57 protein-coding genes and 1 pseudogene (2 of these 58 cut by a window edge) are annotated in these 55,728 nt (G+C 55.7%); 24 read left to right on the forward strand and 34 right to left on the reverse strand.

The genetic code is table 11. The features are described 5' to 3' along the window. Positions 1 to 695 carry the 3' portion of an ABC transporter permease gene (locus ACT2B1_RS20740; RefSeq protein ID WP_171123311.1) on the forward strand. It extends 565 nt beyond the left edge of the window, so only the last 695 of its 1,260 coding nucleotides appear in the window; its start codon lies off the left edge, out of view; the stop codon is at positions 693 to 695. A 38-nt stretch (positions 696 to 733) separates the two neighbouring features. Here ACT2B1_RS20740 and ACT2B1_RS20745 read toward each other — a convergent pair whose 3' ends face one another. The 10 genes from ACT2B1_RS20745 to ACT2B1_RS20790 form a co-directional block, all read right to left on the reverse strand. Beyond that, positions 734 to 2,653: a beta-galactosidase gene (locus ACT2B1_RS20745; RefSeq protein ID WP_481669093.1), complete on the reverse strand. Its 1,920-nt coding sequence runs from the start codon at positions 2,651 to 2,653 to the stop codon at positions 734 to 736. Next, complete coding sequence (locus ACT2B1_RS20750; protein WP_481669094.1) at positions 2,650 to 3,510, reverse strand: SMP-30/gluconolactonase/LRE family protein; 861 nt, start codon at positions 3,508 to 3,510, stop codon at positions 2,650 to 2,652. Before ACT2B1_RS20750 ends, ACT2B1_RS20745 begins: the two co-directional genes overlap by 4 nt. Beyond that, entirely contained in the window at positions 3,507 to 4,112 is a 606-nt protein-coding gene (locus ACT2B1_RS20755) for a 2-dehydro-3-deoxy-6-phosphogalactonate aldolase (protein WP_171125103.1), read from the reverse strand. Before ACT2B1_RS20755 ends, ACT2B1_RS20750 begins: the two co-directional genes overlap by 4 nt. After that, complete coding sequence (locus ACT2B1_RS20760; protein ID WP_171239291.1) at positions 4,109 to 5,002, reverse strand: 2-dehydro-3-deoxygalactonokinase; 894 nt, start codon at positions 5,000 to 5,002, stop codon at positions 4,109 to 4,111. The genes ACT2B1_RS20755 and ACT2B1_RS20760 overlap by 4 nt, the downstream gene beginning before the upstream one ends. 4 nt (positions 5,003 to 5,006) lie before the next feature. Continuing rightward, positions 5,007 to 5,774, reverse strand: coding sequence for an SDR family NAD(P)-dependent oxidoreductase (locus ACT2B1_RS20765; RefSeq protein ID WP_171239292.1), 768 nt, complete (start codon positions 5,772 to 5,774; stop codon positions 5,007 to 5,009). Continuing rightward, entirely contained in the window at positions 5,774 to 7,483 is a 1,710-nt protein-coding gene (locus tag ACT2B1_RS20770) for an IlvD/Edd family dehydratase (protein ID WP_481669095.1), read from the reverse strand. Before ACT2B1_RS20770 ends, ACT2B1_RS20765 begins: the two co-directional genes overlap by 1 nt. 13 nt (positions 7,484 to 7,496) lie before the next feature. Beyond that, positions 7,497 to 8,837, reverse strand: a complete 1,341-nt coding sequence (gene melA, locus ACT2B1_RS20775) for an alpha-galactosidase (RefSeq protein ID WP_481669096.1) — start codon at positions 8,835 to 8,837, stop codon at positions 7,497 to 7,499. A 22-nt stretch (positions 8,838 to 8,859) separates the two neighbouring features. Beyond that, on the reverse strand, positions 8,860 to 9,708 hold the full coding sequence (locus ACT2B1_RS20780; RefSeq protein ID WP_171123295.1) for a carbohydrate ABC transporter permease: 849 nt from the start codon (positions 9,706 to 9,708) through the stop codon (positions 8,860 to 8,862). 1 nt (position 9,709) lies between these two features. Beyond that, on the reverse strand, positions 9,710 to 10,633 hold the full coding sequence (locus ACT2B1_RS20785; RefSeq protein WP_171125093.1) for a carbohydrate ABC transporter permease: 924 nt from the start codon (positions 10,631 to 10,633) through the stop codon (positions 9,710 to 9,712). A gap of 94 nt (positions 10,634 to 10,727) precedes the next feature. After that, positions 10,728 to 11,987 (reverse strand): ABC transporter substrate-binding protein, encoded by a 1,260-nt coding sequence (locus ACT2B1_RS20790; RefSeq protein WP_171212365.1) that lies wholly within the window; start codon positions 11,985 to 11,987, stop codon positions 10,728 to 10,730. Between the two features lie 139 nt (positions 11,988 to 12,126). Here ACT2B1_RS20790 and ACT2B1_RS20795 point away from each other — a divergent pair, with 139 nt between their 5' ends. Further along, on the forward strand, positions 12,127 to 12,933 hold the full coding sequence (locus ACT2B1_RS20795; RefSeq protein ID WP_171125208.1) for an IclR family transcriptional regulator: 807 nt from the start codon (positions 12,127 to 12,129) through the stop codon (positions 12,931 to 12,933). Then, positions 12,930 to 14,006, forward strand: a complete 1,077-nt coding sequence (locus tag ACT2B1_RS20800; protein WP_481669097.1) for an ABC transporter ATP-binding protein — start codon at positions 12,930 to 12,932, stop codon at positions 14,004 to 14,006. Before ACT2B1_RS20795 ends, ACT2B1_RS20800 begins: the two co-directional genes overlap by 4 nt. A 27-nt stretch (positions 14,007 to 14,033) precedes the next feature. Here ACT2B1_RS20800 and ACT2B1_RS20805 read toward each other — a convergent pair whose 3' ends face one another. After that, positions 14,034 to 14,714, reverse strand: a complete 681-nt coding sequence (locus tag ACT2B1_RS20805; RefSeq protein WP_353392075.1) for an IS6 family transposase — start codon at positions 14,712 to 14,714, stop codon at positions 14,034 to 14,036. Positions 14,715 to 14,944: 230 nt separating this feature from the next. Here ACT2B1_RS20805 and ACT2B1_RS20810 point away from each other — a divergent pair, with 230 nt between their 5' ends. Next, positions 14,945 to 15,562: a helix-turn-helix domain-containing protein gene (locus ACT2B1_RS20810; RefSeq protein WP_481669098.1), complete on the forward strand. Its 618-nt coding sequence runs from the start codon at positions 14,945 to 14,947 to the stop codon at positions 15,560 to 15,562. Between the two features lie 533 nt (positions 15,563 to 16,095). Here the strand turns inward: ACT2B1_RS20810 and ACT2B1_RS20815 are convergent. Beyond that, positions 16,096 to 16,329: a hypothetical protein gene (locus ACT2B1_RS20815; protein ID WP_260027321.1), complete on the reverse strand. Its 234-nt coding sequence runs from the start codon at positions 16,327 to 16,329 to the stop codon at positions 16,096 to 16,098. 135 nt (positions 16,330 to 16,464) lie between these two features. Between ACT2B1_RS20815 and ACT2B1_RS20820 the strand changes: the two genes are divergently transcribed. The 7 genes from ACT2B1_RS20820 (at position 16,465) to ACT2B1_RS20850 (ending at position 22,535) form a co-directional block, all read left to right on the forward strand. Further along, positions 16,465 to 17,217, forward strand: a complete 753-nt coding sequence (locus ACT2B1_RS20820; RefSeq protein ID WP_481669099.1) for a Crp/Fnr family transcriptional regulator — start codon at positions 16,465 to 16,467, stop codon at positions 17,215 to 17,217. A 447-nt stretch (positions 17,218 to 17,664) separates the two neighbouring features. Further along, the gene (locus ACT2B1_RS20825; protein WP_170329073.1) at positions 17,665 to 17,973 is read left to right on the forward strand and encodes a hypothetical protein; all 309 of its coding nucleotides are present in this window, start codon (positions 17,665 to 17,667) and stop codon (positions 17,971 to 17,973) included. A gap of 3 nt (positions 17,974 to 17,976) precedes the next feature. Next, entirely contained in the window at positions 17,977 to 18,330 is a 354-nt protein-coding gene (locus ACT2B1_RS20830; protein WP_170329075.1) for a hypothetical protein, read from the forward strand. A gap of 79 nt (positions 18,331 to 18,409) precedes the next feature. Further along, a complete protein-coding gene (locus ACT2B1_RS20835; protein WP_260027323.1) occupies positions 18,410 to 19,174 on the forward strand; it encodes a hypothetical protein in 765 nt (254 codons plus the stop codon). A 92-nt stretch (positions 19,175 to 19,266) separates the two neighbouring features. Next, the gene (locus ACT2B1_RS20840) at positions 19,267 to 20,466 is read left to right on the forward strand and encodes an N-acetyltransferase DgcN family protein (protein WP_481669100.1); all 1,200 of its coding nucleotides are present in this window, start codon (positions 19,267 to 19,269) and stop codon (positions 20,464 to 20,466) included. Next, positions 20,463 to 21,584, forward strand: a complete 1,122-nt coding sequence (locus ACT2B1_RS20845) for an alanine/ornithine racemase family PLP-dependent enzyme (RefSeq protein WP_481669101.1) — start codon at positions 20,463 to 20,465, stop codon at positions 21,582 to 21,584. The genes ACT2B1_RS20840 and ACT2B1_RS20845 overlap by 4 nt, the downstream gene beginning before the upstream one ends. Before the next feature lie 378 nt (positions 21,585 to 21,962). Further along, on the forward strand, positions 21,963 to 22,535 hold the full coding sequence (locus tag ACT2B1_RS20850) for a hypothetical protein (protein WP_481669102.1): 573 nt from the start codon (positions 21,963 to 21,965) through the stop codon (positions 22,533 to 22,535). A 327-nt stretch (positions 22,536 to 22,862) separates the two neighbouring features. Here ACT2B1_RS20850 and ACT2B1_RS20855 read toward each other — a convergent pair. Next, positions 22,863 to 23,009, reverse strand: a pseudogene (locus ACT2B1_RS20855) (IS481 family transposase); the annotation flags it as partial. Between the two features lie 370 nt (positions 23,010 to 23,379). Here ACT2B1_RS20855 and ACT2B1_RS20860 point away from each other — a divergent pair. After that, complete coding sequence (locus ACT2B1_RS20860) at positions 23,380 to 26,118, forward strand: cation-translocating P-type ATPase (RefSeq protein WP_481669103.1); 2,739 nt, start codon at positions 23,380 to 23,382, stop codon at positions 26,116 to 26,118. 246 nt (positions 26,119 to 26,364) lie between these two features. On the opposite strand, the gene arcC is transcribed toward ACT2B1_RS20860, so the two are convergent. From arcC to ACT2B1_RS20895, 7 genes are all read right to left on the reverse strand, one after another. Continuing rightward, a complete protein-coding gene (arcC, locus tag ACT2B1_RS20865) occupies positions 26,365 to 27,303 on the reverse strand; it encodes a carbamate kinase (protein WP_170654229.1) in 939 nt (312 codons plus the stop codon). Between the two features lie 3 nt (positions 27,304 to 27,306). Beyond that, positions 27,307 to 28,305 (reverse strand): ornithine carbamoyltransferase, encoded by a 999-nt coding sequence (argF, locus tag ACT2B1_RS20870; RefSeq protein WP_170654231.1) that lies wholly within the window; start codon positions 28,303 to 28,305, stop codon positions 27,307 to 27,309. A gap of 56 nt (positions 28,306 to 28,361) precedes the next feature. After that, positions 28,362 to 29,588, reverse strand: coding sequence for an arginine deiminase (locus ACT2B1_RS20875; RefSeq protein ID WP_170654233.1), 1,227 nt, complete (start codon positions 29,586 to 29,588; stop codon positions 28,362 to 28,364). Next, a complete protein-coding gene (locus tag ACT2B1_RS20880; protein WP_171125955.1) occupies positions 29,585 to 30,964 on the reverse strand; it encodes an amino acid permease in 1,380 nt (459 codons plus the stop codon). The genes ACT2B1_RS20875 and ACT2B1_RS20880 overlap by 4 nt, the downstream gene beginning before the upstream one ends. 9 nt (positions 30,965 to 30,973) lie before the next feature. Further along, positions 30,974 to 32,461 carry a YfcC family protein gene (locus ACT2B1_RS20885; protein ID WP_170654237.1) on the reverse strand — a complete coding sequence of 496 codons (1,488 nt, stop codon included), beginning with the start codon at positions 32,459 to 32,461 and terminating at the stop codon, positions 30,974 to 30,976. Between the two features lie 546 nt (positions 32,462 to 33,007). After that, the gene (locus ACT2B1_RS20890) at positions 33,008 to 33,706 is read right to left on the reverse strand and encodes a hypothetical protein (protein ID WP_481669104.1); all 699 of its coding nucleotides are present in this window, start codon (positions 33,704 to 33,706) and stop codon (positions 33,008 to 33,010) included. A 435-nt stretch (positions 33,707 to 34,141) separates the two neighbouring features. Further along, positions 34,142 to 34,987, reverse strand: a complete 846-nt coding sequence (locus ACT2B1_RS20895; RefSeq protein WP_481669105.1) for a LysR family transcriptional regulator — start codon at positions 34,985 to 34,987, stop codon at positions 34,142 to 34,144. Between the two features lie 86 nt (positions 34,988 to 35,073). Between ACT2B1_RS20895 and ACT2B1_RS20900 the strand changes: the two genes are divergently transcribed. From ACT2B1_RS20900 to ACT2B1_RS20915, 4 genes are all read left to right on the forward strand, one after another. After that, positions 35,074 to 35,541 carry a c-type cytochrome gene (locus ACT2B1_RS20900; RefSeq protein ID WP_481669106.1) on the forward strand — a complete coding sequence of 156 codons (468 nt, stop codon included), beginning with the start codon at positions 35,074 to 35,076 and terminating at the stop codon, positions 35,539 to 35,541. A 13-nt stretch (positions 35,542 to 35,554) separates the two neighbouring features. Next, entirely contained in the window at positions 35,555 to 36,463 is a 909-nt protein-coding gene (locus ACT2B1_RS20905; RefSeq protein ID WP_481669107.1) for a c-type cytochrome, read from the forward strand. Between the two features lie 165 nt (positions 36,464 to 36,628). Then, on the forward strand, positions 36,629 to 37,510 hold the full coding sequence (locus ACT2B1_RS20910) for a cation diffusion facilitator family transporter (RefSeq protein ID WP_481669108.1): 882 nt from the start codon (positions 36,629 to 36,631) through the stop codon (positions 37,508 to 37,510). A 159-nt stretch (positions 37,511 to 37,669) separates the two neighbouring features. After that, positions 37,670 to 38,506, forward strand: coding sequence for a hypothetical protein (locus ACT2B1_RS20915; protein WP_481669109.1), 837 nt, complete (start codon positions 37,670 to 37,672; stop codon positions 38,504 to 38,506). A 75-nt stretch (positions 38,507 to 38,581) separates the two neighbouring features. Here ACT2B1_RS20915 and ACT2B1_RS20920 read toward each other — a convergent pair whose 3' ends face one another. The 3 genes from ACT2B1_RS20920 to ACT2B1_RS20930 form a co-directional block, all read right to left on the reverse strand. Continuing rightward, positions 38,582 to 39,229, reverse strand: a complete 648-nt coding sequence (locus ACT2B1_RS20920; RefSeq protein ID WP_481669110.1) for a response regulator — start codon at positions 39,227 to 39,229, stop codon at positions 38,582 to 38,584. Next, complete coding sequence (locus tag ACT2B1_RS20925; RefSeq protein ID WP_481669111.1) at positions 39,226 to 40,629, reverse strand: sensor histidine kinase; 1,404 nt, start codon at positions 40,627 to 40,629, stop codon at positions 39,226 to 39,228. The genes ACT2B1_RS20920 and ACT2B1_RS20925 overlap by 4 nt, the downstream gene beginning before the upstream one ends. Before the next feature lie 103 nt (positions 40,630 to 40,732). Continuing rightward, positions 40,733 to 41,056 carry a MerR family DNA-binding protein gene (locus tag ACT2B1_RS20930; protein ID WP_481669260.1) on the reverse strand — a complete coding sequence of 108 codons (324 nt, stop codon included), beginning with the start codon at positions 41,054 to 41,056 and terminating at the stop codon, positions 40,733 to 40,735. A 174-nt stretch (positions 41,057 to 41,230) separates the two neighbouring features. On the opposite strand from ACT2B1_RS20930, the gene ACT2B1_RS20935 reads away from it, so the two are divergent. Then, complete coding sequence (locus ACT2B1_RS20935; RefSeq protein ID WP_481669112.1) at positions 41,231 to 41,554, forward strand: hypothetical protein; 324 nt, start codon at positions 41,231 to 41,233, stop codon at positions 41,552 to 41,554. Positions 41,555 to 41,558: 4 nt separating this feature from the next. Then, positions 41,559 to 41,777, forward strand: coding sequence for a GDCCVxC domain-containing (seleno)protein (locus tag ACT2B1_RS20940; RefSeq protein ID WP_481669113.1), 219 nt, complete (start codon positions 41,559 to 41,561; stop codon positions 41,775 to 41,777). 278 nt (positions 41,778 to 42,055) lie between these two features. Here the strand turns inward: ACT2B1_RS20940 and ACT2B1_RS20945 are convergent, their stop codons facing one another. The 7 genes from ACT2B1_RS20945 to ACT2B1_RS20975 form a co-directional block, all read right to left on the reverse strand. Continuing rightward, a complete protein-coding gene (locus tag ACT2B1_RS20945; protein WP_010442287.1) occupies positions 42,056 to 42,238 on the reverse strand; it encodes a hypothetical protein in 183 nt (60 codons plus the stop codon). Positions 42,239 to 42,257: 19 nt separating this feature from the next. Beyond that, positions 42,258 to 43,277 (reverse strand): protease modulator HflC, encoded by a 1,020-nt coding sequence (gene hflC, locus ACT2B1_RS20950; protein ID WP_010442286.1) that lies wholly within the window; start codon positions 43,275 to 43,277, stop codon positions 42,258 to 42,260. Then, positions 43,274 to 44,341, reverse strand: coding sequence for an FtsH protease activity modulator HflK (gene hflK / locus ACT2B1_RS20955; protein ID WP_481669114.1), 1,068 nt, complete (start codon positions 44,339 to 44,341; stop codon positions 43,274 to 43,276). Before hflK ends, hflC begins: the two co-directional genes overlap by 4 nt. A 75-nt stretch (positions 44,342 to 44,416) precedes the next feature. Then, on the reverse strand, positions 44,417 to 44,908 hold the full coding sequence (locus ACT2B1_RS20960) for a BTB/POZ domain-containing protein (RefSeq protein WP_481669115.1): 492 nt from the start codon (positions 44,906 to 44,908) through the stop codon (positions 44,417 to 44,419). A gap of 16 nt (positions 44,909 to 44,924) precedes the next feature. Then, positions 44,925 to 45,395, reverse strand: coding sequence for a hypothetical protein (locus ACT2B1_RS20965; RefSeq protein ID WP_010442283.1), 471 nt, complete (start codon positions 45,393 to 45,395; stop codon positions 44,925 to 44,927). Then, positions 45,392 to 45,778 carry a hypothetical protein gene (locus ACT2B1_RS20970; RefSeq protein ID WP_010442282.1) on the reverse strand — a complete coding sequence of 129 codons (387 nt, stop codon included), beginning with the start codon at positions 45,776 to 45,778 and terminating at the stop codon, positions 45,392 to 45,394. Before ACT2B1_RS20970 ends, ACT2B1_RS20965 begins: the two co-directional genes overlap by 4 nt. Positions 45,779 to 45,816: 38 nt before the next feature. Beyond that, a complete protein-coding gene (locus ACT2B1_RS20975) occupies positions 45,817 to 46,083 on the reverse strand; it encodes a hypothetical protein (RefSeq protein ID WP_481669116.1) in 267 nt (88 codons plus the stop codon). A gap of 349 nt (positions 46,084 to 46,432) precedes the next feature. Here ACT2B1_RS20975 and ACT2B1_RS20980 point away from each other — a divergent pair, with 349 nt between their 5' ends. The 3 genes from ACT2B1_RS20980 to ACT2B1_RS20990 all read left to right on the forward strand — a co-directional run bounded on the left by ACT2B1_RS20980 (position 46,433) and on the right by ACT2B1_RS20990 (position 47,760). Further along, positions 46,433 to 46,852, forward strand: coding sequence for a hypothetical protein (locus ACT2B1_RS20980; protein ID WP_010442279.1), 420 nt, complete (start codon positions 46,433 to 46,435; stop codon positions 46,850 to 46,852). Next, positions 46,849 to 47,247 carry a hypothetical protein gene (locus tag ACT2B1_RS20985; protein WP_299900798.1) on the forward strand — a complete coding sequence of 133 codons (399 nt, stop codon included), beginning with the start codon at positions 46,849 to 46,851 and terminating at the stop codon, positions 47,245 to 47,247. The genes ACT2B1_RS20980 and ACT2B1_RS20985 overlap by 4 nt, the downstream gene beginning before the upstream one ends. Before the next feature lie 324 nt (positions 47,248 to 47,571). Continuing rightward, positions 47,572 to 47,760: a hypothetical protein gene (locus tag ACT2B1_RS20990; protein WP_010442277.1), complete on the forward strand. Its 189-nt coding sequence runs from the start codon at positions 47,572 to 47,574 to the stop codon at positions 47,758 to 47,760. 78 nt (positions 47,761 to 47,838) lie between these two features. Here ACT2B1_RS20990 and ACT2B1_RS20995 read toward each other — a convergent pair whose 3' ends face one another. Further along, positions 47,839 to 48,573, reverse strand: coding sequence for a Crp/Fnr family transcriptional regulator (locus tag ACT2B1_RS20995; protein ID WP_353392069.1), 735 nt, complete (start codon positions 48,571 to 48,573; stop codon positions 47,839 to 47,841). 154 nt (positions 48,574 to 48,727) lie between these two features. Between ACT2B1_RS20995 and ACT2B1_RS21000 the strand changes: the two genes are divergently transcribed. From ACT2B1_RS21000 to ACT2B1_RS21010, 3 genes are all read left to right on the forward strand, one after another. After that, positions 48,728 to 48,970 (forward strand): hypothetical protein, encoded by a 243-nt coding sequence (locus ACT2B1_RS21000; RefSeq protein WP_010442275.1) that lies wholly within the window; start codon positions 48,728 to 48,730, stop codon positions 48,968 to 48,970. After that, entirely contained in the window at positions 48,967 to 50,232 is a 1,266-nt protein-coding gene (locus tag ACT2B1_RS21005; RefSeq protein ID WP_010442274.1) for a fatty acid desaturase, read from the forward strand. Before ACT2B1_RS21000 ends, ACT2B1_RS21005 begins: the two co-directional genes overlap by 4 nt. Before the next feature lie 221 nt (positions 50,233 to 50,453). Beyond that, a complete protein-coding gene (locus ACT2B1_RS21010; RefSeq protein WP_481669117.1) occupies positions 50,454 to 52,253 on the forward strand; it encodes an SLC13 family permease in 1,800 nt (599 codons plus the stop codon). On the opposite strand, the gene nhaA is transcribed toward ACT2B1_RS21010, so the two are convergent. From nhaA to ACT2B1_RS21025, 3 genes are all read right to left on the reverse strand, one after another. Beyond that, positions 52,250 to 53,605 carry a Na+/H+ antiporter NhaA gene (nhaA, locus tag ACT2B1_RS21015; protein WP_481669118.1) on the reverse strand — a complete coding sequence of 452 codons (1,356 nt, stop codon included), beginning with the start codon at positions 53,603 to 53,605 and terminating at the stop codon, positions 52,250 to 52,252. The genes ACT2B1_RS21010 and nhaA overlap by 4 nt on opposite strands. 81 nt (positions 53,606 to 53,686) lie before the next feature. Beyond that, positions 53,687 to 54,574, reverse strand: a complete 888-nt coding sequence (yghX, locus tag ACT2B1_RS21020) for a YghX family hydrolase (RefSeq protein WP_171239201.1) — start codon at positions 54,572 to 54,574, stop codon at positions 53,687 to 53,689. Positions 54,575 to 54,664: 90 nt separating this feature from the next. Further along, positions 54,665 to 55,728: the 3' portion of a malonate--CoA ligase gene (locus tag ACT2B1_RS21025; protein ID WP_481669119.1), read on the reverse strand. 460 nt of this gene lie beyond the right edge of the window; only the last 1,064 of its 1,524 coding nucleotides appear in the window; its start codon lies beyond the right edge, outside the window; the stop codon is at positions 54,665 to 54,667.

Raw genomic sequence — 55,728 nt, forward strand, 5'->3', positions numbered from 1 at the left:
GCAAGATCCTGCTGCCGTTCATGCGGCCCGCGATCGCATCGGCGGCTGTGCTGGCATTCCTTGCATCGTTCGAGAACTACAATACGACCACCTTTACCTTTGGCGAATACCCGACACTGACGATCGAACTGGCGCAGAAGGTACGCTATGGCATCACGCCGTCGATCTCGGCCCTGGCCTTTATCATCGTGGCGCTGACCGTGTTCTTTGCCCTTTTGAACGAGGCCAAGTTGAAGCGTCAGGAACTGGTTGCAGCCGCGCGCAAGAATGCCACGGTCGAGGAACTGGCGGGGAAAATCAAACTGCCCAGCTTCTTTGCAGGCAACATGGCCGCCGTGCTTCTGGTCGTGTTTGCCGTCGCCACGATTACCGTGGTCGGCACCGCAACCGCGTACAACCCGGCCCAGTGCATTGCCAATGTCAAAGAGGAAAAACGTTTGGAAGCCGAACAGCGTATCCAAGAGCTGCGCAAGCAGCGCGAGGAACAGCGCAAGAAGCGCGAAGCTGAAGAGGCCGAACAAGGCGATGCGGGGCAATCTGCGCCGAAACCTTCAAACAACAGCGGCTTTGGCAATGTGTTCGCACCGAACACGTTGGGCAGCGGCGAAGAAGAAAGCCAGGATACCGAAACGCCACCGGCAAACAACGGTGGTTTCGGGGGCGTATTCGACCCAAACAGCCTGAAATCTGAATAACTGAAAAGCCTGACAAAGGCCGCCTGCGCCCGAAGAGATTACCCCTCTTCGGGCGTATGTTTTGCCAATATGGCCACGTCGCACGCGTTGATCTTTGTACCGTTCCATTCCACCGGTACTGCGTTGTAGTTGATCAGGAATGTATGGCCCTTGGTGTCTCGCCGACGAAGGCCGCCGGGCATTGGGTGCAGCGCCAATCCCACCTGTTGCGAGGCCATTTTGATCACGCGATCCCACAGCGCCTCATCGGGGAAGCCCGCCAGATACCAAAACCCGTTTTCGCCTTTCAGGGCAGAAGTGCCGTCCTCAAAGGTCAGCAGATCGGGCGCTGATCCAGACAAGCGGTCAACCCAGTGCTGGGCGGCACCAACACCCTCGACTTTGCGTGTTACTGATGGGGGCAGGGTCTCAACCAGATCAACCTCACAGGCCAAACCCGACAAGCCAGGGCGCCCCGTACTGGGGATTTGGAAATCCGACGTGATTGCCCCCGTGCGCGGGCCGAGGACAGCCAGAGCACATCCCTTGCTCAGGCGCATCTCAAGGTCGTTGTCCACACTGGCCAGACCCGGCGCAAGGATCACTTTGTAAGTGTTCTCGGGGACGTTGTCCGCGGATAGGAAATCGACGGAAAGCCCGGCCCGCCGCAGGGCGCGGTAGGCCGAAAACACCAGGCGGAAGTAATCGAATCCAGCGCCTTGTGGTTGGGTTGCCCACGCCCAGTCAGACGCATAGTCGAAAAGGATAGCAACATCGGCCTTGCTGTGTTGGACGTCGCCTAGTTGGGACAACACACCCCAAGTTTGCCGCGCTTCGGACAAGCCCGGTGCAGGTTTGTTGTTCGACGTCAACAACCCTGCGTGCATCTGTTCTTGGGCAAACGGAGCCTGCCGCCACCGAAAATAACTGACCACTTCGGCGCCATGAGCCACCGCTTCAAGCGACCAAAGCCGCACCATCCCCGGCAGGGGTGCCGGATTGTACGGAGCCCAGTTCACCGGCCCCGGTTGCTGTTCCATGACCCACCAGCGCTCGCGCCCGACCGCGCGATAAAGGTCGTGATGAAACGCCTGCATGTCGGGATCACCCTGCTGCAGAAAGGCGGTTTTGTGCGCCTCATCAGCCTCAAGCCTGTCTGACAGGAACCCGATGGGATAGCTGTCCCATGTGGCGATATCTAGATCTGCCCCGACTTTGAAGTGATCAAACTCCAGTGTGCGCCCCATGTAGTTGTGCAATAGGGGCGCGTTTGTCAGAGGGCGCAGAGCGTCGACTTGCGCCTTGTTAAATTCTACCACCTGATCAGAACTGAACCGACGAAAGGCCAGAACATGCGCTGGGTTTGGTTCTGTCACGGTCTGATTTGGCAGGTCGATCTGATCGAACCCATCGTATTCCATCGACCAGAACACATTACCCCAGGCAGAGTTCAACGCATCAATGGTGCCGTATTGGTCCTCAAGCCAGCTTTGAAAGGCGCGCAGGGCAGGGTCGCTGTAGCTGAGTGTCGTGTCGTGGCAGCCGTATTCATTGTCGATCTGCCAAGCGGCGACATGGGGATTAGCCCCGTAACGCTCGCCCATGATCTGGGCAATACGTGCGCATTCCGCGACATAGCCTTTGTGACTGAAACAATAATGTCGGCGCGATCCGAATTTTCTCGGCTGCCCTTGCGCGTCAATCGCCAGCATGTTGGGGTGTTTTTCCTGCATCCATCTTGGTGGCGTCGCAGTTGGTGTTCCCATCACGATCTTAAGCCCGGCCGACCCGAGTGTTTCAACAGCCCGGTCCAACCAGTCAAATTGCAGGTCACCTGCGGTCGGTTCCAGTCGGCTCCAGGCAAACTCACCGATCCGAACCCAGCTCAGTCCGGTTTCGATCATCTGTCGGGCGTCGTCTGCCCACATTTCCTCGGGCCAATGCTCGGGATAGTAACAAACGCCAAGTTCTGGCTTCATAGGATGACTCTGTGTTCTGGTTGCCCTTTGCCGGCATCAAAAGCGGCAAAGGTCATTCCGTTCGAGGGGTGTTGTGAGAGGGTGGTTTGATCCAAACCCTCCCGCGCGGTTGTGCAATAGAGTGTAGTCAGCTCTGCGCCGCCAAATGCCGGGCATGAGACATGTGCAGCGGGAAAGGTCACCGCTTTGAGGAACTGCCCATCAGCGTCATACGCCGCCACCCGGTGTGCGCCCCATTGCGCGATCCAGATATTCCCTTCCGTATCCACAACTGCGCCATCGGGGTTCAAACCATCCACCCGCAGATCGAGGAAAACCGTGCTTTTGCCCTCGGGCCATCCGGTTTCGGTGTTTAGTGCCCAACGCATAACTTGTTTGGTCACTGTGTCGGTGTAGTACGCGCAGGACCGGTCCGGTGCGAAACAAATGGCATTCGAGATCGTGATATTGGGAACAAGCTGTCGCAATTCACCTTGCCAATAGCGATAGATCGCGCCTGCACCGTGCTCGGCGCTTTTACCCATCGTGCCAATCCAGAACCCGCCCCAAGGGTCGGCGCGGCCATCGTTTGATCGCGTGACAGGGTTGTCAGCCTCCAACGGCATGACAAGGTCTTTCGTGTTACTTGACAGATCGAAACGCCACAGCCCGGTTTCGGACGCAATCAGTAAGGTGTTCTCATCCACCCATCCCGCGGCCGAAACATGTTCCGGAAATTCCCAGCTAAGTTGTTCGCCGTCTACTTGCGACATCATGCGTTTGTTGATGATGTCGAACCAGAAAAGCTGATGCCTTTCGGGGTGCCATAACGGTCCTTCGCCCAATTCGCAGGGGCGATTGTCAAAGACCGGGCTCATCCGGCGGCCGTGTCATAAGCTGATACGATCCGCTGCGCTCGGTCGGCGACCTCTTGCACCGACAGACCCGGCTTGAACAGCGCAGAGCCTATGCCGAAACCGTCAGAACCGGCCTTTATCCATTCGGCAAAGTTCTCAGGGCCGGCACCGCCCACAGCAAAGATCAGCGATCCCGCAGGCAGGACCGGACGCAATGCCGCCAGGCCAGAGGGCCCCGCCATTACACCGGGAAACAGTTTCAACCCCGTCGCCCCCGCCTTGAGCGCGGTGAAGGCTTCGGTTGGAGAATAAACTCCGGGCCAGCTCTGCATGCCCAGTTCAACCGTGCGATGGATGACTTCGGGGTCGCAGTTTGGCGATACGACAAGCTTTCCGCCAACGCGGGCCGCATCGTTTACTTGCTGGGGTGTCAGAACGGTTCCCGCTCCGATCAATGCCTGATCGCCAAACTTCTCAACCAGAATTGAGATACTGTCTAACGGGTCGGGTGAATTCAGCGGAACTTCGATCCGGTCAATGCCTGCTTCGATCAGGGCATGTCCGATTTCGGCTGCTTCGGTGGGTTGCAGTCCACGAAGGATGGCAATGATAGGGCGGCTCATACAGTTTGCCTCGTCAGCATGCGGGCTTGAAACAGACCCGCCAATGTGGATTGGGTTGCGTTAACAGTCTCAACAAGAGCGCCTTGTTGCTTGAGGGCGCTTGCATAGACATTTGCGATACCTTCGGCGCCAATGATTGCGATTTGCTGACCCAACCAGTAAGGGCGTGTCGCCGCAAGTTCCGCGCCAATCAGAAACCCGGAAAGATGTGCCCGCGCGACACCAGGATCTTCACCGCGCAATAAATCAGCGGCCCGCAAACCAAACAACCGTGCTGCAAGCTGTTCCGGTTTCGACAAGGTGTCCGCGACCGCTTCGGCAAAGGCGACGTCGTCCCAGCCTTCGCTGACCGAATGTCTTAGAACCGATTGTCCGCGCAAAAGCTCAAACAATTCACCGGTCATGAACGTCCGGAAACTGACGACCTCATCGGCACTGATCTGCACCCACTTGGTATGCGTCCCCGGCAGGCATAGGACGCCGTCCCAGTTTTGGCGGCCAGCTAAAAATCCGGCGATCTGGGTTTCTTCGCCGCGCATGACATCTGGCGGAGCGTTTTGTTTCAACCCCGGCACAACAAACGTCCGAATGCGTGGATCCGTGTTGGGCACGCGGATTGGGGCCGACGGAAGAGGGGCAACAGGAACAGTGGAATAGGGGGCCTCGACCCAGCCTTGCCTTGCCCCGACCATACCGCACGCGACAACGTCGGTTGTCGTGCCGCCCAGCCAGTCTTCGATCAGGTCCAACAGTGCCGACTGAAATTCGGTTTTACTCAGACGACCCATGCCTTTGTCGGATTCGGCTTGATCCAGAATCTTTTCACCCTGCATTGCCCAAACTCGTAGATGAGAGGTTCCCCAGTCTGCCGCGATCCATTCAGCGCTCATTGCATTACCCCGTCACCACCACGCCACCGTCGACAACCATGCATTGTCCCGTCATCGCCCGGCTGGCCCGCGAGGCCAGAAACAAGGTTGGTTCGATCATGTCTTCTGGCGTCAGGTGCTCCTTGAGGCATTGCCGGTCCAAATGCGCGGCCAGATCCTCGGGCGTTGCCCACATATCCAACTGCTTTTGCGTCAGCACCCAGCCGGGCGCCAGGGCGTTTACCCGGATATTCTGCGGCCCAAGCTCACGCGCCAGCGACCGGGTCATCCCGGTAATCCCGGCGTTTGAGGTTGTGTAAATTGGATAACCGGCGTTGCCCATCATGTAGCTGATCGAACTGAAATTGATGATCGACCCGCCGGTGCCCTGCATCTGCCGAGCGGCTTCCTGACAGGCAAAGTAATATGCTTTCAGGTTCACCTCGATCATCCAGTCCCAGAATTCGGGTGTGGTTTCTTCGAGAGAGTGGCGCTTGTCGTTCGCGGCGTTGTTCACCAACACGTTGATTGGGCCGTATTCCTCGGCCGCCTTGTTCATCGTCGCGTGCAGCAACCCGGTATCCGTCATGTCGCCCTGCATGAACAAGGGGGCTCGGCCATGTTTGTTGCGCATCTGTTCGACAAATTCGCTGGCGTCAGACCGGCCGATAAAGGCAACGTTTGCGCCCTGCGCCATAAACCCGTCGGTCAGCGACGCGCCAACACCCGATCCGCCACCGGTGATGTAGACTGTGGCCTCGTTCAGGTCGTGAAATGTGGCTGGTTGATCCATCAATGGCTCTCTCTAGTAACTAGGCGGGTGTCTTTGCCGACTAGGAAATCAAGGTCCGCGCCCTGATCGGCCTGCAAGACGTGATCAATGTAAAGTTTCGCGTATCCACGGGAGTAGTGCGGTTCGTCCGGTTGCCATGCTGCGCGGCGTGCGTCCAGCTCGGTTTGGTCAACCAAAAGTTCCAGCTCGCCCTTGCTGGCGGATACACGGATGCGGTCGCCAGTTTTGACCAGCGCCAGCGTGCCACCCGCCTGTGCTTCGGGGCTTACATGCAGAATGACGGTGCCGAAAGCCGTTCCGGACATGCGCGCGTCCGAGATACGGATCATGTCGCGCACGCCGTCTTTCACCAGTTTGGCCGGGATCGGCATGTTGCCCACCTCGGGCATCCCCGGATACCCCTTGGGTCCGCACCCCTTGAGGACCAGAATGGTGTCGGGTGTGACGGGCAGGTCTTCGCGGTCAATATTGGCTTTCAGATCTTCGATGCTTTCAAATACATAGGCTTCAGCCTCGGTCTCAAGCAATTCATCTGTTGCGGCCGAGGGTTTCACGATCGCCCCGTTGGGCGCCAGATTGCCACGCAGTACGCGCAGACCCGCTGCAGGTTTCACGGGATCATCAAAGCCGCGGATCACATCGCGGTTAAAACATTCAGCCCCTTCGTAATGGGCCGAGACATCCTTGTTCAGCACGGTTTTCGCGGGTCGTAGGAAGGGTTTCAATTCGTTCAAAACTACCGGAACACCGCCTGCATAGCAGAAGTCTTCCATCAAGTATTGGCCCGAGGGCATGCAGTTCACCAACAGGGGAATGTCTGACCCGATCTCAAAATCCTTCAGCGTCAGGTCCACTCCGACCCGACCGGCCAGGGCCAGAAGGTGCACGACCGCATTGGTCGATCCGCCGACCGCCGCGTTGGTCAGGATGGCATTTTCAAATGCTTCCTTTGTCAGGATGTCAGATGGTTTCAGGTCTTCGTCCACCATCTCGACAATCCGTTTGCCGGTCAGATGCGCCAGCGCCATGCGCCGAGCGTCAACGGCGGGAAGGGCGGCGTTGGTAGGCAGGCTCATACCCATCGCCTCGACCAATGAAGCCATGGTTGAGGCCGTGCCCATCGTCATGCAGACACCCGCGCTGCGCGACATGCCGGATTCAGCGTTCATGAAATCCTGCAGGGTCATCTCTCCGGCGCGCACGGCTTCTGAGAACTTCCAGACATCCGTGCCCGAACCGATATCCTGCCCCCGATACTTGCCGTTCAGCATCGGGCCAGAGCTGACCACGATGGACGGCAGATCGACCGAGGCCGCACCCATCAACTGCCCCGGCGTTGTCTTGTCGCAGCCGCCCAGCAGGACGACACCGTCGATACCATAGGCCCGAATGGATTCCTCGACATCCATGGCTAGAAGGTTGCGAAACAGCATCGCGGTCGGCTTCATCTGTGTCTCGCCCAGCGACATGACCGGGAATTCGACGGGAAAGCCTCCGGCCTCCCACACGCCACGTTTGACGCCCTCGGCCAGATCACGCAGGCCCGAGTTGCATGGGGTCAATTCGGACCATGTGTTACAAATGCCAATGACCGGGCGGCCATCAAATGCGTGATCAGGGAAACCTTGGTTCTTCATCCACGAGCGGTGAATGAAGCCGTCCTTGTCCAGCTTTCCGTACCAATGTTCCGAGCGGCGTTTCTTGGTCATGAACTTTGCCCTTTCAAGCGGCTTTGGCGGGTTGGCACCAATCGGGCAGCCAATCGGCATGTGCTGTCAGAAGATCGCTGACCAGATTGCGGATCTGGCGCAAATCCAATTCGGCAGCTGTGTGCGGATCCATCATTGCAGCGTGGTAAATGAACTCTGGATTTTGTTCGACCAAAGCCCGTACGGTCAGTTCCTGTACGTTTATCTGAGTGCGCATCAGGGCAATCAGTTGCGGCGGTATATCCGTCACAACGGAAGGCTGAACACCATTGCTGTCTACAAGACAGGGTGTTTCAACGGCCGCGCCAAACGGCAATTGCGGAATCTGTCCAGTGTTGGGCAGGTTGCCATAAGCCACATAGGGTGTGTCCGTGACAATCGCGTTCATCAGATCGGCGGCAAACTCATGGCTACGCTTTACTTCGATGTTGCGGCCATCGGTAAGCGTTTTGGCCTGTTCCTTCCAATTGGCGACTTGTTCCTCGCAACGTGTCGGATACTCGTCCAATGGAATCCCGAACTGGTCAATCAGGTCATGCCGCCCCTCTTTAATGAACCAAGGGACATACTCGGCCAGATGCTCCGAGCTTTCGGTGCAGAAATAGCCCAAGTGATCCATCACTTCGTATCGCACCTTGTTCGGACACCGAGGCATCAACAACGGAGCTTTGGGAATCTGCCCGCCGGCATAGCCCTGACGAAGCGCCGGGTAGAGGTCGCGCCCTTCGTGTTCAAGCCGCAGGAAGAACGCGACGTGATTTACACCCGCGACCTTGTACCGGATTTCCTGTTTGGGCAGGTCCAGATCATGCGCCAGTTCCTCGATTGTGTTCTGGACCGAATGGCACAGACCCACGTGCTTTAATGCTGGGAATTGCTCGGCCAGCGCCCAGGTGTTGATGGCCATGGGGTTGACGTATTGCAGCAACGTTGCGTTGGGGCAAAGCTGCATCATGTCTTGCGCGACGCCCCAGAGAACAGGAACGGTCCGCAGACCACGCATTATGCCGCCAACGCCCAGTGTGTCGGCGATGGTTTGGCGCAGGCCGTATTGTTTTGGGATTTCGAAATCAGTAACCGTACAGGGGTTGTAACCGCCCACCTGAAACGCGGTGATCACAAAATCTGCGCCGTCAAGCGCCGCCCGTCGGTCTGTGTGCGTGGTGACCGTTGCGCCTGTCCCGACCGACCGGATCATGGCTTTGGCTACGGCTTCGCTTTCAGCCAACCTTTCTGGGTCTATGTCCATCAGCGCAAAGTGGCTGCCCGACAGGGACGGGGTAAGCAGCGCATCACCCACGATGTTCTGCATGAAAATCGTGGAGCCTGCTCCAACGAAAGCAATCTTGGTCATTTTGCAAACCTTTGGTTTGGCGTTATTTTACGGCACCGAGGGTCAGCCCCGCGATGAAATGCTTCTGCATGAGAAAGAACATGGCGACCGGCGGCAGCGCTGCCACGATCGAGCCCGCACTCATGAGCTGATAGGCGGCCCGGAATTGCGCGTTGAAACTGGTGATACCTGCAGTGACCGGCTGGCTTTCAGCGCCTTGGGTCAGGACGACGGCCCAGAAGTAATCGTTCCAGATGAAGGTAAAGATAAGCACGCTGAGTGCGGCAATCGCCGGTTTCATCAGCGGCAGGACGACGTACCAGAAGATGCGCCATTCGCTGATACCCTCGACCCGGGCCGCTTCGATCAACTCGAACGGAAGAGCGCGGATAAAGTTACGCATGAACAGTGTGCAAAAGCCCGTTTGGAACGCGATGTGAAACAGGACAAGTCCGGTTTTGGTGTTGTACAGACCCAGTTGCAGTGTCAGGTCGCGCACCGGAACCATCAGAATTTGGAACGGTACGAAATTACCCGCCACGAACATGAAGAAAATCCATAGGTTCGATCTGAACTTGTAGATCCCCAGCGCAAACCCGGTCATGCAACTAAGAGCGACAGCCCCGATCACCGTTGGGATTGTGATCAGGAACGAGTTCAGCAGATACCGCGGCATGTCCGAGTTGAAGAAGACTTGCCCATAGTTGAAGGCGCCCTCGAAGCTGGACGGCAGGCCCCAGTAGTTCGCATTGGTAAAGTCCGCAGCCGGTTTGACCGAGAACAGAGCAACAGCCAACAACGGCCCCAGCCACAACAGAAGGGCAAGCGGCAACATGGCCTGATACGAAATCTGCGCCGCGCGAGATTGCTTTTCGATAGGTTTGGGAAACATCTCAGTGCCCTCTCTCTTCGCGGTACATCGACCATAGGAAATAGGCGATGAAGCAGAGCATGATCAGGAACAGGATCACCGCGATGGCCGCGCCGTATCCCATGCGGAAACCATATTCGGACAACGCAACCTCGAACATGTAATAGGCCAACACGCGGGATGATCCGAACGGCCCCCCTTGGGTCATGATCGAGATCAGGTCGAAGGACCGCAGCGCGCCGATGATTGTCACGACAAAGGCAATGAATGTGGCAGGGCGCAGTTGCGGCAGGATGATGTGCCATAACATGCGCACACCTTTGGCGCCGTCCAGACGTCCGGCCTCGATCTGTTCGGGGTCCACTGCGTTCAGGCCCGTCAGATAAAGGATCATGCAATACGCCGTCTGCGGCCAGAGGCCCGCGAAGATGATACCGTAGGTGACGAAGCGCTCATCGCCCAGAACATTCAGGGGTTCGATGCCGAAGACGCCTAGAAATTCATTCAGCAGACCGAATGTCGGGTCATAGAACCATGTGAAAACCAGCCCGACAACGACCTGAGAAATCACGAAGGGAAAGAAAAACAGAGACTTGTACAGTCGGATGCCCCAAACCGTCTGGTTCAGGAAAAGAGCGATGAACAAACCCGCCGGGATAGCTGCCAGGTAAAGGATCAGCCAGATCAGGTTGTTCTTTAGTGATACAAAGAAGGCATCCCGGTCGACCCATTCCCAATACAAGTCTTCGTAGTTGCGAAACCCGACATATTCGGCCGAGCCAAGCCCGTCCCATTCATAAAGTGACAAATTGAAGGACTGAAAGACCGGTATGATCACGTAGACCATGAAAAACAACAGGCCGGGGGCCAGAAACAGCCAGGGCGCAATGCGTTGTTGATTTCGGTGGAACCAGCTTTCTTGTTCCGGGGTGTCGACAGCGGACATGAGGTATCTCGGGTCTGGTGGGGTGAAGGCGGGCTGAAGCCCGCCCTACAATTGAGGGTGACGCAGGCCGGGCTTTCGCCCGGCCTATGCCGGATCAGTTGTCGTAGATACGCTCACGTGCGCGCTCGAGCTTGGCGAGTATCTTGTCCGCGTTGTCAGGTTTGACCATAAATTCCTGGAAACCTTCCATCGACACCTTGGCCATTTCCGCCGGAGCGTCGCGGTCCCAGAACTGGGCGACACCGCCGGGGCTGTTCGACGAAAGCATCTCGAAGCCTTGGTTCAGGAATTTGTCGTTATCGACCGAAGACTTGGCATTGACCGGAAGTTGACCAAGGTTCGAGCCGTTGTTGATTTCCGTCTGCTCATCAGCCGAAACAACGAACCGCAGGAACTCGCGCGCGGCTTCTTTGTTCGATGCGTTCGACGGGATGTGGAACGTATCGGTTGGTGCGTCTTCTGCCAGTTCAACATCGGGGTTGATGGCAACGAACTGGTAGAAGTCGAGTTGATCGTCGCTGAGGCCCGCCTCGCGCAGCGGCGCGACGGCAAAGTTACCCATCAAGTAGGCGGCCGCTTCACCATTGACCATGAAGGGCAGGGCTTCCTGCCAGCTATAGGTCTGGTGGTTGTCGATGAAGGCGCCCATATCAATCAGTTGCTTCCAGTTCGCGAAGGTCTGTTTGACGCGGTCGTCTTCCCAGCTCACCTCGCCATTGGCCAGTTGCTGGTGGAAGTCGAAGCCGTTGGTGCGCATGTTCAGATAGTCGAACCAGCCGCCAGCGGTCCAAAGGAACTTGGTGCCGATCGTATAGCAGGCGCGGCCTGAATTGACGATTTTCTGGCAGTTTGCCAGTTCTTCTTCCCAAGTGGTCGGCTCGGACAGGCCCAGCTCATCAAAGATGTCTTTGCGGTAGTAAACACCCCACTGATAGTAGGTATAGGGCACGCCCCACTGCTTGCCGTCGATGGTCATTGCACCCTTGGTCGATGCGAGGTTTTCAGCGATCTCAGGCTCGGCCCACAGGTCGGACACATCTTCGAACAGGCCGGCTTCGACATAGGGTTTCATACGGTTGGCAGCGTACCACGTCGCGACATCTGGCGTGTCGGCGGTTAGAAAGTTCCGAATTTGGGTCTTGTATGCCTCGCGGTCGATAACCGTGGTCTCGATTTCCAGACCGGGATGTTGTTCCGCGAAACGGTCGATCATCGCTTCCATCGTCGCGCGCGGCGCAGGGTTGGACGTATCAAGAAAGATTCGCAGCTCACCAGTCAGTTCGGCATAGGCTGGAACAGCGAGTGCAACGCTCATGGCCAGCGCAGCCGTCGTGCGCTTGTAAATGGAATGCATAGTTTCCTCCCTTAGCTTCCATTTGGTTCCAAATATTGAAACCGAGTTTTATATATTGAAAACTACACATCGAATCGGTTAGCCTTGTCAAGACCCTCGTGCGGATGCCGATGGATCAATGGGAGGAGAAAGAACGCTCGTGGCAGGTGACGGAACAATAGGCAAAGCATGTGACGTGCTGGATCAGGTCGCTGCGTTTCAGCGCCCTGTTAGATTTGCAGAGCTGCTGGATAGCAGTGAATTTCCCAAGGCAACCTTATATCGGTTCCTGCAATCCCTGACCAATCAGGGTATGTTGTCATACGACCCGGACCGGCAAACCTATATGCCGGGATTGCGTCTGGTCCGGTTGGCCCATTCGGCATGGACACAAAGCTCGCTTGCGCCAATCGCGCGACCCTTTTTGGATGCTCTAAGCCGCGAGACGGGTGAAACCGTGCATCTGGCCCAGATGGATGCCGGTCAGGTGCTGTATGTTGATAAACGAAATGCAACGCAGCCGATCGAGATGTATTCACAAGCTGGAAAGGTCGGCCCCGCTTATTGCACAGGTGTCGGCAAGGCGATGATGGCGTATCTTGCAAGCGATGCATTGGATGATGCGGTCTCACAGCAAAGCTATCATAGGTTCACGGAAAAAACCTTGGCATCCGAAGATGCATTGCGGGCCGACCTCGATCTAATACGCGAGCGCGGGTATGCGATTGACGACGAAGAACACGAGCCCGGAATCATTTGCGTCGCTTGCCCAATTCTGACGGCAAGCGGACGGATGTTGGGGGCAATCTCGGTGACGGGAAGCACCGAGCGCATGAATTTCAACCAACTGGAAACATGGGTACCCCGAGTTCGCCGCGTGGCCGAACAAATAGGTGCCGAAGTACAAGCGTGGCGGTTCCCAGAAGCCGGCCCAAACACCGATAGCGACAGGAAGCAAGCGACATGACGGGTGTAACTCTGAACCAGGCGATTAAACGCTACGGCGAAACGCAGGTTATTCACGGTATTGATCTGCAAATCGAAGATGGTGAGTTTTGTGTATTTGTCGGGCCTTCGGGATGCGGCAAGTCCACGCTGCTTCGGATGATTGCGGGGCTTGAGGAAACGTCCGAAGGGCAAATTCACATTGGTTCGCGGGACGTGACGCATATGGACCCGGCCAAGCGGGGCGTTGCAATGGTCTTTCAGACCTATGCCTTGTACCCCCACATGACAGTTGCCGAGAATATGGGGTTCGGGCTGCGCATGAATGGCGTCGCGAAATCCGAGATCGATCAGAAAGTGAAAGAGGCCTCGGGCATCCTGAAACTGGATCAGTATCTCAAGCGTAAGCCCAAGGCCCTTTCGGGCGGTCAGCGTCAGCGGGTCGCCATTGGCCGAGCGATTGTCCGTGGGCCCGAGGTCTTTTTGTTTGATGAACCTTTGTCCAATCTGGACGCAGAACTGCGCGTTGAGATGCGTGTTGAAATTGCGCGCCTTCACAACGAGATTGGCGCGACGATGATCTACGTGACCCATGACCAGGTCGAGGCCATGACCATGGCTGACAAGATTGTGGTCCTGCGCGACGGACGGATCGAGCAGGTCGGCGCGCCAATGGACTTGTACCGCGATCCGGATAACCGCTTTGTCGCCGGATTCATCGGCTCCCCGGCCATGAACTTTCTGGAATGTGATTTCAAGGACGGCAAGATTTTGCATCCCGCGTTGGCTGAGCCACTAGAGATGAGTGTGGCTGTGCCTCAAGGTATGACCAAGGTCACTCTGGGCATTCGGCCCGAGCATATCGAAGTTGATCGGTCGGGTGATACCTGCACGGTCGACCTGACAGAAGCATTGGGCGGTGTGAGCTATTCGTATCTGTTGACCCCGAATGGCGACAAACTGATCGTCGAAGAACGCGAAGATCAGCGCAGCAAACAGGGCGAACGGATCGGCATAAAAGTTCGCCCGGAACGTGCCATGTTGTTTGAACCCGAAGCGGGGGGAAGACGGCTCTGTTGCGAAGTTTCTGACTAAACGAAGAGTTGACACCGAACCCGCTGCCTATGCCGCCAGTTCTGCAAATTGACGAAACGGACAGATTCCGGGCGTGAGTTGACCTTTGCGGATCATGTGCGCCACTTCAATTCCATCCAACGTTGCCGCTGCTGATGCGAAGGCTTTGAACCCCAGCATCGGGCGAGTTCGTCTTTTGATGAAACGGTGGTCCTGTTCCACAATGTTGTTCAAGTATTTCCGCCGGACCATTTCAATTTGGACTGGGCAACCAAAGCCTTTCAACATCTTGTTTATGGCCTTGATGCCGGCTGTGTTGGCTCCGCTCTTGTCGATGACAATCTTTCTTGGAAGGCCGTTGACCTCCAGTGCCCGGGCAAAGAATTTGGTGGCGGCGGGTTTGTTTCGACGCTGCGAAAGCATGAAATCAAGCGTCTTACCGTGCTTGTCGACAGCTCGGTAGAGGTATACCCACGCCCCTTTCACCTTGATGTAGGTCTCGTCCACTCTCCAAGAACGATCGCAAGATTTTTTGCGGCGACGCGCGGCCTCGGCAATCGCGCTAGAGTATCTCTTCACCCAGCGGTTCAGTGTAGTGTGGTCCACCGAAACACCGCGCTCACCCATGATTTCCTCCAGGTCACGGTATGAAACACCATATCGAACGTAGAAGAATACTGCGAATAGGATCACATCTTTCGGATACTGTGCACCCTTGAAAGAAATCATGAACTGACTTTCGGCTGAATTACACCGGCCGCTATTCACTCTCTGCGTTTTTGAGCGTCAATGGCAAAAAGTTTGCAACAGATCCATCGTCTCACCAGGGCTAAAATTGGCAATCAAATCAAAGCGCATAATGTCCTCCCAGTTGATCGTGATTAGTTGAATTTCAGCTCTCTTTTCAACTAAGTTGAATTTCTCTCGAAAAATCAACAAAAATCTTTTATCTCGAATGCATGAAAAACGACTTTCCAGACACTGATGCCCAGCGACTGGGCAGTGAAATCCGCGAAGTACGCAAGGCGCGCGGACTGACCTTGAATGACTTGTCCGAGGCCGTATCCTGTTCGACCGCCTACCTGAGCCGGATCGAGCTTGGCTCGGCGAAGGTATCTGAAGACCTCCTGACAGAAATCAGCACGGCTCTGGAAGTGGATCCCGACTGGTTCTTTCCCAAACAATCAGGAGCAGGCTCGCTTGAACGCAAACATGTTGTCCGTGCAGAAAACCGCCGCTCGTTGTCGGGCATGTACACGCGGACAACCGAAGAACTTGGTTTCGAGGATGAGCTTCTATCCAGCACTCTATCGGGGCAATGTTATCTGATCCTGTCCCGCTTTCGCCCGGGCGCGGGCACCCCGCCAGAGCCGTTGGAAGGATATTCATTTGAAGGTGAACAGCATGCGATTGTCTTGACCGGAGAAGTCGAGCTGCGTCTTGACAACGAAGTCATCGTCCTGCGCAAGGGCGACAGTTTTTCTTACCCCTCGATGATCGCACACCGGTTTCGCAATCGAACAGACAAAGAGGCCACCATGGTTTGGGCGATGCTTCCTGTAAGGATCAGCTGGTAAGGCCAAGCGCATGTTGGCCATCTGCGGTACAGATAACTATGGTTATGTTAAAAATTCCCTGGGTTTGACGCACAGATTGCCCTGTGATTTGGTCACTGGAGTTTTTGGGTTAAATTTCGGCCCAAAGGAGACATCCAGTGCACCCCTCGGATGCTGCTGCTGCCTGCGTTCCTGCCGTTCGCTGCGCAAGCGAAATCTGGGCTTTGGTGAACTCACGGTAAGCTGACTTTGCCGTCTTTCGATCTGGAGCCTTCGCTAAAGCAGCACTTGCTCGCGGTCGCGGCATACTTATTGTTGCGTCGCGGCAAGTGTCACCAATCAGGTCATTCGCAGCCGTTGTATTTGCGTTAACGGGAACCGTACCTTCGCCGCGGCTCGGTCGGACGAGCAAGACGCGGGATATGGCAAGTATTGAAACATTGGTTTTTGCTTCGTGTTTGAACTGATTAGAAACGAGACGCCAATTTTGTGTCTTCTTGCTGTTAAGCTTTTTTGACGAGCATAATCTTGTTTTTCCGATACGGGACTTTACGCTACTGCCGAACCCGATAGCCGGAAGCAATGATCCGGCTAATGAGAAAGGCGACGGCCTGGTGCATATCCTTTTCATCGTTATTGCCGACCGCTGTTTCGTGGGCAGCAGCTGCGTCACGCAGAACTCCCACAATTTCATGTTCGGGCAGGAGCTCACGATCTTTGATTGCAAGCAAAAGCGCTTCACAAATTGAGAGTGCGGCCATTCCTGAGTGGTCTTGCCGGTCAGCCATGGTAGACGTCCTTTTTTAACAGGCGTCCAAGCAAGGAAGCGCCACAATGAATTGCATCATACTGGCATAGATTGCTGTATACTTAACTGATCGAAAGCAGTCTTGGCGTCGGATAGTTTCGCGGGCTGCTCATCGATGAAGGAAGAACACTTGCGCACTATCAAAAACAGTCCACTCACCCGAAAGCTTTCAAACTTCGTCGCTCTGACTGAGGTTGAACTTGCGGCATTGGCACGCCTGCACAAGCGTCGCAGAACCTTTGAAGCCGGACGTGACCTTGTGCATCAAGGGCAATCAGAGCAGGCTGCCTACATTCTGGCCTCGGGCTGGGTTTGTTCCTACAAAACCCAGACTGACGGGTCGCGTCAGATCGTCGATTTCCAAATACCGGGTGACTTTCTGGGCTTGCGAAGCGTTCTGCTGCACACCTCGGATCACAGCATAGAACCAATCATGGAAATCCAAGCCATTGAAGTAGTAGTGGATGATCTCCTGGAAGCATTTGCGCAAACGCCCCGGCTGGCGACAGCAATTCTTTGGGCGGTCTCTCGAGATGAAGCGATGGTGGTTGAGCACCTGGTCAACATAGGACGGCGAGATGCGGGTGAGCGCATGGCGCATTTTCTATTGGAATTTGGTGTGAGGCTGACTCAGGTCGGGATGGCAAGCAAGACGGGATACGCCTGCCCACTGACACAATACCACCTTGCCGATGCACTGGGACTGAGTGCCGTACATGTTAATCGTGTCCTACGGCAACTGCGGGAGAAGGGGCTGGTTACTTTTCAATCCGGGCAAGTGGTATTTGATGATTATGAAGGACTGGTGACGTTGGCCGGTTTTGACCCCACTTATCTGGATCAGGCCGGGCCACTGTTGAAGCAATAAGTTCACCCCTACAGCGATGCCGGGATTTTGATGATCGTTGCCTGTTAGAGACGGAATTCGCTTCGGCAGATTTGGGATTTCACTGAAAAAGAAGCGCAAGATAAATACAGTCCGATTGCGGTACTGGATTTCCTGCGCTTCTCAATTACTCGTTAAGAACACGCCAGCAAATATCCCGCCAACACACATCACGTTGCCGGAATCCAAACATCGTTGCACTGACGCAGGTTAGTCAATTTTTGGCAGTGTGCCTGATCCTCGGGCACCAAATGCATTTGAGATTCCAATAAAATCTCAGGTCATTGGCCGCCGACTAACATCGATCAGCGCGCGCCTGCCATTTGCACATTATTCTAAATTACAACGCCAGTACTACCGCGGCGCTTACGAGCGTGTACCGCGGCAGACTGCGCGGGGAAGATCCAACAAACTAAATGGAGGACAAAGGTGAGCACAAGATCGTCCAGTTCTTTGGTGACGTTTTCAAATCCGTTCTCTTTGTCCGGCTACCCGGATGTACTTCCTGCAGGCGAGTATGAAGTAGTCGTCGAAGAAGAGCTACTGCAGGGCCTGAGTTTCGAAGCATATCGCAGAACCGGAACCTACCTGACAGTTCGGGGCAAAGGCAGCAAGCCAGGCCGCACGGAAATGCGCCCAATTGACCCAGAAGATTTTGAACTGGCGCTTAAGCACGACCAGACCTTGGCCACATCTAACAATGACAGCGATGCGGCGCTTTCCCCGCAGGAGGAATAGATTATGAACACGCCCGAATGGCTTAAACCCGGAATCTACGGTGCTCTGATCGGCGGGGTTTTCGTAGGCGTCGTTGGATTTTCATGGGGTGGATGGATGACCGGCGGTAGCGCGGACAAGATGGCCAACGCCATGTCCCGCGACAATGTAATCGCTGCGTTGGTTCCGGTCTGCGTCGACATGGCGAGAACTGACGCCCAACGCGCCGAAAAAATAACGACGATCAAAGAGGCTTCTTCTTTCAAGCAGAAGGATGCCGTCATGGCGGCTGGCTGGGCAACGGTGCCGGGATCCCAAACTCCTAACAAAGACCTGGCGCAGGCCTGTATAGAGGGGCTGAACCTGGATGGATCGTAACTCAATCACTCAACATTCGGACAACGCCGTTTGCATCAGGGCAAATCGAAAAAATCAGTACCGGTTTTGCGCTCACTTAATGGCTGCGTTGTTTGTTGTCGTCTTCAGCAGTTTGGCGGGCTCCTTTATCTCATCAAGTCCCGCATCGGCCGAAACAAATTCGATCCCGGATAACGCGCATCCCAAAAAGTATGGCGACGGTTGGGAATGCGATTTGTCCTATCAGTTGAAAGGCGAAGAATGCGTGGCCATTGTCGTGCCGGGAAATGCCTACCCCACAAACAGAACCTATGGCTCAGGGTGGGCATGTATGCATGGCTTTGTTGAAGTTGGCGGCACCTCATGCACTGAAGTGATTGTGCCTGAGGGTGGATATCTCGATCCATCAGGTGAGAGGTGGCGGTGCCTGCGTGGATACACAAGAGTAGACGATAGCTGCCAGAAAATCGTGGTGCCGGATAATGCTTACCTGACGAATAGCACTTATGGATCTGCATGGCGTTGCAACCGTGGCTACGAAAAAGACGGAGAAGCATGCGTGGCAGTAGCGGTGCCGGAAAACGCTTTTCTGAACGCATCAACCAGCGGGCGTCCCTGGACGTGCGAGCGTGGGTATTTTGAGCGCGACGGACGGTGCGATGCCGTGTTTGTGCCTGAAAATGCTTTCTACGATGACGCGATCCATGGAGTTGGATGGAAATGCGAACGTGGCTACGAGGCGTCCGGTGATCGCTGCAATGCAATCGAGCTACCGGCAAATGCCCATATCGACCGATCCGGCAATGGGTGGCAATGCCACAAAAACTATCATCGATCAGAAGGGCTGTGTGTTCTGAACCAGTGAGAATTCAGACAGAAAGCCCACTTTCCCAAACTTCACAGTTTTTGCCCGTCCTTACCAAGGACGCGCGTTTCACACTCTAAAAAGGAACAAATATGAAACCCGAACCCATTGCGTCGGATGCCAAGCAGTTCATTGCCAGCGATGCGCAAAAGCTGGCGCCTGAACAAGCAGTTTTTCCAGAGCTTCACCGCAAGACACTCGTGACAGATACACCGACTGCAATTGTGTATTGCGAAGGAAACTTCGCAAAGATCGATGGCAAGACGGCTAATGGTCTCGTTCGACATTCACAGGCCTATCGCGTTCTTTCGGTGATCGACAGCACGTATGGCGGTTGTGACAGTGGCAAAGTGCTTGATAACTTCGCAAATCAGGTTCCCATCTTCGATGATCTTGATGCCGCCGTCGCTAATGAAGCTACGATCCCCGACACTTTTATTTACGGAATGGCGCCGGCCAGCGGCAGAATGTCCCTTGAGGATCGCGAAGTTGTTGTGGATGCGATAACGCTCGGAATGAACATCGTCAGTGGGCTGCATGAATTTCTTAGCGATGACAAGGAGCTCGCAGGATTTGCCAAAATTCACGATGTCACGATACGCGACATTCGCAAGCCGCGGCCAAATCCCGACCTGCGCCTGTTAGATGGCAGTATTGGAGACGTCCAGGCGATCCGCATCGCGGTGTTCGGCACCGATTGTGCAATTGGAAAGCGTACAACCGCGACAATCCTGACAGGCGCACTTAACGCGCATGGGATCAAGACAGTTTTGGTCGGCACCGGCCAAACTTGTTTGATGCAGGGCACCAAGTATGGTGTCGCGATGGATTCGGTGCCGCCGCAATTTTGTTGTGGCGAACTTGAGCGCGCTGTCGTTGCGGCATCAGAGGGTGAGCACCCGGATGTAATAGTGATCGAGGGCCAGGGCGCGCTAAGCCATCCGGCTTTTTGCACATCAGCCTTCATTCTGCGAGGCAGTCAGCCACATGCAGTTATTCTTCAACACGCGCCTAAACGAAAACGTCGATGCGACTTCCCCAGCATGACTATGCCCGACCCTTGCGATGAAATCACCCTGATCGAGGCTTTTGCGAACACAGAGGTAATTGGCATGACGATCAACCATGAAGGAATGAATGATGTTGAGATTTCAAAGGCCATCACAGACTACAACTGCAAATTGTATCTCCCGGTCACTGACGCATTGAACCGTCCTCCAAAAAACTTGGTGAATATGGTTCTATCTGCCTTTCCGCGCTTGCAACCCGTACGTGCTACGACCATTGAATGAGCAAGCTGCGTATCGACGTTGATCTGGACAAAATTCGGTACAACACACGGTTCCTGGTCGACCACCTTAGACCCCGCGGAATTACGGTGACAGGTGTGACAAAAGCCGTTTGCGGTCATCCTGAGATTGCGAATGCTATGCTTGAAGGTGGCGCGACAGGGCTGGCGGACGCGCGGATCAGCAATATCATGCGTATGCGCGATGCTGGAATCTCGTGCTCTATATCCTTGATCCGAACGCCCATGCTGAGCCAGGTCGCGCAAGTCCTTGATAACTGCGATGTCAGCTTCAACACTGAGATGGACATTATCGCCAGCCTGGCCATCGAGGCGCTGGGGAAGAACATTACTCACAATATTATCCTGATGGTGGAAATGGGGGATATGCGGGAAGGCATCTTGCCTGAACACATTGAAAGCACTGTGTCTCAAATTCTTAGAATGGAAGGGATTTCTCTGAAGGGGATTGGTGCAAATTTTGCCTGTCTGGGTCATGTGGCACCCTCTGCAGGAGCAATGGAATTGCTTTCGTCGCTTGCCGTCGGCACCGAACTTGCAAATGGACCCGCTCTGGAAACAGTGTCAGGCGGCGGCTCAGCCAGTTTGCCATGGGCGCTTGGCAAGGGGGCGACTGGAAAAATCAACAACCTGCGTCTGGGTGAGGCCATCCTGCTGGGTACCGATCCCGTTTCGGGGTACGCGATCGACGGGCTTTACACAGATGTTTTCACGCTTTGGGCGGAAGTGATCGAAACGAAGACCAAATCAAATCCAAATCCCTTGCAATTGAATTATCCTATACCTTCAATGCAGTGTGTGACTTTAGACAGTCCTTCGAATACTCGGTCGATCCTTGCGATCGGACTCCAGGACACTGATGCGGCGGGTCTAATATTCCCTGCTGGCGTCACGTTCGTCGGAGCCACCAGTGATCATATCGTTGTTGAAAACACCAATTTTCTGCTTCGCCCTGGTGGCGAGGTGAAGCTGAAATTGAACTATTGCGCGCTCTCGCGCTGCATGGCTGCGCCCGATGTAGCAAAGGTCTTCCATGGTGATAGCGCTTTGGTTGACTGCAACGCAGCGAACACTGATCGCCCATACTCGAATCGAAGGTAGCGCGCCAAGGTGCCGCCGCCTCGGTTCTGCTTCAGCCATCCGTCATATTCTACGGCTCTACGTAGTAAATGAGGCACCCAATCCCTATATTGGACGTAGCCGCATTCACTTTTCACACCCCATCTGGGCTCGTGGGTGTTGCGGACAATCAAAGGATCAAAATGATGTCTTTCAAAGACCTGACGACCAGAGCGGCTGCCGCGCTAAAGGAAAACGATGCGAGCGTACCGAAAAAAGAAGTTACGTCTGAAGCGCCTGACGTCGTCCCCGAAAAATCAAAGCCTAAACCTCAAAACTGATAATACCCTGCCGGGAGTGGGTGGCTTGTTCTTGTCTGCATCTCCGAGCGAGCAGTATCAGCAAAGGAGAACTACCCAAATGAACCAGATAATCAGCAAGACAATCGCAGTCTTTTCCAGGCCGTTTTCTTTCCCTGGCTTCGACGAATTACTCCCGGCAGGCGAATACGACATAGAAACTGAGCTTTCCGCACCACCAGATTATTCGGGCCCAGAAGCCTGGAAAGCATCGGTGTTAATCTGTCTGCATCCACGGAAATCTCACCCCGGTCTGGCGCGTACCTTGACCGTTTCTCTTACTGATTTGGAGAGAGCCCGCGCAAAGGATAAACTGTCTTCAAAGCAGTTGTCGCAGTTCTTGCTCGACCAGCTTTTGGCCGATCCGATGGTGCAATTGATCATGGAAGCAGATGGTGTGTCTGAGACTCAACTTCGGCACCTCTACTCGGAGTCGCTCATTTCTGAGGCAGACGACGGATCATCAGATCAACGAGCCATACCGCGAGGATGCGGAAGCGGTTCTCGGTATGCTTTCGCTGTCCAAGCTGCTGAGAACGAAGGAATGCCGGTTCGTCCTAATAAAACCCCTCGGATTACAGGCCGTCCCATCGGACAGTCTGAACCAGGCAGCTCCTTCAATCTCAAGGCTTAGGGCTCGAAACTTTCTTTTCCAGTCGCTGTATGAACCAAAACAGAAATCGAGGCTAAGAACTGATGGAAGACTCCGACAACGAAGCAGATATGATCATGGCTCGCGCCCACAATGACGTGCCGCAAGAACGCCCGTGTCTTCGTTGCAGAACTCCATTCTGGAGCGAAGGGTTCGGAGAGCGGATTTGTCGACGCTGCAAGGGGTTGAACGTGTGGCGAAATGGCGTATCGGAAAGCCCTGGGTTTGCTCGGCGTCGCTGATGTACTGACATGTAGTGGTTCCGATGTGATCTGACAGTTGGCCGTTTTTCCTGTGGTGTATGCCAGATTAAGTTTGGTTCCGGATTTTTTGCTTCCTGATCTCTTTGCTCTCGATCATGGTCTGGAAGGGTATTCTTCAGCAACACATTTTGCCCTGATGAGTGTGCTCTTGGTTGTAGTGGTGCAGCCATTCTTCCAGATCGGCTTGCAGCGAAATCTGCGCCGCGAGCGCACGCAAAACGATTATGCTATGTCCGAGTTGGGCTCAAAGCTGTCGTTAGCTGCAGCATGCATCAAAGTCTGCAATGCGGACATTGCTGCCCTTGACAGGAAGAGCCTAAATGTCGGCTAACCGCGGTCTCTCTAGGCTGGGCGTATTCCATTCAATGGCGGACATCTGCTTTTCTGACCTTTCTCGATTTTGCAGATGACAAAGCTCCGTCGCTGCTGGTATCTGGATAAAGGCGTGCGCATCACAAATTGGAGAACCGTCAATGAACTGCGCAGGTTGGCTCATTGGCTGAGAATGGGCACTGGCACCCCAAGACTAATCCGTTCACGCAATTGCTCATTCGGAGTTGAGAATGTCAGGTTTCGCACAGACAACCCCATCGGTTCTTGGAAACGTGAACGCACCTTGGGTGTTGGACGGTAGAGCGGTCGCCGAAAACCTCGGCGTGAACCCTGAGACGGGATTGAATCCGGACGAGGTGGCCAAGCGGCTTTCAACACACGGTCCAAACCGCTTGGAAGAGACTGCAACAGTTCCGCCATGGAAGATGCTCCTGCGGCAATTCGCAAGCCCGCTGCTGATCATCCTGATAGCAGGTGCTCTTGTCTCGGCCTATACGGGGCATTGGGTTGATGCGATTGCGATATTCGCGATCGCCGTCTTTAACGCCTTCATCTCCTTCTGGCAGGAATATAAGGCCGAGCAGTCCTTGGCAGCCCTGCGGGAGATGTCTGCACCGCAGGCCTTCGTGCGCCGCGGCGGCGAGATCGTCGAGGTACCGGCGGCGGATCTCGTGCCGGGCGATATTCTGCGAGTAAAAGCCGGTGACATTCTGGCCGCCGACATTCGCTTTGTCACCGCCAGCCGGATGCAGGTCGACGAGGCCGCGTTGACGGGAGAATCCGAACCGGTCGACAAACATGCCGATCCGATCGAGGACGAAGACGTCGTTTTGGCCGATCGTCTGAATATGGGCTTCATGAGCACGCAGGTCACTGGCGGCGCTGGTGAAGGCATTGTCGTGGGCACCGGAATGGAGACCGAGGTCGGTCACATCGCTGCCCTCATGTCCTCTGCGAAAGAGCCAAAGACCCCGCTGCAACTCAAGATCGAGGGCCTTTCCAAGGTGCTGATCATGGCGGCCCTGATCGTGGTCGCCATCGTGATCGGCATTGGCGTGGTCAATGGAATGGATGCGGCTGAGATGCTGAACACGGCAATCTCGCTGTCGGTCGCGGCGATCCCGGAGGGCCTGCCGACAGTAGTCACCATCGTTCTGACGCTGGGATCACAAAACATGGTTGCCAGCAACGCCTTGGCGCGACGGCTTTCCTCTGTAGAAACGCTCGGCGCGACCTCGGTGATCTGTTCAGACAAGACCGGCACGCTCACGCAGAACCAAATGCAGGTGATGCAATGCTGGGCCGGTGGCAAGGACTGGGAAGTGACCGGCGAGGGGTTCGATCCGCATGGCGAGTTCCGTTCCGAAGACGGCAGCGTGGCCGAGATCGAGGCCGAAACGGATCTTCGGCAGATGCTGGCCGTCTCCGCCTATTGCAACGATGCGCGTATGGTCGAGGCTGACGGGCGCCCGGCGATCCAGGGCAACCCGACTGAGGGCGCTCTGGTCGTGGCCGCGGCCAAGGTCGGGATTTCCCGCGAGAAGTTGACAGAAGCGCGGGTCGAGGCGCTTCAGCAATTCCCCTTCGATTCAACGCGCAAGATGATGTCTGTCTTCGCTCGATTGCCGGATGGGCGCACTGTACTCGGCGCCAAGGGGGCGCCTGATGTGATCCTGTCAAGGGCGAGCCATGTCCGCATGGCCGGGGAAACGCTTGAGATCTCCCCGGCTTTGCGGGAAGAGATCGAGGCGGTGATCGACAGTTTCGGCGAGAAGGCGCTCCGGACCCTCGCCGTGGCTTATCGGGAGGTGGCAGAAGAGGATCTGGACCACGCCGATCCCGAGCAGCGGATCGTACTGCTTGGCATTCACGGCATCATGGACCCGCCGCGCAGCGAAGTACCCATCGCCGTTTCGGAGGCAACCGGGGCCGGCATCCGAACGGTGATGATCACCGGCGACCACGCCGTGACCGCCCAAGCGATTGCGGAACAGATCGGCATTCGCACCAGCGACGCGCAGACGGTTCATACCGGGGTCGAGCTCGACCAGATGAGCGATCAGGATTTGAAAGAGATGGTGCAGCACGCGGCCGTCTTTGCCCGGGTGACCCCGGAGCACAAGCTGCGCATCGTCAATGCCATGCAGGAGAATGGCGAGGTGGCGGCAATGACCGGGGATGGCGTCAACGACGCGCCCGCTCTGCGAGCGGCGGATATTGGTGTCGCCATGGGCATCACCGGCACGCAGGTCGCCAAGGACAGCGCTGCCCTCGTGCTGCTCGATGACAATTTCTCCACCATCGTGACGGCAGTCCGCGAAGGCCGGCGCATCTTCGACAATCTGTTGAAATTCATTCGGCAGGCGCTCACCGCCAACGTGGCCGAGGTCTCAACGATCCTGTTCGCCTTCCTACTGATGGGAGCAGACCCGCTCCTGCCGATCACACCGCTGATGATCCTCTGGGTGAATCTTGTATCGGATGGGCTACCGGCTCTGACACTCGGCTTCGAGAAAGCGGAACCCGACCTGATGCAGCGCCCACCGCGCCCGCGCGACGATAATCTGTTCGGCGGCGGAATGAAGGAGCGGATCCTGATCCGGGGAACGCTGCTCGGCCTGCTGACCTTTTATGTCTTCCAGGAGTTTCTCGAACGAGGCGCCTCCTTGGAACACGCCCAGACAGCAGCGTTCATGACACTGATCTTTGCCCAGATCTGGCATATTTTCGACGCCCGAACGACCTCCACGCTCTACCGCAAGTCGCCGCTCGGCAACCGCACCTTGCTTGGAGCGGTGAGCATTTCCATATTGCTGTCTCTTCTCGCCATTTACACCGGCGCTGGACATTTCGTGCTTGGAACAGTTTCCCTGCCTCTGTCGCATTTGCTCGGAGTGTTCTTCATCGCCGCACTGCCCACGCTTCTGTTGTCTGCGCTGAAGGAAATGTTCGGACTGAAATGGCTCTGACGCTACCTTTGCTTAGAACGGCACTGAAGGTGCTAGAATGGACATCCTGAAGCACCCATTCGTTGTCAACTTCTTGGCAGAGGGTCTGCATTGTGCCTGGCCAGCATTCCGCCCACAAGGATGTCAGAGGAAGTTAAATTTTATGGCCTGATAACCCATACGCACGATCTAGTGACGCGCAGCGCGCAGTGTCGACCCCGGTGTCCCATAGAAGGCATTACAATCAACAAAGCCTATTCTTCGGGCCTAGTGAAACTGTGTTTCCCCCGCCTCTAGCGATACCGTCGTACCTTTTTCACCGCGAACGGCTGCAGGAACGTCAGCAAGCGCGCAAATAACGGCCCGACCGCCCGAGGATCGCACAAAGTCTTGTGCGGACTGCACCTTGGGACCCATTGATCCAGCGGGGAAGTCGTACTCATCCAACGCGTCGGGGGTGATCGACCGAATACCTTTTTGGTCAGGCGTTCCCCAGTTCAGGAACACGGCTTCTGCATCTGTAGCGATGACAAAGAAATCTGCGCCAAGGTTCTGCGCCAGTAGGCACGAGGCGAAATCCTTGTCGATTACGGCTTCGACCCCGACCAGTTTCCGTTCTGCGCCTGCCTGGTACATCGTCGGGATGCCGCCTCCGCCAGCAGCGATCACGGTCGCGCCCTTATCCAGGATCCAACGGATTGGTTCGACCTGAAAGATACGTTTCGGGCGGGGCGAGGGCACCACGCGCCGCCAGTACTCGCCATCTGGTTTCACCGTCCAGCCCTTGTCAGCCGCCTCTTTCTTGGCGTCCGCTTCGGAATAAACCTGCCCGATGAACTTGGTCGGATTGTCAAAGGCCGGGTCGCTCGGATCGACCTCGATCATGGTCAAGAGGGTGGCGATGTGATGCTCAAAAGGCAGGATGTTCCCAAGCTCCTGCTCGATCATGTAGCCAATCATCCCCATCGTCTCGCCCACCAGCACGTCCAGCGGGTATTCCTCGACATCCGTATACATGATCTCTTGCAGGGCCAGCATCCCGACCTGCGGACCATTGCCATGAGTGATGACGGTTTCGTGCGCTTCGCAGAGCGGGGCGAGGGCTTCGGCGGCAATCTTTGCGTTCTTGCGCTGATTGTCCGCCGTCATCGCCTCCCCCCGTTTGAGAAGCGCGTTGCCGCCAAGTGCTACAACAACGCGTCCCATGGATCAGGCTCCCAATGTCGCGACGAGGATCGCTTTGATCGTGTGCATCCGGTTTTCGGCTTGCTCGAACGCGATATTCATATCACTTTCGAAAACCTCCTCGGTGACTTCCATCTCGGTGATGCCAAACTGTTCGTGAATGTCCTGACCGACCTTGGTCTCCAGATTGTGGAAGGCGGGCAGGCAGTGCATGAACTTGACGGCTGGATTGCCGGTTTTCTTCATCAGATCCATGTTGACCTGATAAGGGCTCAGCAGCTTGATCCGCTCAGCCCAGACTTCTTTAGGCTCACCCATCGACACCCAGACATCGGTATGAATGAAATCCGCGCCCTCTACGGCCGAGGTATCGTCCGTGATGGTCACACGTGCGCCGGTCTTTTCAGCCCGCTCTATCGCCAATTCGCGCACATCGTCATGGGGCTGGGTTTCTTTCGGCGAAATCATCCGCACGTCGCAGCCCATGATCGCGCCCAACATCAGCAGCGAGTTGCCCATGTTCGACCGACAATCGCCCGAGTATGCATAAACAATGTCCTTGCGGGGTTTGTCGGCGTGCTCGATCATGGTCTGCATATCGGCAAGCATCTGGGTCGGATGCCAGTCATCCGTCAGGCCGTTATAGACCGGAACACCGGCATATTCAGACAGCGTCTCAACCATGTCCTGACCCGCACCGCGGAATTCGATCCCGTCGAACATGCGGCCCAAAACGCGGGCAGTGTCTTTCATCGACTCTTTGTGCCCGATCTGCGATCCCGACGGATCGAGATAGGTGATGTTTGCACCCTGATCGTAGGCGGCCACTTCAAATGCACAGCGGGTACGGGTCGACGTTTTCTCGAAGATCAGGCAAATGTTCTTGCCGGTCAGCGAGGGCTGTTCGGCGCGGGCATATTTCGCGCGTTTCAGGTCACGGGCCAGATCCAGCAGGTACAGCATTTCACGCTGGCTGAAATCGGCAATTTTCAGATAGCTACGGCCTTTTAGATTGAATGCCATTTTGTCTCTCCCTAACAAAAAATCAGTGGGCGCAAGGGCGCGCGCCCTTGGTAAATTCAATAGGCGGGGTCGCGGTCGATCGGGCAGGTCATGCAGTGGCCACCGCCGCGGCCGCGACCAAGTTCCTGGCCTGAGATTTCGATCACATCGACACCAGCTGCGCGCATCTTGCCGTTCGTAAACGTGTTGCGCGCATAGCCGACGACCACGCCGGGCGAGAGGGCGACGACGTTATTCCCGTCATCCCATTGTTCGCGCTCGGCCTGGAATTCGTTGCCACCGGTCGAGATGACTTCCAGCGAGTTCAGCCCAAGGGCCTCTTTGTAGACGTCGAACAGGTGCCCTTTTTCAACGTGGATATCCAAATCTCCACGGTCACCCGGACGGATCGAGATGCAGGTGATCTGGTCCGCAACTTCCGAGAATGCAGTAACTTTGTCATGGTCAAGGCAAGTGAAGACGGTATCCAGATGCATGGCCGCGCGGCTTTTTGGCATGGCACAGGCGACGACACGTTCGGCGCCGCCCTTCGTGAACAGCGCTTCCGCAACCTGAGCGACGGCCTGCCGGGTTGTGCGCTCGCCCATACCTATGAAGACAGTGCCGTTGCCCACCGGTTGAACGTCGCCACCCTCAACCGAAGCGAGGCCGAAATCGTCGTCGCTATCGCCCCACCAGAACTCGAACTCGGCGTCCTTGAACATCTTATGGTGGCGATACACCGTACGCATGATCAGGGTTTCTGGCTTACGAGCAGGCCAGAACATCGGGTTCGTCGTCACGCCATCGAAAATCCAGCAAGAGGGGTCGCGCTGGAACTGCGCGTTGGGGATGGCGGGAAGGATGAAGTCGCCCAGAGAAACCAGATCACCGAACTGTTCGTCGATCATACCCTTGGGCAGGTCTGCAAAGATGATGCCGCCAAGCATATGGCGAGCAAGCAGCTTGGCATCCATCTCGTCCAACCAGGCACGCATTTCTACGGAAAAGCCCAGGCCGACCATGTTGGGCGTGATCAGACGGTCCAGCAGGAAGGCGCGCGCTGCGGGGTCGTCTGCGATAGCTTGGGCGAGCAGATCCTGAATATCGTAGACCTCGACCCCGCGTTCCCGCATCAGGGAACAGAATTCTGCGTGGTCCTTGCGGGCCTGCTCGACCCAGATCACGTCATCGAACAAAAGCTCTTCGCAGTTTCGTGGTGTCAGACGATCATGCGCCAGTGAAGGGCGCGAGACGATCACCTTGTTGAGCTTTCCGATCTCGGAATGAACACCGAGCTTCATTGCAACTCTCCTTTCGAACTATCGGTTTTCTGAATGTCTTCAATATCATTGGCCTGACTCCAGCGGACCCAGACATGGATTGGCACGCCCATAAGCAACAGGACCGAGCCAACCAAAACGGTTTCAGCGCCTGAGCCAATGAAGGCCCAGACCGAATAAATGAACCCAAGTGCGCCCAGCACGACGACCTTGGCCAATTCCGGGCCGTGCAGGACCTGCCCGCCTTTCAGCCGGATCATAATCTCCGCCACAGAGCAGATGGCATAAGGCAACAGGCTGGCGACAACGGCGAGCAGAATGACAAAATTGAATGCGGCGACCAGCCCTTGCGCATAGTTCATGATGATCAGAACCGAAGCCAGCGCATTTGACAGGATTAACGCATTGGCTGGCGTTCCAAATTTGGATTTTTGGCCCAAGGCTGCAGGGAAGACGCGATCCAAGGCAGCACCGTAAGGGACCTGGCCACTGAGCAGTGTAAAGCCGTTCAAAGTGCCAAAGGTCGAAATCACCGCACCCACTGCAACAAGGACACCACCAACGGGACCAAACATCACCTCACCGACGGCTGCCAGAGGTGCGGCGGAAACAGCGAGCAACTCGGCAGGAATGACGCCCATCGAAACGGCGGTTACCGAGATATAGACGCTTGCCGCGATAATCACGCCGATCACGGTGGCGCGTGGAATGGTCTTTTCCGGCTCGATAACATCGCCAGAGGGAACTGTTGCAGATTCAAGGCCCAAGTAAGCCCAAAGCGTCAGAGCAGCCGCGGCGGAAATCGCCGTAAACGCCGTGGTGCCGCTTTGATTGACCGGAACATAGTTCTCAGTGTTGATCCAGAAGATACCCAATATGCCAATCAATATCAGCGGAGCGAGCTTGAGCACGGTGGTCACGATCTGAACCAAACCAGCCCCTTCGACTCCTCGGATGTTAACCAAGGTGAGCGTCCAGATTGCAACCAACGCGGTCGATAGGCCGTACATTGGCACTTCGATGATAATCGGGAACAGGAATCCCAGATATCCCACCAACGCGACAGCAACAGCTGCGTTCCCAGTCCAAAGTGCGATCCAGTACCCCCAGGCAATTATGAAGCCTGCAAAGTCTCCGAATGCTTCTTGCGAATAGGCATAGGGGCCACCGGGTTTCGAAACGACGCGAGACAGCCTTCCGAAAATGATCGCGAGAACAAGCGCCCCTGCCGAAGTCAGAATCCACCCACCAATTGCGATTGGCCCGTACGGTGCAAGTGACGCTGGTAGAAGGAACACTCCCGACCCGATCATGTTTCCGACAACCAAAGCGATACAGGCCGTCAGCCCTAGCGCACCCGATGTCGAAGTCGTCTCTGGAGCGGAGCGATCGGTCATTGCGACGGCTCAGTTCGATGTTGTGTCTGAAGTCTCGGTTGTGGGCCCGTCGATCCCCGGATCAGTTATGGCCCCAACGGTAAGTGCGGCGCAGATGATCACGGCCAGAATTACGAGCAGCGGGAAAACAAAACGTAGCCACCGGTCATAGGAGACACGGCCAATGGCTAGCCCACCCATGACGACGGCAAATGTCGGGTTGAACAGGTTCACCCATCCGTTTGCTGACTGGTACGCAGTAACCACAAGGTCACGACCGACGCCTGCAAAGTCTGCCAGTGGCGCCATGATCGGCATCGAAAGCGTGGCCAGCCCAGACGAGGACGGCACCAGGAATGACATCAAGATCTGAATGCCAAACATCGCGTTGATAAAGGCGAACTCGCTCAGCCCCGAGACAAACCCCTCGGCTCCGGCGAGGATTGTGTCGGTGATTTTGCCCGCGTCCATAATCACGACCACGCCGCGCGCGACGCCAATGATCAGGGCAACGCCCAGCAAATCGCGCGCTCCGTCGACGAAGGTTTCCACAAAAGTCCCTTCGTCCATTCTAGACCCTTCATCCGTTTTCCCGACCCACCAAACGATGATGGACATCACCAGGAAGAGACCGGACATTTCCGCCATCCACCACCCCAGCGCGACAACACCATAGATCATAATGGCGAAGGTAATCCCGAAAAGAACCAGAATGATCGAACGCGTCTTGGTCATCTCGGGGAACGTATCATTGCTTTCCAAACCCTTTAGGAAATGCGCCCGGTTTTCCTCGACCTGATCGGCCACCACGGACAATGACGGGTCGGCTTTCACGCGTGATGCGTATCGCATGACAAATGCGATGCCTGCAGCAAGACAAAGAATAAGGATAATGAACCTAAGAACGATCCCGTTCGTGAACGGAATACCCGCACCTTGTGAGGCAACAACTGTTGCAAATGCGTTGAAGGTTGAGCCCAGGGTCCCAATGCCTGCGCCAAGCATGATCACCGCGACCCCGGTCAAGGAGTCGTACCCTGCCCGAATAAAGACCGGAATAATCAGAGCGTAGAACGCCAGGGATTCTTCCGCCATGCCATAGCTTGTCCCGCCAAAGGCAAAGGCGACCATCAGGATTGGGATCATCAGGATTTCCCGCCCGGCCAACCTGTGCAGCAACCAACCGATGCCGGCGTCGATAGCTCCTGTCTTGGTTACAACCATCAGGAAACCGCCGATGACTAAAACAAACAAAGCGACATCAATCGCCGCGCTGGATGAACTTCCCAGAAGACCGGGATCGTACATACCTGCAATCGGGGCAAGGATAACTGCCGTAAGTCCTTGGGGGTTCGGCTCGACTTCGTGGTAGGTGCCCGGGACAGGCGCTTCGCTGCCCAGAGCTTCGTTCATCTGACGGTCGTACTCACCGGCCGGAATAACCCATGTAAGGGCGGCCACGACGGCAATCAGTATGAACAGAATGGTAAAGGCGGTAGGAAATTTGAACTTGGACATATGAAACTCGCGCTGGGTGAAGCTGAGAAACTGGGCAGTTAAACATTTGAATATTTATGTCTCAACTTAGTACTAACGCGGTGACTTGTCACTTTCGTAAAACATGAGGTTGTCGAACACATTGAACAATGTCTGCCATGGGCTCAGTGTTGCCGTTCTCCGCAGCAAGCATGATTGGCTGGTCCCAGCCTGAAGCAGGCATTCACAATCACGCTTTTCAGTTTTGCACCAAGCCATTGACTAGGACATGCGCGACGTTCAGGAAATCATGTTGTCTGCTGTAAACGACTGAATTGGGCTCGGTGCCATCGTTGTCTGCTGTTAGCATGATTGGCCGCACGCAGCCCAAACCGGCCATTCTAGGCAAGCTCATAGTCTGAATTTCGAACGGAGCTTTCGGTGCATCCAGATTGGACAATCTGGACGCATGAAACAGCGCTCATTGCTTACGATGGCGACAACGAGCGCTTCCAGAATGCGCCCCGAAAAATTGACCTTGTGAATACTAGCGGCAATGCGGGTGGCACACGCACCAGCGCTGTCTGATCAATCCGTTGAGAAGCAATAAAACAGACCCGCCCCGCCAGAACGTGGCAGATGTTCTTCTCCACAACCACGCGAGCCGTGCGACGAGTTCCAAGACACCATGTTTCGCGCATCATTGAGACCTACACGGTCATGATGTCCGACAATCGCGGACCCGTCTTCACTATTCGAAGTCCAGTTGCTGCATGTCGTATCGCCACCTGCCGTCGAGAAATGTCCGGCAGAATCGGAGCCGGTCAAAATGTCATGTTTGTTCGGCTGACTACCACGCCCATTTACAGGGTTACCGTTTTCATCGAGTGCGGTCAGAATACTAATGTTCACGCTGTCGCTGTGCAGGTCATCTACATTGTTGGCGATGAGTTCTCCCTTGGCATTGTACCATGGACCCGCCCCGATTCGGTCGCGTGCCGAAATGCCGTTGGTTATTGTCATCGGGTCGGTGCTGCGATCAATGGACATTGACGTGCTCAGATAGGCCGCAAAAGTTTTGGAAGAACCGACCGCAGAAGCAAGTGCATTACAATGAGCATCGGCACCGTCGAGGCCGCCTAGATTGGCACCGTCTCCTTTGCCTACACTAGTGATGAAGAACGACATCTCCTCGCCAGCCGATTGTGCCTGAGCGATTGCCGCGAAACAGCAGATTACGAGTGCAGCAACCCCATGGACAGCTGTTCTGTTGGTGAACTTCGACATGTGATTCTCCCTTCTTGCTGTGTGATCTCCGATGCTAGCCGTATGCATTGCTTGGGTCCACGATTAGCGCACAGGGATTAGAGAACATGACAGTTCAGCCTTCGAAACATATCTTGACGGATTATTGGTCGGCACAGACGTTATGGCCGACTTTCGTCACCATTGCGGCAAACCCAAAATGTGGTTCGCACGAAACTTTCGCCGCGAGTATTACGAACGCCCGGTCTGACAGACGTACTCCACCACCGTGCTGTGATCAATTGCGTCAGATGCTGGACAAAACAGCTTTCCGACTTGACCGCGGCAATATCCGTAGTCAGCCTAAAGCCGCTATTGCGCTGAATGCCTTGCATCGGAATGTCGGCCTTTGAAACACTGAACTCGTAATGCTGCTCTGCAAATAATGCGACTGCTTACAACTGTTTTTGGGTGATTTCAGTTGGCTAGAGCTTTGGCTATGCGTTCAACCAAGGCCCGTTGCACGACAGCAAACCTTGGTGTCTGCGCGATTTCCTCTAATGTCGCGACCCAGAGCGGAACTTCGATTTGTGGATTCATGCCAGGCGATCTATGAAGGCGGGGGTCAGCGTCGCCGATGAATTCAGGTAAAAATGTCTTGCCCGCTCCGGAAGCGGCCATCTGCTGAAGCACCAAAAAACTGTCTGCTCCGTTGGTAGTTTGTTCGGTATTCGCGTTTTCTGCTAGCCACTTGGCAGGCAGAGAGCGGCTCAACGCGCCGTCAAGCCTCATCCATTTACGATTTGGGGAACCATCATCATAGACCCCAAACGACAATGTACCTGATCGTTCTCCGACCAGGCCGTCCTCAAGTTTAATCGATGGGCGCACAGCGATATCCGCAGTCAGCCGGGATAGATCACGGTGGCTGTTGCTACTCAACAAAGTCAGTTCCAACCCTGGGTACTCTTTGGAAATTTCATTTAAAATCTGAGGCAATACCATCTGGCAAAGACTGTCAGTGGACGTGATGCGAACGTGACCAACAGGAGAGCGGTTCGCGCCTACGATTGCCCTCTCTACTGAAAGCACCGCATCTTCAACGTTTTCCATAGCAGAGAGAATTGTTCTGGCCTCAGGCAGCGTGGAATAACCAGAAGGGCTCTTCCGAAAAATCGCACAGCCACTTCTCTGCTCAAAGGCAACCACTCTGCGCAGGACTGTCGCATGCGTTACCCCCAAAGCTTCCGCCGCCGCGTTCAGCGAACCGTATCCATCAACGGCAAGCACATATCGAATGTCATCCCAATTATCGTTGTTCATAAATTAACAGGAGGCGGCGAATAACAAACAATTACAAGTAAATTCGTTCAAGCTAACATTCGAAGTATTGAACAGGGAGAGACATCATGATGAAGAAGTTCTCAATTTTGGCGGCAGGCATTTTGTCTGTAGCGGCCATAGGCGCAGCCATCGCCCATGAAAGCGAAAATCCGGCTGTGAAAGCTCGGACCTCAATCATGCAGCTCTATTCCTTCAATCTTGGAACTCTGGGCGGTATGGCCAAGGGCGAGGTGGAATATGACGCCGAAGCAGCAACACGGGCCGCGAACAACCTGGTGGTTCTGACGCAGATCGATCAATCCGCGATGTGGCCCGCTGGATCAGACAACGTATCCGATCCGTCCACCCGAGCGCTGCCTGCGATCTGGGAAAACTTCCCTGACGTTGGTGCGAAAGGGCAAGCCATGGCAGACGCAGCTGTTGCGATGCAGGCTGCGGCTGGTCAAGATGTTGATGCCCTGAAAGCAGCAATGGGCGATCTGGGTGGAAGCTGTTCGGCATGTCACAAAGCGTACAGAGCACCGAAAGACTAAATGGCAGAAAGCTGTGAAGCGGTTTTTCCTTTTCACAACTATCGTTGCACTTGTGGTTGGGTTGGCCGGTTTGGTACTGACCCGTCCGCAAAGAATGGATCAATATCAACTCGACGGTTTGAACCCAAATCTCGCCCGAGGTGAAATCGTGTTCCACGCCGCAGGATGCGCATCCTGTCATTCAGCGCCGGATGCGGTTGGGGAGGAAAAGCTCATGCTCTCCGGTGGTCGCAGGTTTGAAACGGAATTCGGCACATTCATTGCCCCCAACATTTCCAGTGACCCAGAAGTTGGTATTGGGTCCTGGTCTGCCCTTGACCTGGCCAATGCTCTGATCCATGGGACCGGACCCGAAGGACAGCACTATTTTCCAGCGTTTCCCTATACATCTTACGCCAAAATCACGGCCAAAGACGTTGTTTCGCTCCATGCATTCCTCAGCAACCTGCCGGCGTCCGAAGCCGAAAGCGTCTCGCATGAGGTAGGTTTTCCTTTCAACGTTCGGCGCGGATTGGGGGGATGGAAGCTTTTGTTCATGTCGCCAACTTGGGTGCTCGATGGTGATCTGACCGACCAACAACGACATGGCCGGTACTTGGTGGAGGCTCTTGGCCACTGCGCCGAGTGCCATACGCCACGCAACGGCTTAGGGGGTATGCAACGCGGCCTCTGGTTGACGGGAGCGCCAAACCCCAGCGGAAAGGGGCGTATCCCCGGCCTGACCTCAGACCAGCTTGATTGGTCCGAGGCCGACATTGCCGAATACCTCAAATCTGGCTTCACACCGGATTATGACAGCGCAGGTGGTGAGATGGTGGAAGTCATCGAGAACACATCACGCCTCACGGATGAGGACCGTTTGGCGATTGCCGCCTATCTCAAGGCTGTTCCTGTTTCGTCGACGGGGCTTCCATCCGAGTAACAGTCGTTTGGCGCCATGCTGCCGGGACCAGATGCTGTTGCAGGTCGCCAGTAGGAAGCTGTGAGGCCTATTCCCTTTTCACCAAACACCTGTTTTACGTTTTGAACATCGGAGCTCACCAATCACTCGAGTTTCTGTTCATGATTGACTGAGGGTCGCGGCCAAATGACACAAAAATTCGCTCTTTGGTCCATTCCCATATCCATTGCGGTACTGGCCCTGAAACTGCTGGCTTGGTGGCTGACAGGCTCGGTGGCCTTGTTGTCGGACGCAATGGAATCCACCGTGAATGTCGTTGCGGCGTTGCTGGCATATTTTGCGGTTCGAGTTGCCAATATGCCCCCTGATGAAAACCACCCCTTTGGTCACAAAAAAGCCGAGTATATTTCCGCCGTCGTCGAAGGCGCACTGATTGTGCTGGCAGCGTTCTTGATCATCAGAGAAGCCGTACTGGCGCTCCCGAACCCGCATCTTGAGGATGCGCCGCTTCTTGGAATCGTCGTCAATGTCATTGCAACGGGTGTGAATGGCGCATGGGCTTACCTATTGCTCAAAATTGGCAGGCGCGAGGGTTCGCCTGCATTGGAGGCGAGCTCCCGACACATTTTCACAGATGTTATGACCTCAGTTGGTGTCATCGCAGGTCTGATACTTGCACTTGTCACCGGCTGGCTGATCCTCGATCCGATCCTAGCAATTCTTGTTGCACTGAACATCTTGTGGGAGGGCTGGAAAGTTATTCGGGCGTCCGTCGATGGCCTGATGGATGTGACACTTTCGGACCATGACTTGCAGACTGTTTCCAACGCAATCGAAGCAAATCTCGGCGCGGCCTTGGAGTACCACGACCTCAAAGGGCGCAGATCCGCAAATGTCATCTTCGTGGAGTTTCATCTTGTTGTGGACGGCACAATGCCAGTCAGCGCGGCGCACGATATATGCAATGACATCGAGGAAGAATTGGATCGTTTGTATCCGGGTTCCGTCTTTGTCATTCACCTCGAACCTGATGACGAGTTGAAGGGTGACGGGGTTAACTCCCATTAAACTTGTCATTTGGTTCTACAAAAACACAATCGGCTTGACTGATCTGATTAAGACGTTCGGCTTGAAATTCGTCAGACCTAAGCCCGATGTGGGAAAGCCAAACCAGAAGTAACCTGTCTCCAACGTCACGAAGCGTGATGCTCAGAATTGGAGGCGAAAATGAAAATTCAAAGAAAGCTGGGTCAACTTCTTAGTACAGCGGCGTTGGCTTCGTTGATTGCGGCGACGCCTTATGTGCCAGTGTTTGATGCCGATGGTCGCCTACAATTTGAACCGTCATATGCCTTTGCCAAGAGCGGCAAGGGGAAAGACGGGGATGGTCGCGACGATGATCGGGATGATGATCGTGACGACGACAGAGATGATGACCGGGACGACAACTCGGGGTCGGGTAATAGCGGCCGTGGTGGTGACCGGGACGATGATCGTGATGACGATAGAGACGATGACCGGGACGACAATTCGGGATCAGGCAAAGGTGGTCGCGACGATGATGACGACGATGACGATGACGATGATGATGACTCCAAACGCTCCAATAGAGGCAGTGGAAAGAAGGATCGGCCTCAAGCAGGGGGTAAACCGTCGGGTTCGGCCGGGATAACAAAGGTCGAAACAAACGCTAACGGCATTGAAGTACGTTACGCCGACGGAACCAAGGAGGAGATCGAAAACGGGCGGTATGAGAGAAAGAATGCTCAGAACCGAACTGTTGAGGAGCGCCCTGCGACCGGTGCTGACGTCTCAAGGCTTCGGTCTTTGGCGAATGGTATCTCAATCGACAGCGTGCGCTCTACTGGGCAAGGCGGCACTGCTGGAAGTCGACCTACGAAAATTGAACGCCAGGGCAACAATATCGAAGTAAACTATGCCAATGGTTGGAAAGAGGAGATCGAGTTTGGGCGCTACGAGTTGAAAGACCCGTACAACCGGACTGTTGTTGAGAGGAACGCGACGGCCTCTGATCGCCGAAGGTTGCAGTCGGTTGCCAACTGAACAGCAACTCCAGGCGATAATCCGTTGGCGGCTTCTTGTAGAGAGGGGCCGCCATCTTCGTACTAGAGACCGCAGTTAATCTCCCTTGTTCCAAACATCATGGGCAATAAGCGCGGCCTCTACCCGATTTCGCGCATGAAGCTTGGACAGGATTGCCGTCATGTAGTGCTTCACGGTCTTTTCCTGAAGGTCTAACTCGTCAGCGATTTCACGATTACTTAGTCCTTTGGCCACACGTCTAAGTATTTCTTCCTCACGATGCGTAAGGTCATCGAGAATGCTGCTGTTAATAGACATGCCGCTGTCAGCATTGATTTGAAGCAATACCCGCGAGGCCAAGCCTGGAGAAACGAACCCTTCACCTGCGGCGATGCTGCGTAAGGAAGCGGTTAGTTCGCTCGCGGTTACTCCCTTCACAATGTACCCAATCGCGCCCGCCTCCAGGGCGTCCGCGACATCTCTGCTGCTCTCCGAGACCGTCAAGATTGCAATGACGGGTGGATTTGCCATTGCCGCAATTGTACGTGTCGCGCTTATCCCGCCACCGGGCATAGAGAGGTCAAGAATAGCTATGTCCGGCTGATGCTTGCCGACCAGCGATACTGCCTCCTCAGCGTTGGACCCAGCGGCCAAAACTTCGAAACCATCAGCTTCATCCAACGTGCGTTGCAAACCATCCCTGAATATTGGGTGATCATCAGCTATTACGACAGATGTAGTCATGATGTGCCTAACTTTCTGGGAAAGAGTGTCATAGCAATGGTGGTGCCTTCGCCCGGTCTCGATGCGACTTCGAACCTGCCACCAATACTCTCGACCCGATCTCGCAAGCCCATAAGCCCCTGGCCACCATCGTCTCGCAACGCGGTTTCTTCTGACTTGTCAAAACCAGGTCCGTCGTCTTTGACCTGAACAACTATGCGGTCGTTCTGCGCCTCAGAGATAACAGTGCAATTGGAAGCTGGAGCATATCTTGCGGCATTGGAAAGCGTTTCTTGGAGGAACCGAAAAACGCACAGCTTGTCGGACAATGACAACTCTGGGGCCTGGCTACCCAGGAATGATATATCCGGTCGCAACGGGCTGTGTTCGGCATGATCCTCTACGGCTCTCTTCACAACATCGACGAGTGACAGGCTGTCGATGTCCGGAGCGGACAGCCCTCGCGATATTGCACGAATTTCAGCCAGAGATTTTTGCAAAGACTGCTGAATTTCCTCTGCCTCTTTAGGCTTTTTGGACTCTTTGGAAAACGCCGCTTCCAGTCTAAGGGCGGCGAGCGACAGGTATTGCGCAGGACCGTCATGTAGTTCGGCACCAAGCTTCTTGAGAAATCGATCTGTTTGCGTGGCATATCTTTCTGACGCCTCGACCACACGCGACCGCAGCAGCGCATTCTGCTCAGCCATCCTCTCACTTTCTGTCAGGCGCTGTTTAAGAAGAGCCCCCTGTCGTCGAATAGTTTTGTCGCCAATTGCAACGATGGAATACAGAACAATCATGCTTGCCAGAAATGCGGAGCCGACGACCAACCAACTTGTTCGCCTGGCCTTGGCTAAGTCTAACTCAAGCTGATCAGCTCTTTCGTAGAACTCCGCAACTGCAATGATTTCGCCTGACCAGAGTTCGCGGATGGGGCTGTAAACTTCAAGCAGTGGTATCCCCAATGCCGCCTCGGCGGCGCTCTCGGCATGATCAAGCTCTTCGAAAGAGCCGGAGATATCACCGCTCCACGCCCGCCTTAAGTCATCCGTTGGATTGAAACGGTTTCCGATGATGTTTGTATCAGAGGCATGTGCAATCACACCGCCTTGCTTCCAGAATTTGTAGGAGACAATGCGGTCGCGCATTGGCTGGGTCATGAAAATCTCGTCCAGCGCCAGGCTCGCCTGCTCTGAAAGATGGTCGCCATGTGCCAATTCCTGGCTGAGCGGGGATACCACGCTTTCCATATACAGCGCTGCGGAGTTGGCGGAGTTTTGGACGACTGCGTTCTGGATTCGATTTGACACCCAGACCCCGACAATTGCGGTAGCAGTGCCCATCACAACGATGCTGGCCGCAAAAAACACTCGCGACAACGACCAATTGCCAATCGTCAGGTCAGATACTTTCGCTCTCATCGTGAAATCGACTATGAACTACAATCTGTTACCGCACCACAGACCTTGGTCTGACGTGATCTGGCTAAACCTCAGACCCTGCGCTTCCACACAGTAGCCAGAGTCAAATATCATCCATCGTTCTCAGTCGTTGCAGCATCGGGCATTGAACGTTTCCGCTATCACAATTGGCCGTAAGCTCACTCAAGGCGTGCTCCAGGCGTCTGAGCTCACCAATTTTGCTTCGAACGCTGGCAATGTGTGCCTCGGCCAGTTCTTTCACTGATCGGCAGTCTTCGGCACTTCCTTCTGACAGCTTCAAAAACTCCTTTGCGTCTGAAAGAGGAAACCCCAGATCGCGGCATTTCTTCAAAAATCGAAGTCTTCCCACATCGCTTGCTGAATAGAGGCGACGATTATTCAGAGCTCGTGCCGGTCTTGGTACGATACCTTCGCGTTCCTAATAGCGGATGGTTTCTACTCCGACCCCGGATTGCCGGGAAGCCTCACCTATCGCAATCATGTGAAGTGTCCCCTCTTGATCCTGTAGTTACTACAGGAGTTATACGCTCTGAATGCCGGTGCCTCAACACAATCAAGTCGCCTACCCAAGGAGCGAGAGATGAAGAAGTATGTGACATTCAGCTACCTGGGATCGATTTCCGCTCTGGGGGTCGCGGCATGCTGTGTTCTTCCAATGGCCATGATGTTGCTCGGCTTGGGTGGCAGTTGGTTGGCGGTATTCGGAAAAATAGCGGCGGCAAACTACTATGTTCTCGCCATCTCAACAGCGCTGGTCGCGGTCTCGTGGTTCGTATCGCATCGAAACGGGACATTGGTAAATCTGAAATGGTGGCTTGTTGGAAGCACGGCGATTACCGCGTTGGCATGGGTCATCGTGTTCAACGAGGCACAAATCAACGATTATCTAATCATGCAGATGTGAGACAATGACAAAACAAACTGTGGTGCTCGATAGCACTTTGACCTGTCCTCGGTGTGGGCACGTTGAAACCGAGAAAATGCCAACTGACTCGTGCCAGTGGTTTTATGAATGCAAATCATGCAAGGCAGTCTTGAAACCGTTGGAAGGCGATTGCTGTGTTTTTTGTTCTTACGCAACTGTCCCGTGCCCGCCAATTCAGCTAGGTGACTGCTGTTGTGGATAAGCGGGTCGCAACCGCAGCATACGAGAGAGATGTTGAGTGTCCGCATTGGCTCGTCCGCCAAAGTTTGCAAAGTCTGGTTTCTGCGCATCGCTGACCTTAAAGCGCGTTGAAGCATTTTGTATTTTGGGCTCGCAGCGGACGTTCGCTGCACCTGGCGTGAACGACTGCTACGCGGACTAAACCGCCGTTGCCCTTCCGGGTGTTTGCCGGCGCAGCATCTGCTCGCAGGCGCGGCAAGTTCTTCGCTGCGTTGCAGCCGATGTCGCCAGACCGGCCATTCAATGACACGTCGATGCCCAAATCTCAAACCGCCCTTTCGCTGCAGTCAGGTCGGACAAACGAGACGCGGATGGAGTGGATGGCGTCTGCTCCCAAACGCCGCGTTTGCGGCAACGGGTGTCGGTCGCAATCTGGCGTTCGGCGCTTCGCGTTTCGTCTAAATCCACCGGTTCTTCCGTCATCTCTTTGTCCTCCGATTCATCAGCGTTCGGCCGCAGCCGTCAGGCCGGGAGGGGGAGGAGACGTACTCCCAGACGGCTCTCCGGCCTCCATTCCTCTCAGAAACCTGAAAAGTTCGCTATCGGTTGTCAGGACCAGCGTCGTTCCGCCTGAAATCATGTCCTTGTAGGCCTGCATTGTCCGGGTAAACGCATAGAATTCGGCTGCTTGGGCGTCGATGTTGTAGGCTTTTGCGTAGATCGCAGCCGCCGAGGCGTCAGCCACGCCGCGGATTTCCTCGACGGCGCGATACGCTTCGGATTGTATCTTGTTCAGATCGCGAACCCGGTTGCCGCGAATTCGTGCGGCTTCGCCATTGCCTTCGGAAAGAAAACGTTCAGCGATCTGGCGACGCTCGGAGATCATGCGGTCATAGATCTTCGGACGCACACTCTCATTGTAATTGATCCGCTTGAAACGGATATCGAGAAGCTCGATCCCAAATACACGAACCTTCTCTGAGGCGGCTGCGAAAATCTCCTGTTCTACAAGTGCGCGGCCTTTCTGGATAGGAACCAGAGAACCTATGTCCTGCGCACGCTCCTCATCGGTTAGAAGCGTGTCCCGCAGCGGGATCCGGCCTTTCGTAGTCCGGATAATCTCTATCAACTCGTGTTTGGCGACGGCATTGCGGGTTTCGCTGCCGAGAATATCGTCTAGTCGGGATTGCGCGCTGCGCTCATCGCGCAGCCGCAGGAAATATTGCAACGGGTCGGTGATTTTCCAGCGGGCGAAAAGATCGACGGAAATGTAGAGCTTGTCCTTGGTGGGCATGTCGGACGGATTGCCATCCCACTCAAGAACCCGGCGGTCGATCCGGTTGACTTCCTGAACGATGGGCAGCTTTAGCTTTAAACCGGCCGTTATAACTGGTTCTCCCACGGGTTTGCCGAATTGGGTGATAATGGCCTGTTCGACTTCGCCAACTGTGTAGAGGGAACCGGAGGCAATCACGCCAACTGCAGCCGCAATCCCTGCAATGAGACCCAGTCTGATGCTCATGACGGATCCTCCTGAAGCCTGTCGAGGTTCAAAAGCGGTAGGATGCTCGCAGTCGATCCTTCGACAATGATTTTTGACAGGATTGTGGGCAGAACATCCTGCAGTGTCTCTATGTATATCCGCCGCCTCGTGACCTCTGGTGCCTTGACGTATTCGGCCAAAAGCGCGGTGAACCGCGCGGCGTCGCCTTCCGCCTCGTTGATCCGTTTCAGGCGATAGCCGTCGGCCTCGCGGATCCGCTGATCTTTCTCGCCCTCGGCCAGCGGAATGACTTTGTTATATTCGCGGCGCGCCTCATTGATCAGGCGTTCCTTTTCCTGCTGGGCCTGGTTGACCTCATTAAACGACGCCTGAACGGGTCCCGGCGGGTTGATGTTTTTCAGCTGCACCTGGTCGATGCTGATGCCCATGGCGTATTTCGTGGACAGAGCCTGCATCTTAAAAAGTGCCTCGCTCTCGATCTCTTGCCGGCCGATGGTGATGACCTCGTCAACCGTGCGGTCTCCAACGACCTCGCGCATCACCAACTCAGAGACGTAACGCAAAGTCGCGCTTGGCTCGCGTACCTCGAACAGGAACTTCAGGGGGTCCGAGATCCGGTACTGCACCACCCATTCCACAAGCGCGGCGTTCAGATCTCCCGTGACCATTTCGGTTTCGCGCTGGCCGTCTGATGGGCTTTGGAAGGGATCACTCCTGCCCGGCGTGGTGAATCCGAATTCCTGCTTCAGCTGCCGTTTCACGGGCACCAGTGTGGCAACGTCGATGCCAAACGGGAATTTGAAATGCAGGCCAGGCGAAACCTCAGCAGTGTATTTGCCAAAACGCTGGACAACGGCGACCGAGTCGCTCGGGACTGTGTAATAAGAAGACCAGGCTGCAACCGCCGCCAAGACTATCGCTCCTGCAACCAGTACCCCTCTCAGAGGCGGCCGCCCTTCAGGGAGTAATCCGCTCAGGCGGTTGCGGCCTTGACGAAGAAGATCGTCAATCTCGGGAGGATTGCTCTTCTGTTTGCTTTGCCATGGCCCACGGTCTTCCGGGCCGCCGTTCTGGTCGGGCATATCGTTTTCTCCCTTGCTCGTGCGAACCGGCACCCGGCGCAGACCCTGGCGGTCGGCGGGGTGGATCCACGTGTCTTATTCCCCCTGTGTCGGCATTCCTTCGTTCTCCGCAGCCTGTATTGGTGAATTTTCCTGTGGCAACTTACCTGCTGGAGCCGCATCCGGCGCCTCTTTGTCCGTCTGGGATGCGCGCCCGCCCGCGTAGAGATGCCGAAGCTGCATCTCGGAAACACCGTCGGCCTCCATCACCAGCCGAACCATCGGGTCTGCGAGCATCTCTTCCAGGAAAAGTTCTGCCAGATCTTTTCCCGTCAGCTTGTCCTTTGCCAGGGCGTCATCGAGGTCCGCCAGTGAAACGGCCAAGGTTCTCGTCAGACCGGGGTGGGATGCCCGGGAATGCAGTCTCACCGCTACAGATGCTTTCCAGGCTTCAGGGTGCAGATGGTCGGGCGGTGAGGACAGTTCCGTTTCAATATCGTATTCTCCTGCCGGAAGCGTCTCGTCGAAGCCAGGCAAACTGAAGGGCCGGGTGAAAACCGCAATGGACTTTCTGACTAGCTCGTTCATAGGAGAAGTCCTTTCATCAAAGCGACAAGCGGGCCAAGGCTGCGGCCGCCAGAGCAATGCCCTTGTCGTGGTAGTCCCCGTGGAACACACCATCCACCTTGACCTCCCAGATCCCATTCCTCTCTCTGACACGGACACGATCAGCTTGCGCGGTTGGATAATAGGGGTGTGCCGAAGTTTGTCTTTTTTTCGGTTGGTGTAATGGCTTCTTGAGATCCCTGGAGCTCGCCGCCTTTGGCAATTGCGTTTCTCCAAGGGCCATCACGGCGCGAATGAACTCCTCCGCGTAATCATCCGCGTTCCGGTGGTCATGCTCGTGCCGCACCATGGCCATCGGCTCAACAAAACGCTTCTTCAGGTGCTCAAGGAAACGCGGTTCTGTGTGGGACATGTAAGCAATAAGCGACTGGAGAACCCGTTCATGGGCTAGAACGCGCCGTTCAAGATCGGTTGTTTCAGGCAGAGGTGGTGACATGGCGCTGCTCATCCTTCATTGATCGTGTTTTCCGGACGCTCCGGTGACTTGTTTACGTCAAGGGCTGCAAGGCAGGCGTGCGCGATGTCCCGGTTCGGGGTCTCTGTGCCTGGTACCGTCGCCCAGCCAGCCGCCATGAGGGCCTCTCGCTGCCGGAAGGTAGAGGCTGCCCGGATCGCCGCCATCTTGGCAGCCCGTTCCGGATCGGATCGGGCCATGTCCAGACAGACAGGCACCAATGCGGTGACAACATGTTCGCGGGCCATCGCCACGGACCTGTCGTTCGAGGTTCGGTCGGTTACCCAGCCGCCCCAAGAAAATCCAGCTACACTAACAAGTACCGCGCCGATGACGGCGCCGTAGAGGCCAGGTTTAAGCCATTCGGGAGTGTTCATTGTAGTTCCTCCAGCGGCAAAGCGCCGCCTCGCTATCTTCAGGTGTCATATTGAATGCCGCGGCCAAGTGCCGTTTCCAGGTCGGTCCAGGAAATTGGTCGCATTTCTGTTTGGCCCAGCGAACGCCCTTTGCCGTTTATGGTCAGGAAAATCGCTGTTCTTCGGTATTCCGTGAAACTCAGCGTCTCGATAAGTTCTTCCTCAACCAATACTTCGTATTCACCGGCAGGCAGCTCGTCCGAATATCCGGATAGGGTAAACGGGCGCGGGAAGGTCACGGTGGATCTGATTGAACGCAGCGCCATCTCCGGTCTCCGCGATGTATACGTGCCTTCCGCGCTGCAAGGGCTGCGGTATCCTGATTGCAGAGAGGTAGCCTGCATTTGCGGTCATCATACATTATCCCAGAACCGGGCGATGCGCGCTGACCCATGTTAGCGCCGCTGGGACCCGGGCCGTGCGAGCGAACCTTGGAGCTGCCCTGATGCTTGACTTCAGAGGTTTGGACACCGGCTGATCTGCGTCAGCGCATGCTCCAGGCGATGCGGGTATGATCAAAACAATCCGAAACATTTTGATCCTGCCAGAGGAGGCCCCGGTCATTCGGCACGTTCGCTCCCAAGATCCGAAAACATTGAAAAGGAGGAAACGGTGATGCCCGCAGGTGGCATTCTTTACCCGCATAGCCCTGAGTTCGATCGTTTTTTGCAGGCCTTCGTTGGTGAAGACCGGAAAGGCAATGCTGTTACGGTACTTTCGGCCCTTGCAAGGCTAAAACTCGAACCTTGGGAAGAGGCAGCCGCGCTTGCCGCTTTGGAGGAAAAGGCCGCTGGTTCGCGACTGGAGATGCTGTTGTCGCAATTCCGTGACGTGCCCGAACTCAAACAGGATAGCGGAACGCTCGCGCGGGAACTGACCCGTCTTCTTCCCAAACGACGTAAGCGTTTGAGGGCTGATTCTGGTGGTGTGGAAAACCGGCCGGCAAATTTTCCTGGATTGATATGGGCGGTACTGACGATCTTCTTTCTGATTGTGCAATTAATACTCGCTGGCACTCCGGGAACGGGCCAATGACCTTGGGCAAAGCACAGGACGGCGACCGCAGGCAGGGCGGCACGCCCGGTCTGGACAATGCGATCCTCTGGGATCTGGAGGCGCGACACTGGACCAGCGGCGCGGACAGCGCTCGCACGGTGACTGCAACAAATGCAGTGATGATACTTCCCTATCCGCCAGGCATCCTTCAGGGCGGACAGATCCTGGAGCATATGAAGAAAAACACGGGCTGGCGAACCGTGGAAATGAAAGACCGTAGCCAAATCAGGCAAGGAGCCATTGCCGTGCTCGCCTATCGCGTATTCGCTGAAAAGTCGGGTTCACCAATCTATGAGGCGCTCTGCGCGTCCACATATTTTCTGGACAACGGTCGGTGGCTGCGGCTGTCACATCAGCAAACCCCCACCACCTGACTCCAGCAGGATAAATCTTCACCTTGGGGCGAAACCTCTAACGAACTTATTGACATGTGAACCGGCCCCTGGGGTCTGGATTCAGGACCAGAACTTGACCACTACAGCCGATGCCCAAGCGGACAGTACAACTTTCGAGTGTCCCAGGCTAACCTGCGTCAGTGCAACGGAGCGGAGAAGATGAGTACATGGCTTCGTGCCTGCCGAATCTCCGGCGGCACTCATTTCCGAGCAAAATAGAAGCGCGTGAAGCGTGCGGTTCTTGAAACGGGCTGCACTGCCCAGCGTCTCCTATTCTCGGAATGTCCAGGAAAGGACATTCTAATGACGCCTGAACAAACCAATGTCACCGAGAAGATGACCTCGGTCAAAGCAGCTTGTGACAAAGCGCCTGCCGGTCCCAGAAAGGATCGGGCGCTGGAACACTACCAGGCTGCCGAGAAAGCGCACGCGGCGAAGAACTACGACGAGACGAACCGGGAACTCGACGCGGCTGCAGAAGAGATTATCTGACTGATCTCGTCTTATTACTGACTTATCTCGTCTTAGAAGAAAATCAGGCCGCCCAAGTTTAGCGAAGGGCGGCCTTCTTCATTTCAGAAGTGGGTCGGTCTGATCCAGATATGCCGGATCGAAACCCGAAAAGCCCACCAATCCGTCATAATTGTCGAACGTCACGCGGCCGTCCTGAAAGGTCAGCAGACCGCTTTCGCGAAGCTTCCGCAAAACACGGTTCACATGGACAGCACTTAGGCCGAGTGCATCAGCAAGATGATACTGTGTCAATGGGCAGGCGTACCCTTCCTTGCTCCCCATTCCGACCAACTTCAGCCTTGCCCCCAGTTCCAGAAGAAAATGCGCCATGCGCGCATCCGCGGACCGCCGACCAACTCCAACGAGATGCTCGACCACCATGGCTTCGTCCCGTGATGCTGCCCAAAGAAAGGCTGCCGCCAGGCGAGGGGTTTTCGTGAATGCATCCAGAAGGTCGTCCGCCAGAACCTCCACCGCCTGAATGTCCGTGACCGGCTCGAAACTGTGGTCGGAGGTGCGCAGCAGGACGCTGCGCAATCCAAGAAAATCCCCTGGTATCTGGAAGTCTACGATCTGTCGGGTTCCGTCCGGCTGAAGCTTGTAGGAACACACCCAGCCGGCGGCCAGAATGTAAGCGGCCTGATCAGACTGCCCCTGATGCACGAGATCACGCCCCGCCGTGAAGGACCGGCGGCGCAGATGCAAACGCTTCAAAACGTCCAATTCGTCGTCAGACAAGGCGACGAAGACTTGCAGCTTCCGTGTCAGCGGGCTTTCTAAGATATCCGTCATAAGGGCCTCTCAAGCCGGAAAAGCTCCAGACGCAATCGTGCGGAGACTGCTTTCGGTTAGCCCAGCTTAGCCTTTTTTCTGCGAAGATGCTGGTGAAAAGCGAGGCCGCCCGGTCGCGCGTAACTCTAAGCGTTACCTGGAAGGAAACCACAAAATGCTTAGCGAGAAGGACTTCCCGGGAGTGGCCGCCCTCTCGATCTGCGAAGCACTGCTGCTGGCTATGAACGATAACAAAGTCCTGCCTGAACACGAGATCGTGGGTATCCTGCGCGATGCGGCAAAGACACATGAGAACGCGGCTGGCACTGACAACGAGATAGAGGCGCACCTGGCCGTGGCGGCTCTGATCAACCGGATCATTGCTGGCGGGAACTCCGTTCGGAGGCCGCCGGGATGACATGCTCAATTGCACCGGGTTGGACATTGCCTATGCCGTTTTCGTCCAACTCGTACAAGGCACAGGGCCAACAGCCCGGTCATCAAGACATGCCAGTTGGCACATGCCACCAAGACGGCAGCGTCCAAACTGACATGTTGAAAGCCGGATCTGCCTCGACCGCGCGGCAAGCGCGGGTCCAGCCAGGTCCCTTGCCCGTCACGGGTGGGGCACCCGGCGCGGGATACCCCTCCGGTGTAACCGGTCCGAGACAGGAAGAGGCGCAGCTGACCGCATCAGACTGGACACGAACCCTGATGAAGTACCGGCAGCCAATCCCCTCCCGCAGCATTTTCGAACTGACGGTCACGCTCGTGCCTTTCGTGGCAATATGGGCGGTTGCCTGGTGGGTGCTCTCGATCAGCACCGTGTTGGCACTGGCTCTCGCGTTGGCGAATGCAGCCTTCCTGCTCCGGCTGTTCATAATCCAGCACGACTGCGGACATGGTTCCCTGTTCCGCGACCGGCGTCTGTGCGATTGGATCGGTCGCGTGATCGGCGTTATCACGCTGACGCCCTATGACGTCTGGCGCAAGACCCACGCGATCCACCACGCCACGAGCGGAAACCTGGACCGGAGGGGCATCGGAGACCTGCCGGTGCTGACAGTCAGAGAGTACCGCGGGAAGGGATGGCCCGGCCGTACGCTTTACCGCCTGTTACGCCATCCGGTTTTCCTGTTCGGGGTGGTGCCGTTTTACACGTTCTTTCTGCACAACCGGCTGCCCGTCCATCTGATGCGGTCCGGCTGGCGCTACTGGTTGAGTGCGATGGCGACAAACGCTGCCATAGGCCTCACTCTGACAGTGATTGTCTTGCTGGGCGGGTGGGAAGTACTGCTGTTCGTCTTCCTGCCGACGATGCTTCTGGCCGCAATAGCCGGCATGTGGTTTTTCTACATGCAGCATCAGTTTGAGAAAACCAGCTGGCGGCACGAGGAAGACTGGAACATCCGGGACGCGTCCCTTCACGGCAGTTCGCACTACGCTCTGCCCGGCATCCTGCGCTGGATCACCGGGAACATCGGAGTCCACCATGTGCATCATCTGGCCAGCCGCATCCCCTTTTACCGTTTGCACGACGTAGTCAAGGATCACGACGCCCTGGCGCAGACCAGACGCATTACGCTTTGGGAAAGCTTCCGCTGCGCGCGACTGCACCTTTGGGATGAGAAAAGCCGCAGATTGCTATCGTTTGCAGAGGCCCGGGCACTTCCCGTCTGAGCCTTGCGAAATATTGCCACTGGTCAGTGAATTGGCGCGTTGGATAGGAAACTGGGGGCACCTAAATAGGACATTTGTCGTTCCACGGACGGCCACGTCTGTGCCAGTTGGGTTTCTTTCTGAGCCAGTATTGTCGGGACAATTGGGCTGATTACTCAGTTGTCGCTCTAATCAGGAAGGTGGATGCTGTGACCGCCATATCGTCAGCGGCAAAGGTATGAATGAAGGAGGGCGGACTGATTGATCTCATCGCCGACTATGAACCCTATCTTGCGCTCGCAGTTGTCGTCCTTCTGTTCGCAGCATTTCTTTCCGAGTGCTTCGAACCGGACGTAACCGCTGCGGGGGCCGCCGCGCTGTTTGTCGTCTTGGGGTTTGTCCCCACGAATGAAGTTTTGGCCGCGTTTTCGAACCCTGCACCCATAACGATCGCCGCGATGTTCGTGATCAGCGGCGCGCTGGTCCGAACCGGGCTTCTCGACGCACTTGCGAACAAGGTTGTCGCCGCAGGGAGCAAGCGCCCGGTCGCCGGTATAGCGGCGTTTCTCATCGCGACACTCGTCGCCTCGGGTCTGATTAACAACACGCCGGTCGTCATCGTCCTCATACCGGTGGCCATTCGTTTGGCGCAGAGCCTGGGCTTTGCTGCGACACGCCTGTTGATTCCGCTATCCTACATGTCCGTCCTGGGCGGGACGTGTACTCTGATCGGCACGTCGACCAACCTTCTGGTGGACGGCGTTTCCCAGGCGTCTGGCTTGGAGCCGTTTTCAATTTTCGAGATCACACCCGTCGGTCTGGTGGCCGCGGCCACAGGCGGTGTTGCGCTCCTCCTGCTGGGACCTGTCCTGCTGCCGGACCGAAAGGATATTGCGGAACAGGGCGGCGACGATGAAGCGACTTTTTTGACCGAGGTACGCCCGCGAGAGGACTACCCGAATATTGGTCGAACGATTCATGAAATCGCCGCCCTCAGCCGAAGAGGTGTTGAAATCGTCGGCATCCGTGCGCGTTCTGGAGTCAAGAGAGAGGGATTGAGTGAACACATACTCGAACCGGGCGACAGGATCATTGCCAAGGTTGCGACATCAGAACTGCTCACCCTCAGGAAACTTGAAGGGATCGAAGTCGGGTTGCGCCAGGGGCCAGCGGCCGAAAACACCTCGGAGCTGATCGTCGCCGAAGCTATCGTGACGCTTTCACGCCGAAGCCGCGGCGTGCGCATTGCCCAGCTTGCCATGGGGCACCGATACGGCATGCGTGTTCTTGGTGCCCACCGACATGGGGAAGTGCTTGGACCCGACCTGTCGACGGCGCTATTGCGCCCCGCCGATACGCTGCTTTTGGAAGGAACGCCTGAAGGCTTTGCCCGAATGACCGAGGCGGGCGATCTTGCCGCGATCACGGATGCCGGGGGGCGCGCCTTCCGCCGCGGGAAAGCGCCGCTGGCTCTGTTCGCGCTTTTCGCGGTTGTGGCGCTCGCCGCAGCCGGGTTCGCCGAGATCAGCGTGCTTGCCCTTGTCGCGGTCGCTGCCATCCTCGTGCTCCGGTGCATCGACAGCGGCGAAGCCTGGGCGTCCATCGACGCCAGCGTCCTTGTGCTGATCTTTTCCATGCTAATCGTCGGCAGCGGTATGCAGAATGCAGGAGCAGTCAACCTGATCGTGGAGACATTGGTGCCGACTCTCGTAGAGTTGCCCCTAATTGTCACGCTCGCTGTGATCTACATACTGTCTTCGGCGCTCACCGAGGCGGTTACCAACAACGCCGTAGCCGTCGTCGTTACACCTCTCGCGATCGGTGTTGCGGAACAACTCGGTGTCGACGCCAAGCCGTTCGTCGTCGCTGTGATGTTTGGCGCAAGTGCAAGTTTCGCCACTCCGGTCGGCTATCAGACCAACACATTGGTATATGGCGCTGGGAACTACAGGTTTTCCGACTTCCTCAGGATCGGCGTGCCGATGAATCTTATCGTCGGCGCAGCCGTGGTCGGGGTGATCCCGGTATTCTTCCCATTCTAGGGTACCCGGTCTTGTTCTGCGGTGCTTGTGGCGCTTTTTGTGCGCGCTGCGTGAATTGTCAGCAGGAGCAGCATGAGGATCCCGGCCGTTGCGGCAATAGCTGATCCTGAGAGAATTCCAAGCTTAGCGGCGTTCAGCGTCGCCGGATCGAAGGCCAAGCCCGCTATGAACAGCGACATCGTGAAACCGATACCAGTTAGAAACGAGCCGGCCAGAATTAACGGCCCCGACAAGCCCGGCGCTAACACTGCCAGGCCTGATCGGACAGCTAGCCAGCTGAACCCGAAGACGCCGATCGGTTTTCCTAGCACCAGACCGACAATTATCGCCAAGGAGACCGGTTGTTCGAAATCGGCACCCTGAACCGTGATGCCGGCATTTGCCAGCGCGAAAATCGGCATGATTGCAAAGCCGACCCAAGGGTGCAGCATTGTCTCGAGCCGTTCGACTGGCGAGAGTGCCTCCGTGACCGCTCTGCTTGCTTGACGCAGGTTATGGCGGGTTGCGGTATCTCCCTGCTGCCGATCGCCGGCCGGAACGGCGCGTAGGCGTCCAAGGATTGCATGCAGCCGGGCATCGCTTACCCATATGCGCGTCGGCGTCATAAGGCCCAGAATGACCCCTGCGATGGTCGCATGAACGCCGGAGGCATCGATGCATAGCCAGACTGCCGCACCGAGAAGAAAATAAACCGGGACACTTCTGATCCCGACGCGCGAGGCGCCTGCGACGACACCAATTCCCAGCAGACCCAAACCGAGCGCCGACCAGTTCAACGCTTCCCCGTAACCGAAGGCGACGACGAGAATTGCGCCGACATCGTCAAAAATGGCCAGAGAAAGAAGGAACAGACGCAAGGTGGACGGGATCCGCCTTCCGAAAAGCGCCAGGCATCCAATCACGAACGCCGTATCGGTTGCCATCACGGTTCCCCAGCCGTGCGCCCCGGGCTGCCCGGACATCAACAAATGATAGAGCCCGACCGGCACCACCATGCCACCCAAAGCGCCCGCGAACGGCAGGGCGGCCTGTCGCGGGTTTTGCAATTCGCCCAGTACGATCTCGCGCTTGAGCTCCAGAGAAAGCACGAAAAAGAAGACGGTCATCAGCCCGTCGTTGATCCAGTGTCGCAGCGAGCGGGTGAAATCGAACGAACCGAATGTCAGGCCAACAGGGGTCTTCCAGAAGCCCAGGAAGCCTTCTTGCCAAGGCGAGTTTGCCAGCGCCAAAGCCAGCAGAACAGCCAGGAACAGGAGCCCACTCGCGGCCGCTTGGATCTCTAGGAAGCGTGCGAAGGGTTTTGTTATTCTATCGGCGGACTCTTGGGGCAGGCTTTGATGATTGTCTATCATGGGACAACTACGCCAATTCGGGTGAAAAGAGACTACGCCATTGAAGCGTGGACGCAATGACCACGTGGTAGCTTGTACCAATTACTTCAGATAGGTGTTGAACCAATCAATTGTGCGGTCCCAGGCTAGGTTTGCCATTTCCTCATCATAGCGTGGCGTACTGTCGTTATGAAAACCGTGGTTGGCGTTTTCGTATATATATGCCTCGTATACTTTGTCGTTGGCCTGCAGAGCAGCCTCAAAATCCGGCCAACCTGCGTTGATGCGCTCATCAAGCTCTCCCATCTGAATTAGTAACGGCGCTTGAATTTTGGCTACATCCTCAGCTGCTGGCTGGCGACCATAGAACGGCACGCCTGCGGCCAGTTCCGGGTAGGCCACGGCAATTGCACTGACTACACCGCCGCCATAGCAGAAACCCACTGCGCCGACCTTTCCGGTGCTGTCATCTCGGTTCAACAGGTATTCAAATCCATTGAAGAAATCGTTCATCAACTCGACACGGTCCACTGTCTTTTGCAACTCGCGCCCATCGGCGTCGTTGCCCGGGTAGCCGCCAACCGATGTCAGGCCGTCGGGGGCCAAAGCCATAAATCCGGCTTTTGCCAACCTGCGCGCCACATCCTCGATGTAAGGATTCAAACCGCGGTTTTCGTGGATCACCAGCACCCCAGGTAGGGGCTCTTCAACGCCAGCGGGCCGGACAAGATACCCTCGGACATCACCGGTTCCATTGGGTGACGGATAGGTAATGTAGTCTGCGTGGATATCGGAATCGTTGAATGACACTTGCTGAGCCATCGCATAATTCGGGCTAAGCATGTTCAGCAAAGCAACCGCTGTGACGCCGCCGACCGCGAACTTTCCGGCGCGATCCAGGAATTGGCGCTTGGTGATCTTGCCGTGCGCGTAAAAGTCGTACAGGTCCAGAAGTTCCTGGTCGAAGTCTTTTGCCGTCATGCGGGTCATTATGGATCTCCTAATGAGTTTGGCAGTCTGAAGGGGAGGGTAGTATCCGATCTGAAAGTCTTTATTTGATTGAGCGTCTGGATGGGCTTACTAAGATTCTGCCGGCGACAGTTCCATGTCCGCGTACCGTTCGCGCAGCACGTTCTTTTGAACTTTTCCCATAGTGTTTCGCGGCAATTCCGAGACGAATTCGTAGCGGCGCGGATGTTTGAAGCGCGACAGCTTGTCCCTAATGGTCTCAGCAATCTGATCCGCTTCAAGTTTTACGCTTGGCTCAATAACCAGAGCGGCGATGATTGCTTCGCCAAAATCGTTGTCGGGGACGCCGAAAACCGCCAATTCCAGAACACCGTCGATGTCGTTCAGTATCTCTTCAATTTCTTTGGGATACACGTTGTAACCCCCGGTAATGATCAAGTCTTTCGACCGCCCCACAATCGACAGATAGTTGTCCTCGCTGAATTGGCCCAAGTCCCCGGTGATGAAGAACCCGTTCTCTCGTAACTCTTCGGCGGTTTTCTCGGGCATCTGCCAATAGCCTTTGAACACGTTGGGGCCGCGGACTTCGATCATTCCAACTTCGCCAGGGGGAAGTGGTTCTCCGGTTTTCGTATGTGTCACGATAACCTCGATGCCGGGCAGTGCCATGCCAACAGTTCCCGCGCGACGTTCGCCACTATAGGGGTTAGAGGTGTTCATGTTTGTTTCGGTCATGCCATAGCGCTCAAGTATTCGGTGGCCGGTGCGCGTTTCGAATGCCTGATGGGTTTCGGCAAGCAGGGGGGCAGAGCCCGAGACGAACAGGCGCATGTTCCCTGTGATCTCTTTTGTGAACCGGTCGTCTGCCAACAGTCTGGTATAGAAAGTGGGAACCCCCATCAAAAGGGTCGACTTGGGCAATTCATCCAGGATGGCGCCGAGGTCGAACTTTTGCATAAGGCGAACTCTGGCACCGGCGAGTAGTGACGTATTCATCGCCACGAAAAGCCCGTGCGTGTGAAAGATCGGCAGCGCGTGAACCAAGCGATCGTCGTTTGTGATACCCCACAGACCAACAAGAGCTTGGGCGTTGGACAATAGGTTTTGATGGCTCAGCATTGCGCCTTTGGAACGGCCTGTGGTGCCTGATGTGTAGAGCAACGCGGCAAGATCGT

This window comes from Ruegeria sp. S263, assembly GCF_056780525.1.

Excerpts from the sequence above, each read along its gene's own strand:
- ACT2B1_RS20945 (WP_010442287.1), bottom strand. The coding sequence starts at position 42,238 with ATGACGGAAGAACCGGTGGATTTAGACGAAACGCGAAGCGCCGAACGC.
- hflC (WP_010442286.1), bottom strand. The coding sequence starts at position 43,277 with ATGAGCATCAGACTGGGTCTCATTGCAGGGATTGCGGCTGCAGTTGGC.
- ACT2B1_RS20920 (WP_481669110.1), bottom strand. The coding sequence starts at position 39,229 with ATGACTACATCTGTCGTAATAGCTGATGATCACCCAATATTCAGGGAT.
- ACT2B1_RS20885 (WP_170654237.1), bottom strand. The coding sequence starts at position 32,461 with ATGTCCAAGTTCAAATTTCCTACCGCCTTTACCATTCTGTTCATACTG.
- melA (WP_481669096.1), bottom strand. The coding sequence starts at position 8,837 with ATGACCAAGATTGCTTTCGTTGGAGCAGGCTCCACGATTTTCATGCAG.
- ACT2B1_RS20755 (WP_171125103.1), bottom strand. The coding sequence starts at position 4,112 with ATGAGCCGCCCTATCATTGCCATCCTTCGTGGACTGCAACCCACCGAA.
- ACT2B1_RS20940 (WP_481669113.1), top strand. The coding sequence starts at position 41,559 with ATGACAAAACAAACTGTGGTGCTCGATAGCACTTTGACCTGTCCTCGG.
- ACT2B1_RS20810 (WP_481669098.1), top strand. The coding sequence starts at position 14,945 with ATGAAAAACGACTTTCCAGACACTGATGCCCAGCGACTGGGCAGTGAA.
- ACT2B1_RS20835 (WP_260027323.1), top strand. The coding sequence starts at position 18,410 with ATGGCTGCGTTGTTTGTTGTCGTCTTCAGCAGTTTGGCGGGCTCCTTT.
- ACT2B1_RS20900 (WP_481669106.1), top strand. The coding sequence starts at position 35,074 with ATGATGAAGAAGTTCTCAATTTTGGCGGCAGGCATTTTGTCTGTAGCG.
- ACT2B1_RS20800 (WP_481669097.1), top strand. The coding sequence starts at position 12,930 with ATGACGGGTGTAACTCTGAACCAGGCGATTAAACGCTACGGCGAAACG.
- ACT2B1_RS20925 (WP_481669111.1), bottom strand. The coding sequence starts at position 40,629 with ATGAGAGCGAAAGTATCTGACCTGACGATTGGCAATTGGTCGTTGTCG.
- ACT2B1_RS20875 (WP_170654233.1), bottom strand. The coding sequence starts at position 29,588 with ATGAAGCTCGGTGTTCATTCCGAGATCGGAAAGCTCAACAAGGTGATC.
- ACT2B1_RS20915 (WP_481669109.1), top strand. The coding sequence starts at position 37,670 with ATGAAAATTCAAAGAAAGCTGGGTCAACTTCTTAGTACAGCGGCGTTG.
- ACT2B1_RS20935 (WP_481669112.1), top strand. The coding sequence starts at position 41,231 with ATGAAGAAGTATGTGACATTCAGCTACCTGGGATCGATTTCCGCTCTG.
- ACT2B1_RS20985 (WP_299900798.1), top strand. The coding sequence starts at position 46,849 with ATGACCTTGGGCAAAGCACAGGACGGCGACCGCAGGCAGGGCGGCACG.
- ACT2B1_RS20785 (WP_171125093.1), bottom strand. The coding sequence starts at position 10,633 with ATGTCCGCTGTCGACACCCCGGAACAAGAAAGCTGGTTCCACCGAAAT.
- ACT2B1_RS20750 (WP_481669094.1), bottom strand. The coding sequence starts at position 3,510 with ATGAGCCCGGTCTTTGACAATCGCCCCTGCGAATTGGGCGAAGGACCG.
- ACT2B1_RS20845 (WP_481669101.1), top strand. The coding sequence starts at position 20,463 with ATGAGCAAGCTGCGTATCGACGTTGATCTGGACAAAATTCGGTACAAC.
- argF (WP_170654231.1), bottom strand. The coding sequence starts at position 28,305 with ATGGCATTCAATCTAAAAGGCCGTAGCTATCTGAAAATTGCCGATTTC.
- ACT2B1_RS20880 (WP_171125955.1), bottom strand. The coding sequence starts at position 30,964 with ATGACCGATCGCTCCGCTCCAGAGACGACTTCGACATCGGGTGCGCTA.
- ACT2B1_RS21010 (WP_481669117.1), top strand. The coding sequence starts at position 50,454 with ATGAAGGAGGGCGGACTGATTGATCTCATCGCCGACTATGAACCCTAT.
- ACT2B1_RS20820 (WP_481669099.1), top strand. The coding sequence starts at position 16,465 with ATGAAGGAAGAACACTTGCGCACTATCAAAAACAGTCCACTCACCCGA.
- ACT2B1_RS20860 (WP_481669103.1), top strand. The coding sequence starts at position 23,380 with ATGTCAGGTTTCGCACAGACAACCCCATCGGTTCTTGGAAACGTGAAC.
- ACT2B1_RS20965 (WP_010442283.1), bottom strand. The coding sequence starts at position 45,395 with ATGAGCAGCGCCATGTCACCACCTCTGCCTGAAACAACCGATCTTGAA.
- ACT2B1_RS20780 (WP_171123295.1), bottom strand. The coding sequence starts at position 9,708 with ATGTTTCCCAAACCTATCGAAAAGCAATCTCGCGCGGCGCAGATTTCG.
- ACT2B1_RS20970 (WP_010442282.1), bottom strand. The coding sequence starts at position 45,778 with ATGAACACTCCCGAATGGCTTAAACCTGGCCTCTACGGCGCCGTCATC.
- ACT2B1_RS20840 (WP_481669100.1), top strand. The coding sequence starts at position 19,267 with ATGAAACCCGAACCCATTGCGTCGGATGCCAAGCAGTTCATTGCCAGC.
- ACT2B1_RS20770 (WP_481669095.1), bottom strand. The coding sequence starts at position 7,483 with ATGACCAAGAAACGCCGCTCGGAACATTGGTACGGAAAGCTGGACAAG.
- hflK (WP_481669114.1), bottom strand. The coding sequence starts at position 44,341 with ATGCCCGACCAGAACGGCGGCCCGGAAGACCGTGGGCCATGGCAAAGC.
- ACT2B1_RS20815 (WP_260027321.1), bottom strand. The coding sequence starts at position 16,329 with ATGGCTGACCGGCAAGACCACTCAGGAATGGCCGCACTCTCAATTTGT.
- ACT2B1_RS20760 (WP_171239291.1), bottom strand. The coding sequence starts at position 5,002 with ATGAGCGCTGAATGGATCGCGGCAGACTGGGGAACCTCTCATCTACGA.
- ACT2B1_RS20975 (WP_481669116.1), bottom strand. The coding sequence starts at position 46,083 with ATGGCGCTGCGTTCAATCAGATCCACCGTGACCTTCCCGCGCCCGTTT.
- nhaA (WP_481669118.1), bottom strand. The coding sequence starts at position 53,605 with ATGATAGACAATCATCAAAGCCTGCCCCAAGAGTCCGCCGATAGAATA.
- ACT2B1_RS20830 (WP_170329075.1), top strand. The coding sequence starts at position 17,977 with ATGAACACGCCCGAATGGCTTAAACCCGGAATCTACGGTGCTCTGATC.
- ACT2B1_RS21005 (WP_010442274.1), top strand. The coding sequence starts at position 48,967 with ATGACATGCTCAATTGCACCGGGTTGGACATTGCCTATGCCGTTTTCG.
- ACT2B1_RS20790 (WP_171212365.1), bottom strand. The coding sequence starts at position 11,987 with ATGCATTCCATTTACAAGCGCACGACGGCTGCGCTGGCCATGAGCGTT.
- ACT2B1_RS21000 (WP_010442275.1), top strand. The coding sequence starts at position 48,728 with ATGCTTAGCGAGAAGGACTTCCCGGGAGTGGCCGCCCTCTCGATCTGC.
- ACT2B1_RS20990 (WP_010442277.1), top strand. The coding sequence starts at position 47,572 with ATGACGCCTGAACAAACCAATGTCACCGAGAAGATGACCTCGGTCAAA.
- ACT2B1_RS20890 (WP_481669104.1), bottom strand. The coding sequence starts at position 33,706 with ATGTCGAAGTTCACCAACAGAACAGCTGTCCATGGGGTTGCTGCACTC.
- ACT2B1_RS20980 (WP_010442279.1), top strand. The coding sequence starts at position 46,433 with ATGCCCGCAGGTGGCATTCTTTACCCGCATAGCCCTGAGTTCGATCGT.
- arcC (WP_170654229.1), bottom strand. The coding sequence starts at position 27,303 with ATGGGACGCGTTGTTGTAGCACTTGGCGGCAACGCGCTTCTCAAACGG.
- ACT2B1_RS20805 (WP_353392075.1), bottom strand. The coding sequence starts at position 14,714 with ATGATTTCTTTCAAGGGTGCACAGTATCCGAAAGATGTGATCCTATTC.
- ACT2B1_RS20765 (WP_171239292.1), bottom strand. The coding sequence starts at position 5,774 with ATGGATCAACCAGCCACATTTCACGACCTGAACGAGGCCACAGTCTAC.
- ACT2B1_RS20850 (WP_481669102.1), top strand. The coding sequence starts at position 21,963 with ATGAACCAGATAATCAGCAAGACAATCGCAGTCTTTTCCAGGCCGTTT.
- ACT2B1_RS20960 (WP_481669115.1), bottom strand. The coding sequence starts at position 44,908 with ATGAACGAGCTAGTCAGAAAGTCCATTGCGGTTTTCACCCGGCCCTTC.
- ACT2B1_RS20910 (WP_481669108.1), top strand. The coding sequence starts at position 36,629 with ATGACACAAAAATTCGCTCTTTGGTCCATTCCCATATCCATTGCGGTA.
- ACT2B1_RS20995 (WP_353392069.1), bottom strand. The coding sequence starts at position 48,573 with ATGACGGATATCTTAGAAAGCCCGCTGACACGGAAGCTGCAAGTCTTC.
- ACT2B1_RS20895 (WP_481669105.1), bottom strand. The coding sequence starts at position 34,987 with ATGAACAACGATAATTGGGATGACATTCGATATGTGCTTGCCGTTGAT.
- ACT2B1_RS20745 (WP_481669093.1), bottom strand. The coding sequence starts at position 2,653 with ATGAAGCCAGAACTTGGCGTTTGTTACTATCCCGAGCATTGGCCCGAG.
- yghX (WP_171239201.1), bottom strand. The coding sequence starts at position 54,574 with ATGACCCGCATGACGGCAAAAGACTTCGACCAGGAACTTCTGGACCTG.